Here is a 57,487-nt window from a genome sequence, read left to right as displayed (position 1 = left end):
TTGCCGTGTCACGGATTTTATCAATCGCCTGAATAGCTGTATTACATGCTGTGTCAAAACCAATTGTTGAATCTGTTCCGGAAAGGTCGTTGTCAATTGTCCCAGGCAAACCAACAGCTGGTATTCCAAACTCCTTATAGAATAAATGGGCTCCAGTCAAGGAACCATCTCCACCAATAACAACCAAAGCATCAATGCCATGTGATCGGAGGTTTTCGTACGCTTTCTGACGACCTTCAGGAGTCCTGAATTCTTCACTTCGGGCAGATTTCAGAAAGGTACCACCACGCTCTAATACATGAGCAATATTCTTGGAGTCTAGTTTTTTAATCTCATTATGGATCATACCCTCGTATCCTCGGTAGATTCCAAACATTTCAATGTTGTAATAAAATCCGGTTCTTACGGCGGCACGGATAGCAGCATTCATTCCAGGGGAGTCTCCACCTGAAGTTAATACTCCGATGCGTTTAATTACTTTAGGTTCCATTAGGCTTGTGTTAAGGCTTTAAACATGAGTTCGGCTGAAGCAGGATTTGTTGCTAAAGGAATATTATGAACATCACAGATTCTCATGAGCATTTGAACGTCTGGTTCATGCGGATGTTTATCCAAAGGGTCCCTGAAAAAAATTACCATTGCCAATTCCTTTTGGGCTGCCATTGCCGCAATCTGTGCATCTCCACCAATTGGACCAGAAAGCAATTTTTTTACTTTAAATCCAGCTTTTTCAATGTGGGAGCCAGTAGTGCCCGTGGCTACTAATTCGATATCTTCCTTATGAAGACGATCCTTAAAACCGCTTAAAAAATGGACCATATCGGCTTTTTTGCCATCATGGGCAATGAGAGCAATTTTCATAAATTCAGTTTAATAGGTTCGAGCCAAAGTTAGGAAAAAATCCCATTTACAGATTCCTTGACAAGGATTTAACTATTGCTTGTAGTTTTTAAATAGCTTGAAAATTTCTTTATTTATTTGAAGCAAGCTTCAATAAAAAGGCGTATTCCAGTGCTAGTTCCTTGAGTGCTTGAAATCTTCCTGAAGCTCCTCCATGACCAGCTTCCATGTTTGTATGGAGAAGTAATAGGTTTTTGTCAGTTTTTAGCTCTCGAAGCTTGGCAACCCATTTGGTAGGTTCCCAATATTGAACTTGCGAATCATGCAGTCCTGAGGTCACTAACATATGCGGATATGCTTGAGCGGTCACTTGATCATAAGGGGAATAGGAGAGCATGTAATGGTAATATTCCGAATCATTTGGATTTCCCCATTCCTGATATTCTCCAGTTGTCAAAGGAATACTTTCATCGAGCATGGTTGTAACCACATCCACAAACGGAACCGCAGCAATCACACCATCGAATAAATCAGGGCGCATATTGATAACTGCGCCGATAAGTAAGCCTCCAGCACTTCCTCCCATTCCATACAAGCGGTCTTCCTGAGTGTATTTTTGTTCAATCAAATGCTTGGCACAAGAAATGAAATCGGTAAACGTGTTTTTCTTTTTTAATAATTTTCCGTCTTCATACCATTTTCGTCCTAGATCTTCACCTCCTCGGACATGTGCAATTGCAAATACGAATCCTCTATCCAACAGACTCAAGCGATTACTGGAAAAATAGGCATCAGAACTGTATCCATAGGATCCATAGGCATATAGTAAGAGCGGGTTCGTGCCATCTCCATGGAAAAGCGGTTTTTTATAAACCAATGAAATTGGGACCATAGTATTATCTTCTGCCTTTGCCCAAATCCGAGCAGATTCAAACTCACTGGCATCATAACCCCCTACTATTTCCTGCTGCTTGAGTAATTTTTTCTCCCGTGTCACCATATGATAATCAAAGGTAGAAGCAGGAGTGATGAGGGAATTGAATCCAAACCTGAGGTATTCGGTATTGAATTCTGGGTTATGACCAATCCATGCCGTATACGCTTCTTCTCCAAAATCCAATGAATGTCCAGGGCTACCATCCCAAGGTTGAATCATCAATTGGCTCAGCCCATTGTATCGTTCATGGGAGACAAAAAATCCTGAAAACAGGTCAAAATCCTCTATTAAAACTTCTTCTCGGTGCGGGATAAAGTCCTCCCAATTTTCCAATGAAGGGTTGTCGATGGGAGCTTTAACAATTTTAAAATTTTGAGCCTCATGATTGGTTCGGATCCAAAAGTGGTCTCCAAAATGATCGGCCGCATATTCCAAATGTGGAATTCTAGGTTGTAGAATAGTCCATTCTTGAAGTGGCTTATTGGCATCCACAAATCGAATTTCAGAGGAGATGGTACTTTCGGAATGGATTAAAAGAAAGACTTCCGATTTGGTTTTGTGAACATGGCAGCTAAACTCCTCATCGTCCTCTTGAAATACCAAGCGATCTTTTTTAGGATTGGAATGAATAGTATGAAGGTAAATCTGAAAGGCTCGCAAAGTTTTTTGATCTTGTCGGCTATAAAAAACATTCGTATCATCTGCGGCCCAAGTCAAGTTACCTGTTGTATTGGAAATGGAATAGGGTAGGAGTTCTCCGGTGGATAAATCCTTAAAAAATATAGTATAGATTCTTCTGCCCACTTCATCCATAGCGAAGGCAAGGTATTTTTGGTTATGACTGATGGCCATGCCACTCACCTGACAGTAGGATTTCCCTTCGGCTAATTCGTTGACATCCAATAAGATTTCTTCAGTAGCTTCGAGACTTCCTTTTTTTCTACAATAAATAGGATATTCTCCCCCTTTTCGATATCTCAGGTACCAGAAGTATCCTTTTTTGAAATATGGAACGCTTTGGTCGTCTTCCTTTATTCTTGATTTCATCTCGTGAAACAAAGATTCCTGAAGTTCTTCCGAATCTTTCATTTGTTCTTTGAGATAAGCATTTTCGGCTTCAAGGTATTGGATCACTTCTGGGTTTTCACGATCCCGCATCCAATAGTATGGATCCACTCGTCTATGACCATGTTTTTCTAATATTTCTGGAATTTTCTTGGCTTCGGGTTTCATGAGTAATTCGATTTTGAGCTTGCAATTTTAGTGAAAATCTATTGTCAGTTTTCTTAAATCCGAGCTATAAATTCGAGTCTGTTTGTAGGAAAATTCAATTAGAAAATAAATTCTATTGAAAAAAATGAATTTCCAGTTGTGAAAGTTGGAAAAAAAGTAAGTTCTTGAAAGAATATATTATCAACCATTAATTCAACTCGTATGGGAATGCTTAAAGAGTTTAAAGAATTTGCGGTCAGGGGAAATGTGATTGACCTGGCTGTAGGTGTAATCATTGGAGGTGCTTTCGGAAAGATTGTATCTTCATTTGTCAATGATGTGGTTATGCCTCCTATTGGACTTTTGGTGGGAGGAGTCGATTTCAAGAATCTTGCGTGGACACTGAAGGAAGAAGAAGTGGATGCAGCAGGAGAAACGATCGCTGCCGTAACCGTTAACTACGGTATGTTTATCCAAAATGTGGTGGATTTCATTATCGTCGCATTTGTGATCTTCTTGGCCATTAAAGGAATCAATAAGATGAATAAGAAGGAGGAGAAAAAAGAAGCAGCAGCACCGCCACCCTCACCACCAAAATCTGAAGTACTTCTTGAAGAAATTCGAGATTTGCTGAAAAAGCAATAAAAAAAGAAAAGCTCCATTTGGAGCTTTTTTTATGGTCTTCGGTCTTGCCTTTGGCGTTGATAAAGCATTCTAGCAAAATCACGATTCAATCCGTTCAGTTTTAAGACCTGTTGATAGCTGATCACTTGAGAGACTTTTTCGACAAACTCTTCTTCCTCTTTTATCATTTCCTTTTGAATAGTAAACCGCTGTGTGATTAATTGTTTGGCTTGATCTTCCGTTAGATCCTCTTCTTGATTCTTGGGATTTAAACCAGCGATTTTTTTAAGGTTTGCTTCTCTCTTTTTGTTGAATTCATTAAAGATCGGCCAGAATTTTTCAGCTTGTTCAGTACTTAAGTCCAAGCGAGTCGTAATAAATGCTACACGAGCCGCTTCTAGCTTTTCAGAGTCAATATTCCCACGCCGTTGTCCAAAACTTAGATTGACGACTAGGAATAAGAAGAATAAGAGTAAACCAGTTTTTTTCATTGCTCGGTAGGAGTTAGGTATTCATCAGTAAATATTTCTTCTAGAAAGGGAATTTCCTCTTCAATTATTTCATCCAAAACAAGATCAGGCTGATCGCTCATGCTAAGCACATCTTCTGCTGACCAATAATTTGCATCAATGTAAAGATTGACCTCATCCTCTAATGCTATCCATTCAGAAGTTTCATTCGCGGGATAGAATGTGTAAATCCCAACGGTAAGGAAGAGAAGGAAAACAGCAGCCCATTTTACCCAGCCCCAGTCGTTTTGGGGATGGACTTTTTGAAGGATTTGATCCGGAAGAGTTTCGAAATATCCCTCTGGAGCATTCATTTCCGAAAATTTGGGTAATTTTTCCATACTGTAAGTTTAGACTTTGATTCTCATTGAAGGTTTATTCTTTCTTCAGATATTCTTCAACTTTTTTGACTGCATGATGATAACTTGCCTTCAAAGCACCCACACTTGTCTCAGTTACTAAGGCCATTTGTTCATAGGTCATGTTTTCTTGGTATTTCAGGTTGAATACCAAGCGTTGTTTTTCAGGCAATTTTAGGAGCGCCTTTGCCAGTTTTTTTTCGATTTCACTTCCATTCAAACTATCCGGACGATCAATGTAGGACTCTAGTCGCTCCTGATGGTCATCGATGGAAAAGAAGAATCGTTTTTTCTTTTTTTTCAAGTAGGTCAAGGTTTCGTTGACCGCAATTCGATAGAGCCAGGTATAAAGCCCAGCATTTTCTTGAAATTTATCCAAATATCGAAACGCTTTGATGAAGGTGTTTTGCGTCAAATCGTCCGCATCCTCATGGATAAGCACCATTCGTCGAATTACTTGATAGATTCTTCGTTGGTACTGCTCGATCAGGAATCGGAATCCTCGCTCTTTACTTTGGGGATTTCGAATAAGCTGAAGGATTTCCTGATCATTTATTTTTTCCATTGTAGCTTAGACTACATTTGAAAGTCAAGGTTTATTCTATTCAAAATAGCGTCCAATTAAAAACGGAGCTAAGGGCACGAATTCCAAGTAAAAAAGTGAGCAAAACAATTATTACCGATAAAACTTGAATCCAGACAGGATTTCGGTTTGCATGCATCCATTTTTTTTGATTGGAAACCCAAATCAACCAAATGCTGATAAAGGGCAATAAAATTCCATTTGCAACTTGTGCTATGGTAATCAATTGTACAGGTCTTATTCCAAAGGAGGCAAAAATCAATCCCAAGCCCATGATTAGGATGAATGATAATCGCATCGGAGTGCTCTGGGTAGATTGGTCTTTTCCCAAAAGTCCACAAATTACCAAGGCAGCGGCGAGGGGTGCTGTAATGGAGGAGGTTAGACCTGCAGCCATTAATCCAAAACCCATGAGGTATATTCCGGTATTTCCAAAAACTGGCTGTAGGCCTTGAGCAACAGCCGATGCATCACTGATATTTTCACTTTGATTAGAAACACCAACAATTAAAATTGCCATTGATACCAATCCTCCCAAAAGCACCGACAAACCTATATCCCAACGCATCCAATTCAAAGAATTTGTGGTTTTCCATTTGTTTTTGGCCAAGGAGGCATAAAGAAATAAATTGTAGGGAACAACTGTAGTTCCAATCAAGGCGACTACCGAAGAACTGTTATCACCCGATATTTTTGGAATAAATCCTTTTAAGACAAGAGCCCAATCAGGATTGATGGCAATAGCAGTGTAAAGGAAAGACAGCGACATTCCAATGACTAGGAAAATCAGAATACGTTCAATTAGCTGATAATTAGCAAACCATAGAAGAAGAAGAGCAAGAAGGCCTATTAGAAAATTACCAGTCTCTAGGGTGAGTCCTGCCAAATTCCACTTTGGAAACGTAAAAAACACTTCCAACCCAAGTCTTGCTCCAGTAAGATTGCCAGATTCATAGGCGATATTTCCTATTACAATCGCTCCAAAAACCAACAATACCTGAATAATTTTAAAAATGGTACTGCTTTTTTGGGATTGAATTAGTTCGGCTAAATCCTTTTTTGTTGCGATTCCGATTCTTCCTGCCATCTCTTGTAGCACAACTGTAATCAAAATCGACAGAGCGACCGCCCAAAGCAGTTCATAACCAAAATTAAACCCTGCAAGGGTACAGACCATGACTGTTCCTGGACCGATAAATGCGGCAGCAACCAATGGTCCTGGACCAATTTTATCAACTATTTCTTTGAGCCCAGACAAAATCCTTTTTTGGCAAAATAGCTTTTTAGGAAGAATTTTTGTTATAGTTTCAGAAAATTCTGTGACTCTACTTTCTTACCTATGCATTGGATCAAATTGCTCCTAAAAATTAGTGCCGGGCTGCTGTTAACTCTTGTTTTCTTTCTTTTGCTGTTGTTTCGAAATGATATTCCTGCTGAAGAGATCATTCAAAAATACAGTACGCCCCAGTCTCATTTTATAGAGGTAGACGGAGTGAATCTTCATGTGAGGTTTATGGGGGAGGGAATTCCGATTATTTTAATCCATGGAAGCTTTTCCTCTTTGCATACTTGGGATCAATGGCAGCAGGAATTAAGTCCATATTTTTTAACGATTTCTGTGGATTTGCCAGGACATGGGTTGACAGGGCCTGATGAATTGCAACGGTATTCAACAATGGATTATAGTCAGTTGATTCTCCGCTTAGCAGAAAAATTAAATATTCCCCGATTCCATTTAGCAGGGAATTCAATGGGTGGAGCAGTCGCTTTGCAAGTAGCAAGTACAAGGCCTGATCAGGTCCTTTCTTTGAATTTAATTGATTCATCTGGCGCACCTCAACTTAAACCTAGATCATTGGATAAGGACAATACGACTATTGATAGGGGTAGACCTTGGATTTTTCAGGTAGCCTCCAATCCTGTTTTTTCAAAAATTCTCCTGAAGTGTACTCCTAAATTTTTATTTGCAATGAACCTGAAACAGGTTTATGGAGATGAGTCGAAAATCCATCAGGAAACTGTGGACAGGTATTTTGAACTGATGCTGCGTGAAGGAAATAGGGAAGCTACCCTTGACCGTTTGAGGGGAGTTCGAAATGCTGAAATTAATTTCGACCGGCTGACGATGCCAACCTTGATCATGTGGGGGAAGTTGGATTCTTGGATTCCCATTTCGAACTCCTATGCCTTAGAAAAAGCAATTCCAGGATCTAAATTGATTGTTTTCGAAGAAGTGGGACATGTACCCATGGAAGAAATTCCGACGGAATCTGTCTCAAAATACCTTTCCTTTTTAGGTGTAGAAGTTCGCAAAAACTACCTTAATGAACCCAAATTCATGACCTATGAGTACTGATGTATTGTTATTTATTATTGTTGTCCTTCAAGTGGGAATTTTTGGTTTTTTGATTTTTTCCAAAAGTCGAAAGGGTCAAAAAAATGAGCTTAGACAGTTGAAAGAGGAAATTTCTCAATCCTTGCTTGAGGGTCGTAAAGAAAGCAGGCAGGATTTATTGGCTCAATTCAGGCTGGTTTTTGACTCCTTGAACAACAATTCCCAAAATCAACAGCTGGCCTTGAAAAATTTTGGAGAAGTATTTCGTCAAAATGTACAGGACTTTAATCAGGTCCAAAAAGAAAAATTGGAAGCATTAAATCGAAAGCAGGAAGAGATGCAAAAAAGCACCGAACTCCGGCTGGAAAAAATCCGGGAGACGGTAGATGAAAAGCTTCAGAAGACCTTGGAAACCCGTCTTGGTCAATCCTTTGATATGGTGAGTAAGCATCTTCAAGCAGTGCAAAAAGGCTTAGGGGAAATGCAGCAATTGGCTAATGGGGTAGGTGATTTGAAACGGGTTTTAAGCAATGTAAAGAGTCGTGGCGTTTTGGGAGAATATCAATTGCAAGCCTTATTGGAAAATATGCTATCTCCCGAACAATACCTAACGAATGCCGAAGTAGGAAAGGGCAATCGAGAACGAGTTGAATTTGCAGTCAAAATGCCTGGTAATGAGCGTTTTGTTCTTCTTCCCATAGATTCGAAATTTCCTCAGGAATCCTATTTGAGACTTGTGGATGCATATGACTCAGGGAATCCCACAGAGATTGAATATTTTCGAGCAGAGTTGATTCGGGCTGTAAAAAAATCAGCTCAGGATATTCAGGCAAAATATCTCAACCCTCCCCACACGACTGATTTTGCGATCTTATTTTTGCCTGTCGAAAGTTTGTATGCCGAAATCCTTCGCCAACCTGGCTTGGCACAACAAATCCAACAGGATTTCAAGGTTTTAGTCACGGGACCAACCACACTTTCTGCCATCTTGAATAGCCTTCAAATGGGCTTCAAAACCCTGGCTATTCAAAAGCGAAGTTCGGAGGTTTGGCAGATTTTGGGAGCTGTAAAAACAGAGTTTTCAAAGTTTGGAGACCTGATTGAAAAGACACAAAAGAAACTTCAGGAGGCAAATTCTGATCTAGATAAATTAGTTGGAGTTCGAACTCGGGTTATTCAACGAAAGCTGAAAGATGTTGAGGAATTGCCCAATCCTGAAAGTGAAAAATTATTGGAAGAGTAAGGGATTTATTCCAATCATAGGCGTGTTGAATCTTTCTTTATTTGGCGATTTTGGGCTTATTTTTTTGCTTAAATACTGAGAACCATTTAGAAAGGTATTACTTTTGCCTACAGTTTTATCACCAGAAAAAATTCTATGGGGATGCACATTGTAATTGCCGGTGCAGGGGATATGGGATATCACCTCGCTGAGCAATTAAGTTATGATAACAAGGACATTACACTGATTGATACAGAGCGGGAGGTGTTAGATTACGTTTCTTCCAAATTAGATGTCCTGACTGTTCTAGGCGATGCAACTTCAATTGAAGTTCTTCAGCGCGCCAATATCACCAACGCCAGTATGCTTTTGGCGGTCACCACCTCTGAAAAGACGAATATTGTTGCAGCTGTTTTGGCAAAACAATTAGGAGCCAAGATGGTAATGGCGCGTGTCAGAAACCACTCGTATCTCAACAGCGAGAATGTTCAATATTTCCATAATCTTGGGATTGATAATTTGATATCTCCTACTATGCTTTGTAGCAAGGAGATTTTCAATATGATCCAAAACTCCAGCTTTACGGAAGTTTTTGACTTTGAAGGTGGGAAACTTAATATCGTAGGAGTGACCCTTGATGATACCAATCCCTTGGTTAATCAGCGGATTATGGATATGAAATCCAATCCTATTTTTGATGATATCCGGATTATCGCCATTCTTCGGGATCAAAAAACCATCATTCCAAGAGGAAGTAGCATCATCCGAAACCATGACCACGTGTTCTTTATTTCGACCAAAAAGCACACGGAGAGCATTTTGGATTTGATTGGGCAGAAGAAGCGGGAAGTAAAAAATATCATGATCATCGGTGGAGATGACATGGCGCTTACAACTGCCCTTCGTTTGGAAGATCACTATCGAGTAACCTTGGTTAATCGAGATAAAGAGCGTTGCAAGTGGTTGGCAGAGCAATTACCTAGTACGCTGATTATCAATGGAGACTATAAAAATGTTGAACTATTGATTGAAGAAGGTTTGGAGCAAATGGATGCCTTCCTTGCATTAACAGAATCTTCCGAAACCAACATTATTACCAGTCTATCTGCGAAAAATCACGGAGTATATAAAACCATTGCCCACGTAGATACCCGAGAGTATATTCATATCTCTCACAGTATCGGGGTAGATTCTTTGATCAATAAAAAGTTGGTCGCTGCAAATGAAATTTCCCGATATCTTCGAAAAGGAACAGTGGAAGCTGTTTCGGGTATTTATGGGGTGGATGCAGAGTTTATTCAATATTCAGTTTGCAAAAATAACCGACTGACTCGCTACCCTTTGAAAGAACTTCATTTTCCTGATACAGCTATTGTTGCTGGAGTTATACGAGGTGAAGAGGTGTTTATACCAGATGGAGACTTTCAGATGCAAATGAAGGATAAAGCTATAGTACTAGCTTTACCGCAGGCAAAGGTTGCGTTGGATAAATTATTTCATTAACCCATGATCCATTTTAAAGAAATTGCCAAAATCATGGGAGCGCTCTTGTTACTGATAGCGTTGCTCATGCTTCCGGCAGTATTTTATTCCTTTTATTTTGGAGAGGATCCTTGGCCCATGATCATTTCTATGGGGATCACGGCTTCTGTGGGATTGATTCTTTCTGTTTCTTTTTCCAAGCAAGACCAAAATATCCGAAAACGGGAAGGTTATTTAATCGTGGCCTTGAGTTGGACTTTTATGGCTTTGTTCGGCATGTTGCCCTTTTTGTTAAGTCATCAAATTCCAACCTTTCAGGATGCTTTTTTTGAAACGCTTTCTGGATTAACAACTACAGGAGCAACCATCCTGACAGATATAGAAGTGATGCCAAAAGGCTTACTTTTTTGGCGAAGTATGACCCAATGGATTGGTGGTTTGGGGATCATCGTATTGACAGTTGCTATTTTTCCATTATTGGGAATCGGTGGGATTGAGCTTTTTGTAGCTGAATCACCTGGACCTACTTCAGATAAGGTTCATCCTAGAATTTCAGAAACAGCAAAGCGATTGTGGTATGTTTATGTTGGTTTGACATTAGCGGCTACTATCCTTTATTGGATAGGTGGCATGACCTTTTTTGATGCCATAAATCATGGACTAACAACCTTGGCAACTGGTGGATTTTCTACCAAAAATGCATCAATGGCATATTTTGATTCGGCATTTATTCAGTATGTCGCTATCTTTTTCATGTTTCTAGCCGGAACAAACTTTACGATCATCTATTTTGGATTATTGGGGAAGTTTCGTCGGGTATTCCAAAGTGATGAGTTTAAAACCTATACCTTGGCTCTTTTGGCGATTACCGTAATCGTATTTTATCCCATTGCAGCTAATGGAGTCAACTATGAATTAGCCTTTCGCAAATCGCTTTTCCAGGTTGTTTCCCTCGTGACGACTACTGGCTATGTAACTGATGATTATACACAATATGGCCAAGGGCTGACCTTTATATTTTTCATGTTGCTCTTTTTGGGTGGCTCTGCTGGTTCTACAGCGGGTGGAATTAAGTTTGTTCGTCACCTGACCTTTATCAAGAATTCATGGTTGGAATTTAAGCGCCTGATTCATCCACGCGCTGTCGTTCCCTTGATGATCAATGGGGATCGAGTAACGGGTAGAATCATCACCCATATCATGAATTTTCTCTTGATCTATTTGCTCACTTTTGTTTTGGGAGCCTTGGTTCTTTCCTTGATGGGGTATGATCTTCCTACTTCCTTGGGGGCTGTTGCTACCTGTTTGGGAAATGTCGGCCCGGCCATTGGTGATGTGGGACCAGTCGATAATTTCGCATTCTTTTCACCGACAGCAAAGGTGTTTTTGGCGATTATTATGTTGATGGGAAGATTGGAACTCTTCACCATTTTGGTGCTCTTTACACCATTCTTCTGGAGAGCTAATTAATCCAATACTTCAAACTGAGCCTGAATTTTCGCAATTCGATCTTCTAGACTTTCGGAGGATATGGTAGTTCGACTGAGTCGATCCACCATGATCGGAAAAGAGAAAGGTGTAAACTGAACCGGATAGCGAACATCGATTCGAAGTCGGTTTATTTTCTTAATAGCTTCCACAAATTTCTCTTGTTCCATCTGTTGATTCAATGCTTCCTTTTGAGCTTGTTTCAAAAGTAAATTGTCCGGATCATATTTCTCAAAAACCTGAAAAAGGAGACTTGAATTGGATTGAATGTGCTTGAATGTGGCAGGTTTTCCAGGATAACCTTGGAAAACCAATCCGGCGATTCCGGCAATTTCCCGAAATTTCCGTCGAGACATTTCACTTTCATTGACACAGCGCAAAGCATCCTCTTCGATATTTTTCAAAGAAAAAACATCTTCCTCCAAAATTTCCTCAATAGGAATAGGACTGTCCGAAAGTAACTCAAAGCCATAATCATTCATGGCCATATTAAATGTCACAGGATAGCTGACCGAAATTCGATAAGCGATCAGAGCGCTCATTAATTCATGAATCATCCGACCTTCAAAGGGATAGAAAAACAAATGATAGCCTTGTTTACTCTGATGGGATTCAATCAAAAATGTATCCGGATCTGGGACTACTGATAGCTTACTTTGTAAGTCTAGAATAGGTGCGATTTGTCGGACTTCTTCAGATCTGAGTAGGCCTTGATTGTACTCCTGAAGGATCTGGAGAATTTTGTCCGCCAGCATGGAAGAAAGGGACATGCGAGCTCCCATCCAACTGACCACATGATTGGTTTTCTTTTCCGACACTTTTACTATAGCTGTAAGGTCTTTGATCTGAAGCAATTCCAATGGCCTTCCAGCAAAGAAAAACCGATCTCCGATTTTCATTTTGGAAATAAAATATTCCTCTACTGTTCCGAGGTAAGACCCATTTTTAAATTTGATTTTGATCATGGGTTCAGAAACAATCGTGCCCATGGAAAGTCGATGTTTCATCGCTATCCGCTTGTTTTTGACGCGAAAGCTGCCGTCTTCATCTTGGACCACTTTTAGAAAATCCTCATAGCTTCCCAAGGAATCACCCCCTTGTGTAATAAACCGGAGTATCCAATCCATTTCTTCTTGAGTGAGTTCTGCGAAAGAATAGGTTCTTTTGATGATTGGAAATATTTCATTTTCAAAAAATCCCTCTCCAACAGCTAAAGTCACTAGAAATTGAATCAGCACATCATAGGGCAACTTGGGAGGAAATTGAGATTCCATATCTTCCGATTCGATGGCATTTCGAAGTGCTGCAGCTTCGATCAACTCAAGAGAATTTGTCGGTACAAAAAAGATTTCAGAGGGGAGTCCCGGTTGGTGTCCGGCACGGCCAGCTCGCTGAATAAATCGAGCGACTCCTTTGGGGCTACCAACTTGAATAACCCGGTCAACGGGCCGAAAATCAACTCCCAAATCCAAACTGGAGGTACAAACCACTAACTTCAAACGCCCCTCATGAAGAGAATTTTCCACCCAAGCTCGAACTTTCATATCGAGGGAACCGTGATGCATAGCGATCCATCCAGCCCAATCTGGTCTTGCTTCTAGAAGTTTTTGATACCAAATTTCGGTTTGCGATCGGGTATTGGTAAATAAGAGTACCGTTTTTCCATCTTCAATAATTGGAATAACCTTATCGAGCATACGAATTCCCAAATGACCAGACCAAGGATATTTCTCAATCTCATCGGGAATTACAGACTGGAGAATAATAGGCTTGTTGATTTTTGCCTTGATGATGTGAAGCGGTAAGTCAAAGCCTAAAAGTGCTCGATAAGCTTCTTCCATATTTCCTATTGTAGCTGATATGCCCCATCGTCGGAAAGTTTGAGGACAAAGTGCCTGAATGTATTCCAAGGCAAGCTGCACCTGAACTCCCCGTTTATTTCCAACTAGCTCATGCCATTCATCAACTACGATGCATTGAAGAGTTTTAAAAAGTTTCGGATGCTCCTTTTGGGAAATTAAAATATGGAGGGTTTCTGGGGTGGTTATTAAGACTTCAGGAGGCTTCCGCTTTAATGCTGCTCGGGTTTTGGCGTCGGTATCCCCGTTTCGAACCGCTACTTGCCAGGGAAGTTCGAGAACATCACAAACCTCTTGCATTGCCTTTTGAATATCTTGAGCTAAGGCCCGAAGAGGAGTGATCCAAATCAATTGGAGTCCGCTGTTCTTTTTCTGCTTCCAATCGTTTGGGTGTTTTCGGATAAAATCTAAAATAATAGCAAACCACAAAGCAAATGTCTTTCCTGAACCTGTGGGTGCATTCAGTAGGCCAGATTTTCCATTGAGATAGTCCTTCCAGGCACTCTTCTGAAATTCGAATGCTTCCCAGTTTTTTGATTTAAAATAGGAGAGGGCGGGTTCTAATTCCTTTTCATCCATAGAGTTCGAGTAAGGCTCGGAGTTCTTGAAGTGTGTTTGCTTCTTCTTTGGGTTTGTCTTTTCTCCATCTTAAAATTCGGGGAAATCGGAGAGCAATCCCACTTTTGTGACGGGGACTGTCTTGTATTCCTTCAAAGGCAATTTCAAAAACCAATTCCGGTTTAACGGTCCGAACAGGGCCAAATCGTTCTCGCGTATTTTTCTTAACAAACTGATCCACTTCTCGCATTTCAGCATCGGTAAGCCCCGAATATGCTTTTGCAAAAGGCACTAATTGATCCCCATCCCACACAGCAAACGTATAGTCACTATACAAATCCGCTCTTCTACCATGTCCTTTTTGAGCGTAAATCATGACTCCGTCAATAGTCAGTGGATCAATTTTCCACTTCCACCAGTTTCCTCTTTTTCTGCCTGTTTCATAAGGACTTTCCTTATGTTTAAGCATAAGTCCTTCGGCAAACTCACTCCTCGATTTTTCACGAATTCTTGCAAGTTCTTCCCAAGAATTGGCTTGGATAGGCGGAGAAATTTCTAGCCTTTCATGATTGAACTCTTGATGTATCCATTCCAATTTAGACCTTCGTATATGAAGGGGATGATTTCGAAAATCATAACCATCCCATTCCAACAAATCATAAGCTAGAAAACTTACCGGAGCTGTTTGCAATATTTTCTTGGTGATATTTTTTCTTCCAATTCTCGTCTGGAGAAGTGAAAAGGGAAGAGGTTTTCCATCTTGGTAGGCTAAGATTTCCCCGTCAAGTACCGTCCCATCAGGGAGACTTTGACCTAGATTCAATAGCTCTGGAAATTTCTCATTGACCAATTCTTCTCCACGACTCCATACAAAGACTTCATTTTTTCGGGTAATTAATTGTCCCCGAATGCCATCCCATTTCCACTCTGCCTGCCACTCTTCCAAGCTTCCCAAATCAGCAGGCTCTTTTTCCAATGGATGGGCAAGAAAAAAAGGATACGGTTTGGAAATGTCTTGTTCAGTTCCATTTTGATTGAAAAGTTCTTCAAACTGAATCTGATTTGGGTTCCAGTTACCCATCAAGGCGTAAGCAATTTCAGACTTTTCAAACCCTAGAAATTGAGCTAAAGCTTGCGTAATCAAGTTTTGGCTCACTCCAATTCGGAAACCCCCAGTAATTATTTTATGAAATACGAACCGCTCCATCTGATCCAGTCGGGACCATGCGTCTAGTAAAAACTCCTTTTTCTCTTGCTCTTCTTTATCCTTTAGACTAGTTAATTTTTCAATCCAGTCGCTCAATTCTAAATCATGAGTTTTGGTAGGTAAAGGAAGCAATAATGAGATGGTCTCTGCTAAATCTCCGACAGTATGGTAGCATTCCTCAAAAAGCCAATCTGGAGTTCCAGAATATTCCATACACCATTCCCGGAGTTGTTTGGTAGAAATTTGGCGTTTGGGCCGACGGTGGGTAAATAGTGCGATTGCCCAAACCTTGTCTCGATTTGAAGCTGTGTTAAAAAACTGAAGCAAGGCGGCCAATTTATCTTTCGTCTTATTGGATTGGTCTAATTGAGAGATTAGGGTGGCAAAATGCTTCATTTGAAATTGTTAATTCAGATTAATGTGACCCAAATCATGTTGCACTATCTGAAAATCGATAATTTTAGTAAAAATTGAACAGGTTTGCGATAGGATTCGTTCTGAATATTGAAAACTTCACAACTATGAAAAAGTTACTAATTGCCTTTTTTGTTTTGGGTTCTGCTTGGGCTTGTACCGATTCAGATCCAGATCAGTATACTGGCAAATCATTTGAATACCAATTGTATAAATCCTCTGATTTTGATTTTTCAGGGAATTTAACTGTTAAGGAATTAACGGGAGGGAATTTGGAATTAACTATTGATTTGGACGGGGTCAACAGTGACTCCGATGTTAGCTTTCCTGCACATTTACATTTCGGAAATTATCAGCTACAAGATGCACCCATAGCTTTTATTTTAAATTCTGTCAGTGCTAAAGACCTAAAAAGTGTAACTGTTTTGGGACAATTGTCTGATGGATCAAAATTGAGTTTTGAGAATTTTAAACTATTTGATGGGCATGTGAAAGTCCATTTAGCAAATGATGGGCCTGATTACGACATTATTTTAGTAGCAGGCGATATTGGATTAGGTGCCGATCAATCCGTTTTTGATCCTTCAAAAATGGCAGTCTGTGGCAAGGATTTTTAAAAGATAAATCAATGGATTATTTATGAAAGCTTACTCTCGATTAGGGTAAGCTTTTTTGTTTATGATATAAAAAAATAAGCACCCTTTTGGGTGCTTATTTTTAAATAAATAGCTAGAAAGATTTAATCTTTTATTGTTTCAAAAAGATTGACTTGAGTAGAATTCACCTTTTCTTCGAAGGCCTTCCAATCTCCGTTCATAAACTCTTCCAATACTGCAAATGCTTCTGCTGCTGCTTCTTTGGCCTGCTGATAAGTACGCTCTTCAGTAGGTCCAGGGGAGGCATAGGAAGAACCTGCATATCTTCTAGGTACAAACTGAAGAGTCATCGTAGTTGGGTAAAGATTACGCACAATACCCTGTCCTTCACGAGTTGGACCATTGAATGCTTCCTTCACTTTTTCCAATTTCTTTTGGATTTCTTTGGCAGCATCAGCAAGAGATTTAGCTTCTTCAGAATCGAGGTCTTTTACCATATCTTGAACCTTTTTGATGGTTTTTTCAGCCTCACTCATTTGGAAGTTGGCCTTGTTCATTTCGGTTTGCATGGTCTCCAATTTCTTGAAGAATTCATCCCTAGCCTTCAAGGCCGCCAATTGTACTTCAATTCTAGGATCTGAATTAACCTTAATAGTGGTTTCAGATTTCTCATCTCCATAAACAAATTCAACTTGGTAAGTTCCAGGAACCACATCAGCACCTCCTGGCTCAAAGAAGCCTCTTCTGTTTCTTCGGTTGGTTTCAAAGAATTCTGCAGTTGATTTGCGGTCAAGCCCCCAATTGATTCGGTTTACACCTTTTTGAGGAACTGTTTTCAAGGTTCGAATTTGCTCACCTGATTCATCATAAATATTTACAGTTACAGTATCGAGCTTTTCTTTGTCATCGTTTAAAATAAAGCTCAGTCGTCCTCCAGTTTCACGGTTTTCTCCGGCATATTTTCCATCTGCCGGGAAACGCTCGCCATGTGGCTGTTGAATTTCAGCTTGATATGCATCTGGTGCCTGAACAGCTAGAATTTTTGACTCTGGCATTTTGCCACCATTAGCTGCAAAAACTCGAAGAGGACGGATATCATCCAAAACCCACATGGATCGTCCGAATGTTCCGATTACCAAATCAGCTTCTCGTTCTTGAATCGCCATATCATAAGTAGAAACTGCCTTAGGATAGCCGTGTTCCCACTTATTCCATGTTTTAGCCTTATCAAAGGATACGTATAAACCGTATTCTGTTCCTAAGAAAACTAAATTTGGCTCTTCCGGGTCCTGCTTAATGGATAAGGTGTATCCCCAGACCTTTGAATCGTCTGCAATTCGGGTAAAGGTCTTCCCAAAATCAGAACTGTGATAAGCGTAGGCGCTGAAGTCGTTGTTTCGGTAATTATTGGCGATCACCCAAACCTCACCTGCAGCATAATCAGACGCTTGGATTTGAGGAATCCAGCTATTCTTTGGCAAGCCTGGCAACTTGGAAGCTAAGTTGGTCCAAGTTTGTCCTCCATCTTCAGTAAGTTGAAGGTTACCGTCATCAGTTCCTACCCAAATTACATTTGCATCTACAGGGCTAGGCGCGATTGCGATAATGGTGGTATGGTTTTCTGCTCCGGTAATATCAAAGGTTAAGCCTCCGGTTTGCTGCTGTCGCTGCTTGGTTGAGTCATTGGTGGTCAAGTCTGGAGAAATAATCTCCCAAGTTTCACCGCTATCAGTGGATTTGTGTAGGAATTGAGATCCATAATAAACTCCATTCACGTCATGTGGATCAGCAGCGATAGCGGCGTTCCAGTTAAACCTTAAAAACACGTCCTTATCAGGGTGAGTAGGTCGAATGACACGGTTGTGTCCAGTTAATTTGTCAAATCGGGAAACATTACCTCCCTGTGACATGGTGTATCCATATCTAGAGTTTGCTGGGTGTGGAACGACGTCAAATCCATCACCAAAAGAAACTTCCTGCCAATAGGTGTTTCGAATTCCATCTCTTCGCCACACATAAGCCGGACCGGTCCAAGACCCGTTATCCTGCATTCCACCATATATATTATATGGAAGTTCATTATCTACATTTACATGGTAAAACTGACCTACAGGTAGTTTTTCAGCAAAGTACCAGGTCTTTCCACCATCCCGTGTAATATTCAGACCTCCATCATTTCCATCAATCATCAGTTTAGGATCATTTGGATTGATGTACCAAGCATGATGATCCGGGTGAACACCTGCGTATTGAAGAATTTGAGTGAATGATTTTCCACCATCTTCACTCATTCCAACTCGGGAATAAAGTGTGTAGATGCGGTTTTCATTTTTTGGATCTGCGTGAATTTCAAAATAATAGAATGGACGATCTCCAATTTCCGGTTTGTTATTCACCATGGTAAAGTTTTCGCCGCCGTCTTCGGAAACATAGAGGGCATTCTTTTTAGACTCAACCAGTGCATATACTTTGTTGCTGTTAGCAGCAGAAATTGCAAGTCCCATACGGCCATAGTCGCTTTTTGGAAGACCGTTGGAGTCATCGAGTTTCTTCCAATTTTCTCCGCCATCATGCGTCACATAAAGCCCAGAGGAAGGTCCGCCAGACTCAAAAAACCATGGATAACGGCGATGTTGCCACATGTTAACGAAAATCTTATTAGGATTATTTGGGTCCATGATCATTTCCCCAACCCCAGTTTTTTCATCGATGTAAAGAATTTTCTCCCATGTTTTACCACCGTCAGTTGTCTTATATAAACCACGATCTTCTTGTTCGCCCCAAGGGGAACCAATCGCTCCCACATAGACGGTATTAGGATCATCTGGGTGCACAATGATGCGGTGAATAGCTCGTGTTTTTTCTAATCCCATCAATTCCCAAGTTTTACCGGCATCTAAGGATCGATAAACACCATAACCCAAGTTGAGGGAGTTTCGAGGGTTTCCTTCTCCAGTTCCTACCCAAATGATGGAAGGGTTTTTTTGATAAATGGAGATGGCACCAATTGAATGTACCACCTGATCATCGAAGATAGGTTCCCAGTGAATCCCACCTGAGGTAGATTTCCATAAACCTCCTGAAGCTGAACCGGCATAAATGATGGAAGGGTTCTCATCAACTGCGTCGATGGCTGTGATTCTTCCACTCATTCCAGCTGGTCCTACATTTCGAGTTTTCATGGATTTAAACCAATCCATGTCCACTTCCTGTGCTAAGACAGATGATCCAAACAAGACCATCAGCCAGAGAGTAATGAGTTTTTTCATACGTTGGTGATTTTTATTTAAATAAAAGCAAAAGAAGCGAACCAGTTTTCAACTTTTATTTTAATGGAATCAAAAACTGGTTAAAGCTAACTCTTCCCCTAAAATATGATTATCGGTTTGGTAGGGCTGAGCATTTTTCCTTTACTTTAGAAAAAAAATAAAAATCTATGTTGAATCGTTTTAAGAAGCCTTTTTTAGGGCTTTTTCTTTGTCTTTTGGGAGGCCTTAGTTTCGCCCAATCCGGCAGGTTTCAGCAGTCCGTGAACTACGAAATGGAAGTATTCATGGATGTGGAAACAAACCAATATGAGGGAAAACAAAAATTGGTTTATTCCAATAATTCACCGGATACGCTCCATCGCGTATTTTATCATTTGTATTACAATGCATTCCAGCCGGGCAGTATGATGGATGTGCGATCCCGAACCATTGCGGATCCGGATCGAAGAGTAGGGGATCGGATTGCAAATCTTTCTCCAGAAGAAATTGGCTATTTGCACGTTTCCAATTTAACAGTAAATGGAAAACCTGCTCAGGCAGTCGAAGTTGGGACTATTTTGGAAGTTAACCTTCCAGAGCCCATTCTTCCGAATTCTCAAGCGGTTTTGGAATTGGATTTCAATGGTCAAGTACCCATTCAGATTAGAAGATCTGGAAGGGATTCAGCAGAGGGTGTCCGCTATTCAATGTCTCAGTGGTATCCTAAATTGGCCAACTATGATGAGCAAGGCTGGCATGCGAATCCTTACATCGGAAGAGAGTTTTATGGGATTTGGGGAGATTTTGATGTAAAAATCACAATCGATAAAACCTACACCATTGGGGGAACGGGTTATTTGCAAAACCCAAATGAAATCGGACATGGCTATGAAGATGCAGGGGTAATAGTTCCTGAACCCGCTGGTAATACCTTAACCTGGCATTTCAAAGCGCCAATGGTCCATGATTTTATGTGGGGAGCTGATCCTAAATACCAACATGATAAAGTGGTCATGGACAATGGTATTACGGTACACCACTTTTTTATTCCTGGAGAAAAGACTTCTGAAAACTGGGAGAAGCTTAAGGAATTTACTCCAAAGGCGATAGCTTATATGTCTGAGCATTTTGGACAATACCCGTATAAGCAATTCTCAGTTGTTCAAGGTGGTGATGGAGGAATGGAGTATGCCATGTCAACGTTAGTAACAGGTGAAAGAAGTCTTCCCTCTTTGGTTGGAGTGATGGTTCATGAGTTAGCTCATAGCTGGTATCACGGAGTTTTGGCTACCAATGAATCACTTTATCCTTGGATGGATGAAGGTTTTACCTCTTATGCAACCAATTTGACCATGGGAGCGATTTTTCCAAGACGAGAAGGAAATGTTCATCAAGGAAGCTACCGAGGCTATATTTCTTTGGCTCTTTCTGGTTTAGAAGAGCCGATGAGCACCCATTCTGATCACTATCATACTAATCGAGCTTACAGTTCAGCAGCTTATTCTAAAGGTGCTGTATTTATGGAACAACTCGGCTATGTGATAGGAGCTGATGTACGAGATCGTGGATTGCTTCGCTATTTCAATACCTGGAAGTTCAAGCATCCTAATGTCAATGATTTGATTAGAATCATGGAAAAAGAAAGCGGTATTGAGTTGGATTGGTATAAGGAGTATTTCGTCTATTCTACAAAAACGATTGATTATGCTATCAAAGAGGTTAAGGCTAATGGTGATAAAACTGAGTTGACTCTTCAGCGAATTGGTTTAATGCCGATGCCTTTGGATGTTGTAATTACCTATAAAGATGGCTCTCAAGAAATGATTTATCTGCCTTTGGTGATCATGAGAGGAGAAAAAGGGGAAGAAGCGGGTGCTCCAAAGAGAATCCATACCGAAGATTGGCCTTGGGTAAATCTAGAAAAAACGTTGGTGATTGATCGAAAGATGGATAGCATTAAATCTATTGAAATCGACCCAAGTAAACGTTTGGCCGATGTACAGCCAGAAAATAATAAAGTGGAGCTTTAAAACTCCACTTTATTAAGTTTCAATAAAAAAGGTGGCTTAAGCCACCTTCTTTTTTTGATTAACCAGCATTTTTCATGTCTTGTACTTCCTTACGGATATCCTGCGCCATGTTTTTCAACTCCTGCATACCTTTTCTTACTCTGGTGCCGGCGGCTTGGTTACCTTTTTCGTAGAACTTTTCGAAATCAGACTCCAAGCTCATTACAAGATCTTTGACTTCACTAAATCTGCTCATAGTAAAAGTGTTTAATTTTAGGTTGATGATAAGTTTATGGTTTCAATATAGCCCAAATACTTACTATTTCAATCCTAAAGGCCTTTTTTTTGAAAAATTTTTATTCCCCAAAAGCTGTAGCCACTTCGGAATTACGGTATTGACCGCTAGTCAATTTATCTTTCACAGCAGCAAAAGCAGTGACAGTTTCCTTAACATCTTCCATCGTGTGAACAGCCGTTGGAATTAACCTCAAGATAATCATACCTTTAGGCACCACTGGGTAAATTACTACTGAACAGAAGATATTGTAATTCTCGCGGAGATCGTGAGAAAGCGCTGCGGCTTCTCCTACAGTTCCATTTAAAACGACCGGAGTTACAGGAGAATTGGATTTTCCAGTACTAAAGCCATTTTCATGCAAACCACCACGAAGAGCATTTACGATTTTCCAAAGGTTGTCCTTTAATTCTGGACGTGTTCGAAGCAATTCCAAACGCTTTAATCCACCTTCAACAAAAATCATTGGAAGGGATTTGGCGAAGATTTGGGAACGCATGTTGAATCGTAGGTAGTGAACAACTTTTTCTTCACCTGCGATAAACGCTCCAATGGAAGCCATGGATTTTGCAAAGGTGGAGAAATACAAGTCTACTTCATTGATTACTCCTTGCTCTTCGTGTGTTCCGGCACCAGTTTTACCCATAGTTCCAAAACCATGCGCATCATCAACCAATAAACGGAATTCAAATTTCTTCTTCAGATCGCAGATTTCCTTCAATTTTCCTTGGTCACCTGTCATTCCGAAAACACCCTCTGTGATTACAAGAATTCCACCACCTGTTTCAGCAGCTAATTTAGTAGCTCGTTCAAGTTGCTTTTCACAGTTTTCGATATCGTTGTGTGGGAAAACGTAGCGCTTACCCATGTGCATCCGCAAAGCATCAATGATGCAGGCATGACACTCGGAATCATAAACTACTACGTCTTTTCGATCCAAAAGCGCATCGATGACGGACATTATCCCTTGGTAGCCATAATTCAGTAAGTAAGCTTTTTCCTTTCCTACAAATTCAGCCAATTCATTTTCTAGCTTTTCATGCTGGGAAGTCTGTCCAGACATCATACGAGCTCCCATTGGATAGGCAGCACCCCATTTGGAAGCAGCGTCAGCGTCAGCCTTTCGTACTTCGGGATGGTTTGCAAGTCCTAGATAGTTATTGAGAGACCAGGTCAATACTTCTCTTCCCTGAAATTTCATCCGAGGAGCAATTTCTCCTTCAAGCTTAGGAAACATGTAATACCCATCTGAGAATTGCGAATGCTTCCCTAATGGGCCTAGGTTTGTTTGTAGTTTAGCAAATAAATCCAAGGTGATCTTATTTAAATGTGATGTTTTATTTTCTCTTTCAAAATTCGCCAAAAATACAACTTAAATACCTACCACGCAAAATTTGAAGCTTATTGCAGGGCAAGCCTACCTTTAGTGGGATAAATTTCCGTTATTCGTTGATTCCAGAACATTAGACCCAATTATACTTTCTTGATATGTCAAAAATCCAAAAGCTGTTGGTTGCCAATCGAGGTGAAATTGCACTTCGAATCATGCGTTCAGCCCGAGAATTGGGAATTAAAACCGTAGCTGTTTACAGCGAAGCGGATCGATTATCCCCTCATGTAAAATATGCAGATGAGGCTGTTTGCTTAGGCCCACCTCCTTCTAATCTTTCCTATCTGCTTTCGGATAAAATTATAGAGGTTTGTAAAAATCTGGGGGTAGATGCGATCCATCCTGGTTATGGGTTTTTATCAGAAAATGCTGAATTCGCTAAAAAAGTATCGGATGCAGGATTGATTTTCGTCGGCCCTTCTCCAGGATCCATCGAGGTGATGGGGAGTAAATTGGCTGCAAAGCAGGCTGTTTCCAAATATGATATTCCTTTAGTTCCTGGCACGGATGAAGCGATTACCGATATAAATGAAGCAAAAGCCCTTGCGGCTCAAATCGGGTATCCGATTTTGATTAAGGCTTCTGCCGGTGGCGGAGGAAAAGGAATGCGAATTGTTGAATCAGCTGCTGATTTCGAAGAACAAATGCAGCGTGCTGTAAGTGAGGCGCAATCTGCCTTTGGAGATGGTGCGGTTTTCATTGAAAAGTTTATTACCTCTCCGCGTCACATTGAAATTCAGGTGTTGGGAGATCAGCAGGGTAATGTTGTTTATCTTTTCGAGCGGGAATGTTCAATTCAACGGCGTCATCAAAAAGTTATCGAGGAAGCTCCATCGGCTGTGGTTAGTCCAGAAATGAGGAAGGCTATGGGAGAAGCTGCGGTTGGCGTGGCTAAAGCTTGTAATTATTATGGTGCAGGAACCGTGGAATTTATTGTCGATGAAAATCTAGATTTCTATTTCCTCGAAATGAATACTCGGCTACAGGTGGAGCATCCGGTTACTGAGATGATCACCGGAAAAGACCTGGTGAAGGAACAAATTTGGATAGCAGAAGGAAAAGCATTGAATTTCAAGCAGGAAGACCTTCAGATCAATGGACATTCTTTGGAAATTCGTGTATACGCTGAGGATCCTAAAAACAACTTCCTTCCTGACATCGGTAAATTACAGACTTACAGAAGGCCACAGGGTCCGGGAATTCGCGTAGATGATGGGTTTGAAGAAGGGATGGATATCCCAATTTATTACGATCCCATGATTGCTAAATTAATTACCCATGGACAGAGTAGGGAAGAAGCGATTTCGAGAATGATCCGGGCCATTGATGATTACCAAATTACTGGAATTCAGACAACGCTTGATTTTTGCAAATTTGCACTTCAACATGAAGCCTTTACAAGCGGTAATTTTAACACAAAGTTTGTTGAAAAATATTTTGAGCCTAAAGTCTTGGATCAGACTCTTTCTGATAAAGAAGAGGAGTTAATCGCTGCTTTGGCTGTTGAATTTTTTCTCCAGGAAAAAGGCTCAGATTCAGGAAAAGTCATGCAAGGGGAGGAGAAGGCTTCATCCTCAGGATGGAGAAAAAGGTTAAGAATAGATGGCTGAAATTTTACCACTGCGTGCCTGGCGTTATGCTGAGCATTTGAGTGAAAAAATGGAGGAGTTAACCGCTCCACTTTTTGATGTTGTTTCTGAAAAGCAGCGGGAACAGCTGTATCAAAACCCATTTAATAGTATTCATTTATCCGTTCCAAAAGGTCAAAATCCTGCCGAGGTGGCTTATTTGACTTTATCAAAATGGAAAAAAGAGGGTATAATTCAGCAGGATGCATTGCCCGGGATTTATGTGTATTACCAATATTTCCGACTTCCGGGAGAGCATCAGGAGCGTTGCAGAAAAGGCTTTATCGCTCAGATAAAGGCTTATGATTGGGAAGAGCAGCAAATCCTTCGTCATGAGAATACCATTATTTCGGCTGTCAATGACCGGGTAGACTTGCTCAAACGCTCAAAAATTCAAGCTTCTTCAACCCATGGATTGTATGAGGATCCTGATTTTCAATTAGAAAAATTTATGGATCAGGCGATGGAATCACCTCTGTATGAAATTGAAGATTATCAAGGTGTCCGAGAGGTATTAGCGGTAATCCATGATGCAAATATCATTGCTGAGTTTGTAGCATTGATGACTGAAAAGCAAATTATCCTTGCGGATGGACATCATCGGATAGAAGGAAGTATTTTCTTAAAAAATGAATGTAGAGATGCTTTTCCTGACAAAAAGTGGAAAGCCCATGAATTTCATTTGATGTACTTTACGAATGCGGCTTCAGATGATTTGAAAATATTACCTACACATCGATTATTTTATGGACTGAACCTCAGTCAAGAGGTGTTTTTAGATAAACTTCGGGAATTGTTTTTTGTAAAAAAATTTCCTGATGCCGAGGAAATCGGGTTCTATGCTTTTCATCGTCCCTGGACTTATGGATTGTTGATTGGAGATGATGGATACTTTTTGGAGTTGAAGCCTGGAAAATTTGATCAAATTCAATCTGACCTTCCTGAGGTCGTTCGAAAACTTGATCTTTCTGTATTACATGAAGTGGTATTTCATTTGATTTTGGGCATGAATAAGGAAGAACAACGTCAGTCTTCCCAATTGAGTTATGAACGGAATTTTTCCCGTTGCCTTCGCGAAGTGAGAAATGGAGCGGCCAGTTTTGCGATTATCACACGAGAGCTGGAAATGAAGCAGGTTTTGGAAGTTTGTCGTTCTGGGGAGCTTATGCCTCAAAAATCTACGTATTTTTATCCTAAGACATTGAGCGGATTGTTGTTTGCAAGTATTGATCAAGACGAATTTGAATTTCCCTATGACGCGTTTTTTAGAAAACATCAAGGATAAAAAAATCATATTGGCGTCCAACTCTCCAAGAAGACAGGAATTACTTCGGGGATTGGAAATTGATTTTGAGATCAGGACAAATCCTGTCGATGAAACCATCCCTTCCGATATTCCAGCAGCGTATGTGGCAGCTTATCTTTCGAAACTAAAGGCTGAATCATACCCAGAGGAACTTCTCGAAAATGAGATTTTGATCACTTCAGATACGGTGGTAATTGAAAATGGACATGTACTGGGAAAGCCCAACTCTGAAAAGGAAGCTTTTGATATGTTGAAAAGTCTTTCAGGAGCTACTCATACAGTCATGACTGCTGTGACCATTATGGATCGCTTAAAGCGGATTACACTTGAAGATGAAACATCGGTGACCTTTCGATTTTTAGAAGAAGAGGAAATTTGGCATTACATCAAGGAATACAAACCTTTTGATAAGGCTGGGGCCTATGGCATTCAGGAATGGATCGGGTTTATAGGTGTTTCAAAAATTGAAGGTTCCTATTTCAATGTAATGGGACTTCCCTTGCATTTAGTTTATGAACAATTAAAAAAGTGGTAATCTGCAAGATTTTTACCCCAACGAGCCCAAATAATCCATTGCAAATATTTTTTCTTAACTAAGAGAATTAACGATGAACTTGCTCTAAACTGACCCGCAAAATTTGCCCCATGTTTTGACAGGTCATAAATTTTTGATTTTTGTAATGCCTTGCCAGGTCCCTGCGTAAACTATCCACATTTTCGGATGGAGCAATGACATCCCCTTCCATAGCTTTAAGAATTCCTTCAATTTCCCGGTGGGAAGATTTTAAGCGGAAAGCGATTAATGAGCGTTCTTCTCGCTGGTATTGTCGCATGGATTCAGGAGTAATGTATTTCATTCCAAGCTGAATCAGTGCATTATTCTCTTTAAAGTATTGGGGAAGGTAGATGGACTTCTTTCCTTCATAGGATTGCTGATCGAAATCAATGGCTCTGATTCGGTAATGCGTTTCTTCAAAATCCGGAGTTACATCGATCACAAAATTGGCAGAGTGCATATCACCCAATAATCGAACAAAACAACGTTCATTAAACTTGACAAACTCCTTTGCCAAACGGATAGGATTCACATGTTGATCATGCATATGCAAACGCATGAATTTGTCCCCTGGAATTCCGGCAATATGTTCCTCAATCAAGGTATTTTTATGAACGAGGTAATTGATTCGGTTTGGAGAAAGCAAATGCTCCAACTCCAATCCATATACGCGGGAGGCATCTGCATTTTTAATGTAGAAATAATCGAAGTTATCGTTTATTCGGTTTACAATCCGAATGCGAAATGGTTGCGTATTGCCATAGATACAGAGGTCAATTCGGTCGACGTAGAGGTGTTCCATCACAGACATGTCCCCTCCAGCTTTTAGGATAGCGTAAATCCTTTTGACATTAAGATGAATTTCTTCCCGGTCTGTCTGTTCGTAAAAAACAGTCTCCCAAAGGGTGTCATGGTCTTTGGAATCATAAAGAGCAATGGAGTCCTTGTATCGCAAAAGCTCTTCATAATGGATGGGGATGTTCACTTCCCGGCCATGCTGAACTAGGTAGGCGCGCAAGCCGTCATTGATCGGATATACCTGTTTTTTCTTGCTGATCAGAGCCATACCTTAGAAATCTACATGTTGACTCTTTTTCAAGTTTCGATCAAAAATAAAGGGTCCAAAGGGTAAAACGGATGCTACAAGGGCGAAAACAGTGCGTCCGAATTCCCATTTTAATTTGGAAGCAGTAGGAAAAACTATGTAAATGTAAAGGATAAAAAGCAGGCCATGTGCCCATCCAACCATTGTCACAGCTTGTGGCATATCATAGAGATATTTTAGTGGCATGGCTATAAATAAAAGGATCAGAAACGATGTGCCCTCAATAAGGCTTATCCATTTGAATCTCTTTGCCCAGCGGATTTGTTCGGTATTCATGATTAAGAAATATTAAATAGGGTTTTGAGCGTCTCCCAAAGCTTCTTTTTTAAAGCTTTATCCATGCAAATCTGCGTGAGTGAATCGGCAAAAAGATATTCAATCTCACCTTCTGTCTTGATCTGGTAATCGTGAATAGGTAAAGCATTGATGGGATGACTTATCCGACCGAATTTGATCACTTTGTGAGGGTTGATTGCTAGAAAATCTTCCAGGTTTTTTCCTCGTAGTTCCTCGCTGCTAAGCAAACCCACATCTTTCATCGAATGGCTCACGGCTGCAATGATTTTGGAGAGCATATCCATAATCTCATCACTTAGGTTTTCTTCCTCATGAAGAATCAAAATCCCTTTTTCGAAACTACCTCTTACAGCAGGAGGAGTAGGTTCTTGGACTTTTTGAATTTCTTCTACCTCTTTTTCCTCTGAATAAGCAGAATCTTGGGTAGGGGTTTCTCTAGCTGGAAGAATAGCAGAAGTATCCTTATTGTTATTTTGTTTTTCCAACAAGAGTGGGATTTCCTCTCCAACCAAATAAAGATCTTCTTGAAGGAATAATTTTAAGGAATTTAATGAGTCAATTTCCATAGTGGAAAATTGCCGAAAAATTGCACGTTGACCAAAAAAAGAAGAGACTTTGTGAGTCTCCTTTTAAGATTAGCTTGGCATATGCATATTGAATATGGATTTCAGTTCCACAGCGTCTTCTGGCTTCATTCGTTTGGCTAAGACCAATCGTAATTGCCGTCTACGTAAGGCTCCTTCATACAATTCAATCTCTTCCTTAGACTCAGGAACAACTTCTGGAACTTCGATAGGTTTTCCATTTTGATCCACGGCTACAAAGGTGAAAAAAGCTCGATGTGTTGTGGTTTTTTTGTTTGCTGGAATATCTTCTGCTGTTACCTCAATAAAAACTTCCATTGACGAATTGAAAGCACGGGTAACCTTCGCCTCAAGGGTTACCACATTTCCCAAAGCGATAGGTTGCTTGAAAGAAATACTATCAGCAGACGCAGTCACTACAATTCTATTGGAATGTTTTTGCGCTGCAATAGCCGCTACTACATCCAGCCAATGCATCAAACGTCCTCCCATCAGATTATTCAGCGTGTTGGTATCATTGGGAAGGACCATTTCGGTCATAGTCGTTGCGGACTCCTTTGCAAATTTCTTTTTAGCCATTTTATTACGATTTAAGGCAAAATTAAAAATTATATTTCAAAGTTGAATTAATACTAAGTTGTAATCAGAATTTTATTCTAATTAAATCAAAATAGGGGAAGGGTGCATTTATCTCCAGCCATCCTTACCTAATAGTGGGACAAAAGCAAAATAATCGAATTCCTCTGTTGAATACGTGCCATTTCTCTTCTTGGTGATTTTCAACATTTTTTGTTGTTTTCGGTCTCCTACAGGAATTACCAAAATGCCACCTGTTTTTAATTGTTGAATCAAGGAGTCAGGAACCACCGGGGCTCCTGCTGTTACCAGGATTTTATCATAGGGGGCATAGTTGGGAAGTCCTTGAGAACCGTCACCATAGAACAATTTCATATCGTTTATCCCCATTCTTGAAAGGAATTTTCGGGTCCCTTCAAAAAGCTTTTGCTGGTATTCGATGGTGTAAACTTCAGCGCCCAATAAATGTAAAATAGTAGCCTGATAGCCGGAACCTGTTCCAATTTCCAAAACCTTATCACCGGGTTTTATTTCTAAAAGTTCCGTCTGAAAAGCTACTGTATAAGGCTGTGAGATCGTTTGACCCTCGCCAATTGGAAAAGCTTTGTCTTCATAAGCATGGGAAACCAAAGCTGAATCAAAGAAAAAGTGCCGGGGTAGGGTATTGATGGCATGAAGTACCTTTTCATCACGAATTCCTTTTTGTCGTAATTCAGCAACTAGGGCCTTTCTTTTTCCTTTATGTAAATAGGTGTCTTCTAACTTTAGAAGTGGCATGATTTGTATTAATTTCGACCGAAGATAAGTGATTATTTTGCTTTATGGGAAACCCTTTATTTCGAAATTCACTTACTATTTGAGCATCAAATATTAATCAGAAATCCATGTTTACAGGAATTATCGAGAGTTATGGGCTTGTAAAAGAAATCCGACAGGATGGAAGCAATGTGCACTTTATTTTGGAATCTCCACTTGCATCTGAATTAAAAATAGACCAATCCTTGGCGCATGACGGAGTTTGCTTGACTGTAGTAGAAACTTCTTCAGATTCTTATCAAGTGACAGCGGTTCAGGAAACCATACAAAAGACCAATCTTTCTTCATGGAAACTTGGAAAAAAAGTTAACCTCGAGCGTTGCATGCCGGCAAATGGGCGATTTGATGGGCATATTGTTCAAGGACATGTTGACCAAGTTGCAACTATCACAGGGATTTCAGATCAGGATGGTTCTTGGATTTTTGATTTTGAATTTGACGCAAGCACAGGTAATGTGACCGTTGAAAAAGGTTCGATAACCGTAAACGGAACGAGCCTGACCTGTTTTAATTCTAAGCCCGGAAGCTTTTCAGTTGCCATCATTCCTTATACTTATGCGCACACCAACTTTCATCAACTGCAGATTGGTGATCGGGTGAATTTAGAGTTTGATATTATTGGAAAATATATCAAACGTATTCTTAAAGGATATGAATAATAAGTTTTAACTATCAAGTATATAGGTAGTTAACATATTTTACTTCATGCTAAGGTTTTGTTCTTCTTGATCTTTGACCAATCGGAACCCTACATTGGAAGTACCAGAATCAAAGGCATGTCCCTGGCGGGCTGATGGTCGATAGTTGACGCAATAATTTTCAGCACATAGGAAAGATCCGCCTTTGATCACTCGTTCCATCGCATACGGATTATCGGGATTGTAGCAGGGGTTCATTCCCGCATCTAGCTTAGGAGCCTGTCCTGCTATTCTGGCAAACTTTAATGCATCGTACCAATCGCTGGTCAATTCCCACACATTTCCGATCATATCAAACAAACCAAAATTATTTGGGGCAAATGTTTTAACAGGGGAAGTACCTGTAAAACCATCTTTTCCTGTATTATCATGAGGAAATACTCCTTGAAAAGTGTTTGCCAAGAACTGCCCATTAGGCGTCAATTCATCTCCCCAAGCAAAACGCTTTCCATTCATTCCACCTCTCGCGGCAAACTCCCATTCAATTTCCGTTGGTAGACGTTTTCCTGCCCATTTTGCATAGGCTTCCGCATCTTCATAGGCGATATGAACAACCGGGTGATTTTCCCGACCTTCCAAATTGCTTTCAGGGCCTTCTGGATGCTTCCAATTTGCCCCTTCAACCCATTTCCACCATAAGGATATATCTTGAAGAGGAACTGCATATGGGGGAGGTGAGAAAACCATAGACCCAGGCACTAAAACGGAATCATCTGGTTTGGGAGTCCCTGGAGGTAATTGTTTTTTCAAATCTTCCCATTCTGGCTTTCGCTCGGCTACGGTCACATATCCAGTAGCTTCTACAAATTCTGAAAACTCACGGTTTGTCACTTCGTGAACATCCATCCAAAAACCTTTAACGCTCAGATTTACTGCAGGACGCTCTGCCGCATATGCGTTGATTTCATCAGTCCCCATTGTAAATTCACCTCCTGGAATCCAAACCATATCTTTTGGAGCTTCTCCTGATGGTTTGGGTTGAGTTGATAAGGTTAATTTTTCAGGTGTATTTACCTCCTGAGGTGATTTTTCTTTGCAAGAAAATGGGAGAAGAAGAAAAACAGCAGCAATTGACTGTAGTAATTTTAATTTATTCATATGGAATTGGACTTACCGCAAAGTAATTAATATCCTAGAAAGATGCAGGTTTAAAGCCTCCCAAATGGTTGGATTTAGATAAGGTTTTGGAAGGTTTTGACAATTTTTAGCAAAAAAAAGCGGCAAATGCCGCTCAATGATAATGTTCTGAATTTATTCTGCGCCACCCGTATCAGCATGAGCAGCAGCATTAAGCTTGCCCAATTCCTGATCGATAGTCCACAATCCTACACCTTCTTCGCCGATAATATCGAATAATTCCAAAGCTCTTCGAGACATGGTTTCCTCTTCGCGCTGTTCTGTCACATACCATTGCATGAAACTGAATGTAGCAAAATCCTTTACCGAGAATGCATGGTCAACAATTGAATTGATAGATCGCGTTACTTGAATTTCATGCTCTAAAATCAATTCAAATACTTCCCGGAGGGAATTAAAGTTATGTCGGATTCCCATGATTTCAGGTTGAATAGCATGACCACCTGCCTCATTCACATATTGGAATAACTTCATCATGTGCATTCGCTCCTCATCGGCATGAGTGTAGAGGTATTTCGCAGCATTTTCATATCCCATCATGTGGCACCATGAAGCCATGGAAAGGTAATAGGCGGAACTTTTACCTTCCATTTCAATCTGCTTGTTCAATAACTGTTCTGTATCCGTCAACAAGGATCGTTGCAATGTGACTATTTCTCGTTCTTTCATATTCATTTTATTTACACCTCAAATAAACTAATTCTATCAAAACTAGTTCAAAATGGCTTGTTCTCACATAAAATTTAGAATTGATTTAATTAAATCTATCGGAAAATGGCCTAGGAAAATGGAGTTAGTCCAAGAATTCAACTGAAAACATTTGGAGCAATGGAGCTTTTGGGAAATTTTGAAGAAATAGTGACTTTCCACCACTTTGAGTCGCGCTTTTAATGTAAGGGGTAAATAAATTTTTTATAACACAAGGTTGGTTTTATACTAAACCCTAAATTTATTCATTGAGTAAATTTTAAAGCTTTTCATGAATGGAAAATTTCAGTCTGCCTAAGAAAGGCGATTATCCTGCTAATTATGAGGGATATTTGGAATTGATTTCCGATACAGATTTCTGCAAACTGATTCAAGATCAGATTTCTGATTTGGAAAAATTATTTTCAAATAAAACTTCAGAATGGTTTAACACGCCCTATGAGGAGGGGAAATGGACGCCAAAGGAGGTTTTGGGCCATGTAATCGATACAGAAAGAATAATGACATTCAGAGGGCTATGTTTTGCCCGTGGAGAGCGGTCAGCTTTACCGGGATTTGATCAAGATCCTTATGTATTGAATGCGCGTTTTGGTCAAGTTCCTGAGAAGTTACTTTTTGAAGACTTTGTCGCCCAACGAAAAGCCCTGGTGACTTTGATTAAAACTTTATCAGAGGATATGTTGGATTTTGCGGGTGAGGCTAATGGAAGTTCGATTACCCCTAGGGCTTTATTTTGGATAATTCCGGGGCATTTTATTCATCATTTAAGGATATTAAAGAACCGCTATTAATTATGAAACTTACCCTTGGAGTTGTTGATGCGTTTACCTCTCGACCTTTTGCAGGAAATCCAGCGGCTGTTTGTTTGCTTGAAGAGCCAATTGATGCCCAATTAATGCAGCAAATCGCCATGGAGATGAATCTTAGTGAGACTGCTTTTGTGGAACGAGGGGATCAAGTGGGGCATTTTAAATTAAGGTGGTTTACGCCTACATTAGAAATAGATTTGTGTGGTCATGCTACTTTGGCTACCTCTCGTTGGATGTTGCATCGAAATTGGGCCACTGAAAATTCCACTATTCATTTTCACACGAAAAGCGGAGAATTGATTGTGAGGGCTGATGGGACGAAATTGGAAATGAATTTCCCACTTATTCCAACATTCGAAGACAAGCATCCTGCTTATCAGGAATTTCTTTTTGGGAAACGAATTGTAAAAGCGGCACAATTACGGAAAAACTGGATCTTTCAACTTGAAAATGAGCAAGCGGTAAGATCCTTGGAGCCCGACTTTATGGAAATTGCAAAAAACAGTGAGGAGGGTTTTATCATAACTTCAAAAGGAGAAAAATATGATATAGTTTCCCGGTTCTTTGGTCCGAATGTAGGCGTTCCGGAAGATCCCGTGACAGGATTCGCTCATTGTGCCTTGATGGATTATTGGAATCAGGAGGAGGGAAAAATGAAATTACATGCCTTTCAGGCAAGCCGAAGGGGCGGTGAAATGTGGTTGGAGAAACACGATGACCGAGTACTAATTGTTGGTGAAGCCGTAGTCGTTTATCAAGCTGAAATGAATCTAAACCTATGAATGAAGAGCTAGCAACAAAAAGACCTATTTCCATGAGACGGTACTTTAGACACTTTACAAATTATTGGTTGACGGATGCAAGCTTTGGTATCTTGTTGCTGATTTTACTGTTTACTGTTTTTGTATTACCGATACTTATTGAGTATGGACATGTGCATATGCTTTTTGTGAATGCGGTCTTTCTATTTTTATTTTTTACAGGAATTTGGTCTTCGAAAAAGCAGGTATTTATCTTCCTCACGACTGGCCTGTTTTTCACTCAATTGGGATTACGAATATTGAGATTCAGTGATATCCCTGTGGAATTTTATTTGCTCGAACGAATTGTGGGTATAATGAATATGATGGTTTTCATTATGCTCAACTTTCGGCTTTTGTTTCGGGATAGGGAAGTGAATTTTTATCGTGTGGTTGGAGCGATTAACGTTTATTTAAGCGTTGCAATCCTGGGAGCTTTTGTCTTTGAAATTATTCATTTGACGACAGGAAGCAGTATTCAGGGTGTGGATAGGCAATTGGTGGGCTTGGATGATGACTTTTCAGAATACATTTATTTCAGCATGGTATCGCTTACTACCGTCGGATTTGGGGATTTATATCCAATCAACATCATGTCCAAAATGCTTTCCGTTTTCCTTTCTACCATTGGAATTTTATATCCTGCCGTAGTAATTGCCAAATTGGTTGGAGAATCCAGGCGCTAATTCCATTGGTGTAAATTCGGCTGATATTCCTAGGTCTATCAACTATTTTCCAAGAAAAATTAATCACTATGAAAAAAACGATCTTTGTTCTTTTCCTGGCCTTTATAATTCAGATTACTTGGGCTCAGGAAACACGGAAACTTCCTGTTGAAACCAAAGTTGAAAAAACAGCAGAGGTTACGATTAAAGGAAAGCGTATTCCTTATCGCTCGGTAGCTGGAACGCAGCCGGTTTGGGATGAGCATGGAGAGCCGATTGCGTCATTATTTTACACTTATTATGAGCGAACAGACATAAGCGACAAAACCAAACGCCCTCTTGTGATTTCTTTCAATGGTGGTCCGGGTTCAGCCTCTATTTGGATGCATTTGGCATACACAGGCCCTGTATTGTTGAAAATTGATGATGAAGGATATCCGGTGCAGCCCTATGGGGTAAAAAGTAACCCGCATTCAATTTTAGATGTTGCAGATATCGTTTATGTGGATCCGGTGAATACCGGATATTCTCGAATTATAAATGAAGAGACTCCACGGTCTAAATTCTTTGGGATCAATTCTGATATTGCCTATTTAGCCGATTGGGTAAATACTTTCGTCACCCGTCAAAATCGATGGTCCTCACCCAAGTACCTTATTGGTGAAAGTTACGGAACGACTCGAGTAGCAGGCTTGGTTTCCCGACTTCAAAATTCCCACTGGATGTATTTTAATGGGGTTATTTTAGTTTCTCCAACAGATATGGGAATTGATCGGGGAGGTCCTGTGAAAATGGCTAATTACTTCCCGTATTATGCCGCAACTGCTTGGTATCATGGCCAACTTCCTTCAGATCTTCAAAGTAAGGATTTGGATGAAGTTATCCCCGAAGTTGAAAAATTCGCAGTTGAAGAAGTCTTACCTGCAATGGTAAAGGGTGGAAGTCTTTCTGCATTGGAAAAAGATGCGATGGCGCAAAAAATGGCTCGATATTCAGGATTGGATAAAGAAGTTTTTCTTCAAAACAACCTCATGGTAGGTACAAGTCTTTTCTGGAAGGAACTTCTCCGAGATGAAGGGATGACCGTAGGAAGACTAGATAGTCGCTATAAAGGATTTGATCGGGCAGAAGGTGGGGAGCGCTATGATTTTGATCCAGCTTTGACCAGCTGGAATCATGCTTTTGCCCCAGCTTTTAACTACTATGCAAAGAATGTATTGGGTTTTGAGTCGGATTTAACCTACAATCTCTTTGGTCCTGTTCACCCTTGGGATCGCTCAAACGAAACAACAGGTTATGATCTAGGACAGGCTATGCGTCAGAACCCTTATTTACACTTAATGGTACAATCTGGCTATTTTGATGGAGGAACGGACTTCTTCAATGCCAAGTACAGCATGTGGCATATTGATCCAAATGGGAAGCTGGCAGATCGGATGATATTTAAGGGATACCGATCCGGTCATATGATGTATTTGCGTGCAGAGGATTTAGAAACCTCCAATGAAGACATTCGCCAGTTTATACAAAAATCAATGGTGGGTGAAGGAGTTCCTGCTAAATATGATTAATTTCTGAAAAAGGCCCGGGAGAAAATACCGGGCTTTTTTTATACTTCAACTACTTTTTTGAAATCCTCGTAGCTTTCAATCGGTTCTTGGCTTTTTATCATTTCTCCAATCAACCGAAAAACATCAGCTCGGCTTCTTCCACTCTGTCTTAGTGAATGAATGGAAGTCGCACCTTCGGACTTTGAGAGCTTTTTCCCCTCTGGACTTCTTAACAAGGTATGGTGAAAGAATCTTGTTTTTTCAAAACTATGATTATCAAGAGATTGGGATAAGAATAGTTGAGCTAAGCTTGAAGTAAAAAGATCTTTGCCTCTGACAATCAAATCAACCCCAAACTCTAAATCATCTACAAGAGAAGCCAACTGATACGAAGGCATTGTATCCTTTTTCCTAACGATAAAAAATGCGATGTCCTCTTCAAGCGCAAACTCCTTTTTGTTTCCTAAATAATCCCGAATTGTGATTAGTTCATCTTGAAGCGTATTGATTCTCCAAGCTGCCTCTTTTCTCGTTTTTGGAATATTCCGATCCAAACAATGCCCCAGATAATACCCAGATGAATTCATTTGGCTAATTTTTTTTCGGGAGCAGGTACATGAAAAAAGTAGATTCTTTGCCCATAATTTCTCCATAGCATCACGATATAAATCCATTCGATTGAGCTGAGTCCAGTTTACCAAAAAATCTTCAGGGCTTTTTGGGCCTAAGTCATAATTGATTTCCAAAAAATCCAACGTCTCAAAAATATCCACCAAATACTCCATTCGGAATCGCTCTCGATCTAAATCATCGATTCGAAGCCATATTTTGGCACCTATTTTTTCTGCTAGGACCTTGGTCAATAAGAAGGAATAGGCATTTCCTAGATGAAGGTAACCACTAGGAGTTGGTGCTATTCGAGTCAAATTGTAATTCATGCTTCGAAATTACTTACATTGAAGAATAAAAATGCGCTATTTATCTCTGTTTTCCCTTATTGTTTTTATTTCTTGCCAAGGTCCTCAGGAATCTGAGAATTTAGGATTGGATCTTATTCAAAAATCGATTGCTTTTCATGATCCTTTAAACCATTGGAAGGATTTTAAGGGTACCATGGTAATTCATGACAGTTTGCCTCCTGGAAGGGAGTCTAGAAATTATCAAGTAATGATTGATAACAGCCAATCGATCGTAGAATATATCAAGGAGGATCTTCATTTTAGAGTTTGGCATGATTCGGTAGAGGTTTTAAAGGGTGAGGTTGAAAAAAGTCGAGCCTTAATGCTTCGGAATTATTATACCTATTTGTGGGGCTTGCCTATGAAAATCTTGGACCCGGGTACAACGATAAGCCCAGATGCTACTCGTGAAATGCTGAATGGAAAAGATTACTGGGTGGTGAAGGTTCCCTACGAAAAGGATACATGGTACTTTTATTTAGATCCTAACACCTTCCAACTAGAAGCCTACAAATTTTATCAGGACTTAGAGGCAAAGAAAGGGGAGATTATTTATCTAGATGGATTGTTAGAAGTGGATGGCATGAAAATACCAAAAAACAGAAGCTGGTATCGAACAGAAGTTGATGAGTTTTTGGGAGAAGATAGGCTTATAGGAATTGATTAATCGCTTTTAGGTTCTTTTAACCTGATTAATTTCTCAAAACTTTGACCCCCACTTATTTTTGTTTGTGCTTAGGTTTTGCTTTTCAGTCTTTCTTCTAGCGTATTCAATAGCTTCTTTTGCTCAGACCACTTATTCCGGGAATATTTTGGATAGTCAGGATAAAGGGTTTTTGGAGGATGTATCCGTTATATCTCTTCAAAATAATGAGGAGGTTCTCACAAACTCACGTGGCTATTTTTCATTAAAGTCAATTCCTGGAGATACGCTATTGATAACATTTCCCGGGTTTATCAGCCAACGAATTGTTCTAGAAGAAGAGCGGTTTATTACAATCGAACTTCAAGATAAAGCTCGCTTTCTTCCAACGTTCGAAGTTCGAGATAATTCTTATTCATACAGATTCAAAGATGGTCGTCTGGTTTTAAGGGAAAATGATGAAGCTGCTCTTCCGTCCCGCAAAGGAGAAGCGATTGCAGGAACGCTACCGGAAGGTGGGATGGCTTTCAGCGGGGTGATTTCCTACTTTACAAAAAAAGCACGATTAGCCCGGGAATACGAGAAGAAAAAGGTATGGCACTCCCGCCGGGAAGGATATTATAAAATTATTGAATCGGATTCAATTCGAAGTGGATTGATGGAAAAATATAGGATTGGACCTGCTAGATGGGATGAACTGGTCATTCAATTTAATCAGTTTCATCAGAGTCATGAATTCTTAGACTGGACTGAAGCAAAGGTTATGAAAAGTCTAGAAGAATTCGTGGAAATAGAATCCAGTTTCCTGAATTAGGCCTTTCGCTTGAAGGACCAGGTAACAAAAAATCGGGCGACCATTTCTCCATCTTTATTTTTTCCGGTTGAAATCATCGTCAACTGCGCCGTGTCATTTACATTTAAAGAATCAATCAATTGAAACAATTCGGATCCTTGCTCGCATGAAAAGGTGATTTTTTGGTTCGCTTTTTTATGATATTCCGCTCTAAAATCCACCACCAGCATGCTGAACTTTCCTTTTCCTGCTAGTGCCAGTTGGCATAAGGCACCGGTGCTCAACTCAGCTGCTCCAGCTAAAGCTGCAAAATAGATGGAGCGAAAAGGATTTTGGGATCTCCAGAAATAGGGAATGGTTACTTGGCATTTTTCAGCATCCAAATGTTTGACTCTCAATCTCCAAAAAACTGCTGATGGGAGTTTTGCCAGCATCGCAAACCAAAAAATAAAGGGATTAGACATTTTACGCTGGTAATCCAAAGCTTGGGGATTAAGTTGAATTTCATTTTCGGTGATATCCATATGCTGAAAGTTTTTCTGAATTTAATAAAATTTGAAAGCCAATTTAACTTTGGTATTTTTCTTGAAATATATCATCAAAACTTTAATTAAGACATGAGAAAAACTTTTCTAATATTGATTTCAGGGTTGTTTTTTTATGCTTGTGCCACCGTTCCTCTGACGGGAAGAAAGCAACTGGCGATGGTTTCAAGCGAGGAGATTCAACCCTTAGTCAATGAGCAATATGAAAAGGTTAAAAAGGAATCCAAGCTTTTGACCAACACGGCAGATGGGCAAAAAGTCGTTCAAATTGGACAACGAATAGCAAAGGCTGTAGAGGATTATCTCATTGAATCTGGGTATTCAGATTTGGTTGAGACTTTTGATTGGGAATTTAACTTAATTGAATCTGATCAGGTAAATGCATGGTGTATGCCCGGAGGGAAAGTGGCATTCTATACCGGAATAATGCCCATCTGTCAGGATGAAAATGGAATAGCGGTGGTCATGGGCCATGAGGTTGCTCATGCGGTGGCATCCCATTCAAGAGAAAGAATGTCCAAAGCTTTGGTGCAGCAATTTGGAATGTCTGTTCTTTCTACAGCTATAGGCCAAAATCCTACGCTTACTCAACAAATATTTTATCAATCGGTGGGTATTGGAAGCCAAATAGGTATGCTAGCTTTTTCTAGGCAACATGAATTGGAAGCTGACGAATTAGGATTGATTTTTATGGCCTTGGCAGGATATGATCCTAGAGAGGCACCTGTATTTTGGGAGCGAATGGGGAAAGCAGGAGGGGAAACTCCACCGGAATTCCTATCTACCCACCCGGGACCTGATAGAAGAATTGAGCGATTGAATGAAAATATGCCTAAGGCAATGGAATATTATCAAAAAAGCCAGTCCTCAACCAATTGAATAAAAAAACCGAATCATTGAGAGATTCGGTTTTTTTTGATGACAACTAGCTTATCGATTGTTGAAAGACCGGAGTTTGATTTGAGTGAGTTTTCGTTTGGTGTCCAGCGGGAAATCACCACGCATCATCCAATCGTAATATCCTGGTTCCTCTTTTAATACCTGTTCAATGGTTTTTCCTTTATGTTTTCCAAAATTGAAAACTTCGATTCCCGCAGAATTGAAAATAAACCGACCCGCTAAATCCACCATTTTCTCATTGACCAAATCATGAATCTTTTTCATGTCACTTTCAAAGATTCCCAGTTTATTTCCTTGAAGATCTTCTACCTCTTCTCCTACATAGCGCTTGACTTGTGCCTCGAAAACTTCGACCGTTGCAAGGGTATCAGCTTCTGCACTATGGGCATTTTCTAGATTTTTACCACAATAAAATTTATAGGCGGCAGATAGATTTCTTTTTTCCATAAGGTGGAAAATTTTCTGAGCATCTAATAGATTCCGCTTATCTAAATCAAAGTCAATTCCGCTACGGAGAAATTCTTCTACTAAAAGGGGAATGTCATATTTGAGAACATTGAATCCAGCTAGATCTGAATTTCCTATAAACTGATGCACGTCGCGTGCGATATCTTTGAAAAAGGGTTTATCCTTTACGTCCTTATCATAGATTCCGTGAATAAGGGATGATTCTAAAGGAATAGGAATAGTAGGATGAACTCGCTGGGTGTAAATTTTGCGCTCTCCATCTGGAAATAATTTCACAAGAGAGATTTCTACTATCCGGTCGGTCCCGATATTGGTTCCCGTTGCTTCAAGATCAAAAAATACAAGAGGGTTTCTAAGTTCTAAGCTCATGGTTAATTGAATTTTTCACGAATGGTTTGAAGGTCCATGTTATCATAATTCCCGGAACTCATGAGTAAGAGATTGGTATTGGAATAATCCTTATTCAAGAGATAATGATGAAGTAATTTACTGTCAGTGAAAAGCTTTAAATCTGTACGATTGAATCCTTTTTGAAGCGTTTCTTCATCCATGAGTTCCAATTTTTTCAAGGATGCAGCATGAGGATTCATGTAAATAATTGCCTCATCAGCTGCATTCATTGTATTTGCATAGTTAGGCAGAAAATCCTTATTCAACGAAGAATAGGTGTGTAATTCCTGTACAGCAATCAATTTTCTGTTAGGAAATTGCTTTTTTACTGCCTCGGTCGTTGCTTTTAATTTGGAAGGTGCATGTGCAAAGTCCCGAAATAAAGAGGCCTCAGGTTTTGATTCTAGCCTTTCCAGTCGTTTGGCTGCTCCCTTAAAGGATTGAATGGATTCAAAAAACTGACTTTTAGTCAATCCTAGTTCTAAGCAAACGTTAAGTGCTCCGCTTAAATTTTGAAGGTTGTGATCTCCAAACAAGTAAATAGGTGTCCAACCCTTATCTGTTTCTAAAGCAGTGACTCCATTTTGGATTTGGGCAGGAAAAGCTCGGTAGGGGATTTTTTTACCCTTTATGACTGTTTGTCCTGCCATTTCTCGAACCAATGTATCCTCTTCACAATAGATCAAAGCACCTGATGGAGGAGTCATTTCCATTAAGTCTTTGAATAAGTTTTTATAAACTTCAAAGTCCGGGAAAACATTGAAATGATCCCAGGCAATGCCGGAAATCAAAGCAATATCGTGGTGGTAATGGATGAATTTTGGACGTCGGTCAAGGGGAGAGGTCAAATATTCATCGCCTTCAATAATGATAATTGGAGCATCGGATAAACCCACCATTAAATCAAAGCCTTCTATTTGCGCTCCTACGAGGTAATCAAATTTCAATTGTTGATCCTTCAATACATGAAGAATCATGGAAGTGATGGTTGTTTTTCCATGTGAACCCGCAATGACAACGCGTTTTTTGTTTTCACTTTGTTTAAAAATGAATTCAGGAAATGAATAAATAGGGATGCCCAAGTCCTTTGCCTTCTGAAGTTCCGGATTATCAATCCGTGCATGCATTCCTAAAATAATCCCATCCAGACCGGGATGGATTTTCTCAGGAAACCATCCGAAAGCAGGGGGTAGAATCCCAGCTTTTTCCAAGCGGCTTCGGGATGGTTCGTAGATTTCATCATCCGATCCAGTTACCTGATGGCCTTTTTTCACTAATGCTAGTGCCAAATTGTGCATAATCGCACCACCAATAGCAATAAAGTGGTAGCTTTTCATAAAGGGTGTTTTAGTTTTCGACATAAAATTAAATCTTTGCCAAAGCTTATGGTAATGGGATCACTTTTATTTTCAAATGAATTTTCTGGGTAATCTATGGATGACAAATACGCTTATCTGACACTCTCTTTACTTTACATGTTGGCATGGGCTGTGGTCTATTGGAAAAGTCCTTGGAAAAAGGGGATGGTAAAAGTCGGTGCGGTAGGAGGTTTAATGGGGGTAATTGCCGAGGTATGGTATTTTCGGGATTATTGGCGACCTCCCACCTTGTTTGGAGAAGCGGTGGCAGGAATTGAAGATTACCTCATTGGCTTTGCACTCTTTGGGGTAGGAGGATATATCCATTCCTCTTTCACAAAATTGGAGATCGATTATGAAAAGCATACTCCGGCTAAAAATCGTGATTTCTTCATTCTTTTCCTTTTGGGATGTACTAGTCTCACTGTTTTCAGCGTGGTTCTGGGAATCCATTCAGGTTATGTTACCTTTTTGACTTTCTTCTTTCTTTCAGTTTACATTTGGTTTCAGCGACCTGACCTCATCCATATTTCAATAAAGTCTGCTTTTGCTACTTTGGGGATTTCCTTTCTGATTTATTATGTGAATTTTAATCTGTTATTTCCTCATTTTTGGGATAAATATGGGATGTTGGAAAAACCGGTTTTAGGATTCCGAATCCTAAATATCCCACTCTCAGAAATGCTTTGGCATTTTACATGGGCCATGCTTTGTAGTATGTTCAGAGGCTATCGAAACGGCGTTTATTATAAGAACCCAAAAGTATTGCAGGCTTGATTTTTGTGGACAAGTTTTGGATAACTTGTTTAAAACTACTTACCGAAAGAAGGTACATTTGTTCCTATGAGTGAAAGACCAGCCAACCTTAGAAATAGCCGTAAAAAGCCAGTACACGATAATCCGAATACCCTAGGAAAAATTCCTCCTCAGGCAGTTGAATTAGAAGAAGCCGTTTTGGGTGCATTAATGCTTGAAAAAGACGCATTAACCCAGGTCATTGATATTTTAAAAGTAGAAAGCTTTTACAAAGATGCTCATCAGGTTATTTTCCAGGCTATTTTGGATTTATTCCAAGATTCTCAGCCGATTGATTTGCTGACCGTGACTTCTCAACTTCGGAAAAACGGAACCCTGGAAGTAGCAGGTGGGGCTTTTTACATTACTGAACTAACTTCAAAAGTTTCTTCGGCTGCAAATATTGAATATCACGCCCGTATTATCACGGAGCAAGCCATCAAACGCGAGTTGATCCGAATTTCTTCAGAAATTCAGAAAAACGCATACGAAGAGACTACGGATGTCTTTGAGCTTCTCGATGATATGGAACAATCACTTTTTGAGATTTCAGAGAAAAATATCCGTAAAAATTACGCAGATATGCGGTCTATCATGCGGGAAGCAATCGCAGAGATGGAGTCCAAAAAAGATCAAAAAGATGGTTTGACAGGGGTACCATCTGGATTTACGGCTTTGGACCGGGTAACTTCAGGATGGCAAAAATCTGACTTAGTGATTATCGCGGCTCGTCCTGCTATGGGTAAAACGGCTTTTGTGCTATCTGTACTCAGGAATGCTGCTGTCGATCACAGTCGCCCTGTAGCAATTTTCTCCTTGGAAATGTCTTCTGTACAGTTGGTCAATCGACTTATTTCTTCAGAAGCTGAATTGGATTCTGAGAAAATCAAAAAGGGAAGTCTCCAGGAGCATGAATGGGCGCAATTAGTCCATAAAACTGCCAAACTTTCTAAAGCACCTCTTTTTGTGGATGATACTCCAGCGTTGTCAATCCTGGAACTTCGTGCAAAAGCAAGAAAATTGAAGGCCCAGCATGATATTCAAATGATCGTTATCGATTATTTGCAATTGATGTCGGGAGATTCCAAAGGTGGTGGCGGCGGAAACCGTGAACAAGAAATCGCAAGTATTTCTCGAGCTTTGAAAAAAATCGCCAAAGAACTCGAAATTCCGGTGATTGCCCTTTCCCAGCTTTCCCGAGCTGTGGAAACTAGGGGAGGAGACAAACGACCTCAACTTTCTGACCTTCGGGAATCCGGTGCGATCGAACAAGATGCAGATATGGTCATGTTTCTTTATCGTCCTGAGTATTATGGAATTCTACAAGATGAGAATGATGCCAGCACTCAAGGTGTTGGAGAAGTGATCATTGCAAAGCACAGAAATGGTTCCTTGGATACAGTCAAGCTTCGATTTATTGGAAAATACACCAAATTCACCGATTTGGATACCTTTGGAAATTTCCCTCCTAATCAGCCAGTGGAACCGCTCTATGGAAATAAATTTTCTGCTCAATCTACAGGGGCTTCTAATTTTGACCAATCGCAGACGGTCAAATTTACCAGTAAAGCAAACGATGATTTTGATGATTTTATAGGTAGTCCTGGCGAGCCTACACCGTTTTAAGAATGAAAGGAATTGTACTAGATAGAACTTTACCAGGCCAAATTGATTTTAGAGAGATTCCTGAAAATCAATTGCAAGCTGACCAAGTAAAAATACGCATTAAAGCAGCCGCACTTAATCATCGGGATGAGTGGTGCCGCCAAGGACTTTATCCCAATATTTCGGACGGGGTCATCCTGGGTTCTGATGGGGCTGGTGTTGTAGAAGCTGTAGGTAGTCAAGTTACTAATTGGAAGGTTGGAGATGAAGTGATTATCAATCCTGCTTTATTTTGGGGAAATGATCAGCGTGTACAATCCCGTGATTTTCAAATTATCGGGATGCCCAGCCATGGAACTCTGGCGGATTTCATCATTGTATCTTCGGATAGAATATTTCCGAAGCCCTCTCATCTTTCGTGGGAAGAGGCAGCCTCTCTACCTTTAGCAGGTTTGACTGCCTATCGGGCCTTGGTTTATCAGGGAAAAATCCAAGCAAGCGATCGGGTTTTGATCACAGGATTTGGGGGAGGGGTTGCTCAGTTTGCTGCGCAATTTGCAATTCAAAAGGGAGCTTCTGTCTATGTAAGTAGTAGCAGTTCCGAAAAGATCCAAAAAGCCGAAGCTTTAGGGGCAATCAAAGGATTTAATTACAAGGAAGCGAACTGGGTGGAGAAGGCCTTGGAAGAAATGGGAGGCTTTGATCTGATTATTGATGGCGCTTCCGGAGATCAACTTAATCAGTTGATCAAGGTTGCCCGACCTGGAGGAAGGATTGTGATTTATGGGGCCACCTTGGGAAATCCCAAAACCATGGAAGCGAGGAGGATTTTTTGGAATCAATTGAAGATTATCGGTAGCACGATGGGATCGGATGAGGATTTTAAGTCTATGTTGGATTTTGTAAATCAACAAAAAATTCATCCATTGGTGGATCAAGTTTTTCCTTTTGAAAGGGCTAAGGAAGCTTTTGATCGGATGCGAGCTGGGGATCAAATGGGTAAAATAGTTTTGATTCCTTAAAGAACGAGCTTTTACAATCCATTTCAAATCTTCATTTATTCATCCAGATCATTTTCGAATATGAAGTTTTGATAGGCATTTTGAAGCTCCTGAAGGGTTTTTCTTTCAGACTGCGAACGGGCAAGTTCTATCCCTTTTTCAAATATATTTTTGGCTTTTTCCAAGTCATTCAAAGCTGAAAAAAAATGAGCCGCAGGATAGTAGGTTGGGAGATAATCCGAGAAATCCGCGAGCAGTTTTTCAAAATATCCTGAAGCTTTTTCAGGTTGGGATTCCTGGGTTTCTAATGCAAGCGCGTACCAATTGAAAGGCTCCTTTGGTTCCTCTTGGGCAAATTGTTCTAAAAGCTTTAAACGGCCCAAATTGCTCATTGAATTGTTTTTTTAATTAAGGTCTTACTATTATTTTCACGCAAAATAAATCTAAAATAATCTAATCCTAAACCAATGAATATTCTTGTTTGTATCACACACGTTCCAGATACGACTTCCAAGATTCAATTTACAGATAACAACACCAAATTTGATTCGACTGGAGTTCAATTTATTATCGGTCCTTATGATGACTACGCTTTGGCTAGGGCGGTAGAGTTGCGGGATCAAACAGGTGGAAAATTAACCGTTTTGAATGTTGGTTTAGCTGAAAGTGATCCGACTTTGCGTAAAGCGCTTGCAATCGGCGCTGACCAAGCTATTCGAGTTAATTCAGAACCTAAAGATTCTTTCTTTGTAGCAAAACAAATTGCTCATTATGCTAAAGAGGGCGGTTATGATTTGATTTTGATGGGAAGAGAATCCATTGATTTCAATGGTGGAATGGTTCATGGGATGGTAGGAGAACTTTTGGGTATGCCATCATTTTCTCCGGTAATGAAATTGGATGTAGAAGGAACCACTGTGAAAATGGCAAGAGAAATTGAGGGTGGAAAAGAGATGCTAGAAGCTAGCCTTCCGTTGATCGCAGGTTGCCAGGAACCAATCGCAGAATGGAAAATCCCAAACATGCGTGGTATTATGTCTGCTCGTACCAAGCCTTTGAATGTGGTCGAGCCTGTTTCTGATGAAACGCAAGCTGTAGCTTCCCAATACCAACTCCCACCTGCAAAAGGTGCGGTTAAGCTGGTGGACAAGGATCATGTAGAAGAACTAGTAAAATTGCTTAAAAACGAAGCAAAGGTTCTTTAATTCAAATTATTTAACTATTTTAAATTCAGATATTTATGTCAATTTTAGTATATATAGAACACGCAGAGGGAAAAGTAAAGAAGACGAGTTTGGAAGCCGTATCTTTTGCAAATGCACTTTCTGCGAAAACCGGTCAAGGAGATGTTGTAGCGGTTGCTTTGGGAACAATTGCTGATTCTGAGTTGGCAGCTGTTGGAAAAGCGGGTGCGTCAAAAGTATTGCATGCTTCTGATGATCGTTTGACTGCTGGAGTAATTCAGGCTCATGCAAGTGCTGTTGCTCAAGCATTCGAAAAAGTTGGCGCAAAGACAGTGGTATTAGCTAAATCCTCTTTGGGTGATGCTGTTGCTGCTCGATTGGCGATTAAAATCAATGCTGGCTTGGTTTCCAATGTGGTTGAATTGCCTGATACGAGTTCAGGATACAAAGTGAAGCGAAGTATTTTCACTGGAAAAGCCTTTGCAGAAACAGAGGTTACCACTGAAAACAAAATCTTAGCCATTAAGAAAAACGCGGTAGATCTGAAAACTGATGGTGCCGATGCAACTGTCGAGCAATTGACCGTTTCACTAAGTGATGCTGACTTTGCATCAAAAATCACTGCAACAGAACGGGCTACCGGTGAGGTTTTGCTTCCTGAGGCTGACATTGTAGTTTCTGGAGGTCGTGGATTGAAAGGTCCTGAGAATTGGGGAATGATCGAAGACTTGGCAAAAACGCTGGGTGCAGCAACGGGTTGCTCTAAGCCGGTATCTGATATTGGATGGAGACCTCATCACGAACACGTAGGACAAACAGGGGTAAAAGTTGCTCCGAGTTTATATATCGCAATAGGAATTTCAGGTGCTATTCAGCATCTTGCAGGGGTAAACTCTTCAAAGTGCATTGTAGTTATCAATAAAGATCCAGAGGCTCCTTTCTTTAAAGCGGCTGATTATGGAATCGTTGGGGATGCATTTGAAGTAGTTCCTAAGTTGAATGAAGCACTAAAAGCTGAACTTTAATTTTTGTGGAAAAAGAAATTGAACTGGAAATTTTAGGTCTTTCGTCTAACCACTCTCAGTCGGGTTCATTTACATTGGTACTCGGAGAAGTGGGAGGAATTAGAAGGTTGCCCATTGTCATTGGCATGTTTGAAGCACAAGCCATCGCTTTGGAAATCGAGAAGATCGTTCCCAATCGACCCATGACGCATGATTTATTCAAGTCTTTTGCGAATGGGTTTAATGTGGAAATAGATCGAATCGTGATTACAGACATGAAAGAGGGTGTTTATTACGCCAAAATCATGTGCAAAAGTGACCTTGCTGAAGTAGAAATAGATGCCCGGCCTTCTGATGCCATTGCGATTGCAATTCGCTTTGGTTGCCCGATTTTCTCTAGTGAAAAAGTGATGTCAGAGGGTGCAGTAGAGCATTTTGATGTCGAGAGTACCGAACCCCAGTCTTCTAAACCTTCCGCAAAACCTAGTTTTTCTGCTAAAAAAGAACCATCCTTAAAAGACTATAGCTTGGACAAGCTTAATCAGCTGTTGGAAAAAGCGATTAATAATGAGGATTATGAAAAAGCAGCAAGAATTCGGGATGAAATCAACAAGCGAAATTAAATTTTAATGAAAGCCTGAGTAATCAGGCTTTTTTCTTGTCTTTGGCTTCTCTATTTTTGGCCCGATTGAATCATTAACATTTCTATGGATTATATACGAGGAGCATTTGGACTATTTGTTATTGTAGTCATTGCCTATATTTTTTCAGCGAATAGGAAAAAAGTCGATTGGCGTCTGGTTCTTATCGGAATTGGACTGCAGTTGACTTTCGGACTCTTGATTACCAAAGTTCCTTTAGTAGCAAGTGGATTTTCTGCTCTTTCTAGTGCTTTTGTAAAGTTTTTGAGCTTTAGTGAAGAAGGTGCCCGGTTTATATTCGGAGACCTTGCAGGGGATAGCTTCGGTTTTATTTTCGCCTTTAAGGTTTTACCGACCATTATCTTTTTCTCAACTGTTTCGGCGGGACTCTATTATTTAGGAATACTTCAAAAGGTTGTATTTGGGATTGCTTGGGTGATGGCGCGAACCATGCGCCTTTCGGGTCCGGAGAGCCTTTCAGCTGCAGGGAATATTTTTCTGGGTCAAACGGAAGCGCCTTTATTGGTGCGGCCATTTATTCCCAATATGACAAAATCTGAATTGATGTGTTTGATGACAGGGGGGATGGCAACTATTGCTGGTGGAGTTTTGGCGGGTTATGTAGCCTTTTTGGGGGGAGATAGCTTGGAGGAACAAAGTAGATTTGCAGCTTATTTATTAGGCGCAAGTATTATGAATGCACCAGCCGCTATCGTTCTTTCAAAGATTTTTATTCCAGAAGTAGAAAAAGAGCCGACTCAAGAAAAACTGGAGGTCAATAAAGAAAGCATGGGGGTGAACTTGATTGATGCCATGTCTATTGGGGCATCGGAAGGTCTAAAACTTGCCCTTAATGTAGGTGCAATGCTATTGGCTTTTATTGCTGTGATTGGGGCAGTGAATTATTTCTTGGAAGACATCATTGGAGGAATGACTGGAATAAATGGGTTTATCCTAGATTCTACAGCTGGACAATTCTCCGGTTTTTCATTGGAATATATCTTTGGCCAGATTTTTAGAGTATTTGCCTGGGTAATCGGAGTAGAATGGGGGGATACCTTGCAGGTAGGAAGCTTGTTGGGGCAAAAAACCGTAATCAACGAATTTGTAGCCTATTTAAGCCTTTCTGAGATGAAGGCTGCGGGTTCTCTTTCTGATAAATCAATTGTGATAGCAACTTATGCTTTGTGCGGGTTTTCCAATTTCAGTTCAATAGCTATTCAGTTAGGTGGGATTGGAATCATTGCTCCAAATAAGCAGGGGACCTTGAGTAAACTTGGGTTGATTTCGCTTTTTGCAGCATCCCTGGCTTGTCTGATGACAGCAACGATTGCCGGTATGCTGTTTTAAATGGAATTTGAGGAAATAAAGAAGGTCGGCTTCAAACCGACCTTTTTTGTTGAGATGATTTTGATTATTTCAAACCATATAATTCCTTCGATGCATCTTCATATTTATCACCTGCATTCCAAACTGGTTTATTAGGGTCGTTAGCAATTAATTGCGCAGCCAGAATGTAAGACTTCCAATATTTCACTGCATAATCCAAATCGAAATTGTCTACTTGATCCCCAGGTTTGTGGTAATATTTGTTGATTTCGTCATCAAATGCTCGGAAACCTAATGAGAATGTTGGAGCTGGAACGCCTTTTCTTGCAAAATTCACATTGTCGGAACGGTCATAAAGACCTTGCTCAGGTGCCGGGTCAGCGATTGCCTCCAATCCAAATTCACTTACTGCTTGGCTAATCAAAGGATCACTAGAGGTCCGTCCCAAACCAATAACCGTCACCACTTCCGTATCGTTGTAACCACCATTATCAATGTTCAAATTGAAAATAATTTTATCCAAGGGTATCAGTGGGTTTTCAGCAAAATAGGCAGATCCAAGAAGGCCTTTTTCCTCAGCTGTCCAAAGCGCAAAAATGATAGAACGTTTAGGGGGATTTTTAGCAAAGTATTTTGCAGCGTTTAGAACGGCTACTGTTCCAACCGCATTGTCTCTTGCGCCATTATAAATAGAATCACCAGTAGCATCAGGAGTACCAACACCCACGTGATCGTAGTGAGCTGAAAGAAGTAAAAATTCATCTTTCAAATTCTCATCTGTTCCCTCAATCCATCCCAGTACATTTTTTCCTTCAATTGCGCGATTTTCCTTGCCTTGGATATTCAACTGAGCATTCTTAATGCTGCCTTCACTGATTTTTTGAGGGATTGAATTTTCTAAGTCCTTGATCCATACATAAGGAACTTTAGAGCTTTCTCCCTGGTCAATACCCATGGTAGGACGATTGAGAAAATTAGCGATCAATTGCCAAGGAACAGAAGGAATATTGAATCGTTCCACTAAAGCTATGGCTCCAGCTTCCTGCGCACGCGCTGTTTTTTCTCTACCCGCAGCAAAAAGTTGTGCAGGACTCATTCTGTCGGGTGCACCTACATTAGTCAGAACGACTTTTTCTTTAAGATATTTGCCGGCAAAGTCCTCTGCCGAACCAAAACCCAAATCAACTACCTCAAATTCTCCTGATAAAGCCTGACCATCCAAAACAAGCATTTCTTTTCCCTGGGAATACTCTGTGTCACCCAATGATAAAGTTCCTTCCTTTGGAGGTGTAGAGAGCCTGAAAGGGATGTTTTGAAAGTAACCGTCAGCACCTGGAACAGGCATGGCGCCATATTCTTTCAATTGATCTGCAATGTAGTTGTAAGCCATGCTAATTTCAGGTCGAGCTGGATCGCGTCCCATCAATTCATCGGAGGCCAAATAAGTAAAGTGACCAATAGCTTCTTTTTCTTTGAATCTTTTCTCAACCTGCTTCTTTTGTGCCCAAGAAGGAGTTGAGAGGACTAGCAAAAGCCCTAGCAAAAGCGAAATATTCCTCATTGTGTTTATTTATTTGGCTGAAAATAAAAATAAAAGCAGGAAAGGTTACTACCCATTTTTAAACTTCTTTTTCTGGAAAGTGTAAATTCCTTAAAACCGTCCGAAAGTGTACAGGAATTTCTGCTTTTATCTGGATCAATTGCTGGGTTTTGGGATCCTTGAATTCTAATCGATATGCGTGAAGCAATAAGTTTTGTAGGTTGAATTGCTTTTCGAAAAACTTATTTTGTTTGTTGTTTCCATGCTTCTTATCGCCAATAATATAATGTCTTGCTTGTGCTAAATGTATTCTGATTTGATGGGTTCTTCCTGTTAGAGGATGGAGGGATAGAAGTGAATATCGACTCGTTGGATAGCGCCCTGTAGTATCAAAAGGGATTTCAACGGAATGGACTAATTCATAATCAGTTTTCGCAGCTTGAAGCTTTCCACTTCGTTCGTTTTCCAATTCACGTTCAAATGAGCCTTTTTCAATAGAAGGAATTCCCCGAACAAGGGCTAGATAGGTTTTTTTGACGCTCCGCTCTGAAAATTGAGCCTTCAATAAGCTTAGTATTTCTTTGTTTTTTGAGAAGAGAAGGACTCCAGAGGTGGGGCGGTCCAATCGATGAACAGGAAAAATGTGCTGTCCGAGTTGATCTCGAAGGAGTTGAAGGGCAAAATGCTCTTTTTCACCCGCTGCTAATTTGGTCCGATGGACCAAAAGACCTGCAGGTTTGTTTATTGCAACCCAATCATTTGTTTCTTGAAGAATTTCGATCACAAGGCTTTTTGGCTAAGTCTAAAAAATAGTACCTGAACCTATACACTCATCGCCTTCATACCATGCAACAAACTGACCAGAGGCAATCCCTTTTTGAGGCTCGTCAAATAGAAGGTAAAGCCCATTTTCTTTTTGGATAAGGGTAACGGCAGATAGGGGCTGTCTGTACCTAATTCTCGCTTGATATCGAGCCGTTTGACCTGGTGAAAGGCTTAAATCTCTTCGGATCCAATGGACTTGATCATTTTTTACAAAAAGAGCATATCGAAGTAACCCAGGGTGATCTTCACCCAGACCGGTATAGATTACATTTTCTCGGGTATCGGTAGCAATGACAAATAAAGGTTTGCCAGTACCACCTACTTGCAGCCCTTTTCGCTGTCCAATGGTGAAATAATGGGCACCATTATTCTCTCCAACCACTTTTCCTTGTCCTTTTTGATATTGAATAGGTAAAGACAAATTATCCAAAGTAGTTTGATCTAATTCTGAGGGATCAATCCCAGCAGGAATTTTGTATTTGGAAAACACTGGTAGGTCATCCGGAATTTGGATGATGGGGCCTCTTTTCGGTTTTAGTTGTTGCTGTAAAAATTCAGGAAGGCGAACTTTTCCAATAAAACACAATCCTTGAGAATCCTTTTTTTCTGCAGTAATCAGGTCCAAATCTTTAGCGATTTGCCTTACTTCTGATTTTTGAAGATGTCCGATGGGGAAAAGTGCCTTTGCCAACTGTTCTTGTGTCAATTGACAGAGAAAATAGCTCTGATCTTTATTGGAGTCGGCACCAGCTTTCAATTGATAAACAGGTTCTCCGTTTACCAGAATTTCTCCTTTTTGGCAATAATGACCTGTAGCCACAAAATCAGCTTTTAACTTTTGGGCAGCTTTGAGGAAAATGTCAAACTTGATTTCACGATTACAGAGAATATCAGGGTTGGGTGTTCGTCCTGCTTCATACTCGGCAAACATGTAATCCACGATTCGTTCTCTGTATTCTCCGCTGAGATCGATGGCTTGGAAGGGGATACCAAGCTTTTCAGCAACGAGCATGGCATCAGTTGAATCCTCCATCCAAGGGCATTCATTGGAAATGGTGACAGATTCATCGTGCCAGTTTTTCATAAACATTCCAATGACCTCATAGCCCTGTTCTATCAAAAGGTGGGCAGCCACGGAACTATCAACTCCGCCGGAAAGTCCGACTACGACTCTTGTTTTTTTATTCATCATCATTCACGTTATGGATTCAAGGTCCATAGGTGGTTCAATTGTGGAAAACTGATCTAGTACCTCTAGAGTTCAATATTGAATCAAATATCCAAAATTATAGGTAGCTAACCTGCTTTGAAGAAGTAATTATCTGACAATTTCCTCTGTACCATAGAAAAAGAAGTATTTTTGGCGCTCTTTCAAATTTTTCAATCCTGTTATGAATTTTCAATTGATCAAAGATGCTCTTTCTGGAAAGGAACAGGATTTTACTAGCCTTTCCTTAAAAACGGCAATTTTTGTCTTAGCTCTGCCAATGATTCTTGAAATGATGATGGAATCATTATTCGCTGTGGTAGATATTTTTTTTGTGGCCAAACTTGGTCAAAACGCCATTGCTACTGTTGGACTAACTGAATCAGTGGTTGTTTTGGTTTATGCCGTTGGATTTGGAATCAGCATGGCGGCCACTGCACTAATTTCAAGAAGGTTTGGTGAAAAAGAATACAAGGAAGCCGGTTCTTCAGCTTTTCAATTGCTTCTAGTTGGTGGTACGATATCTCTTATCTTCAGCATTCTAGGAGTTTGGTTTGCAGCTGATATTCTGAATTTGATGGGGGCTGAAGAGGAGGTCATCCAGAATGGAGCTGGTTTTACAAAGATTATTTTCGGGGGCAATGCCGCTATTCTCCTGCTTTTTCTAATTAATGGAGCATTTCGCGGAGCTGGGCAGGCACATCTCGCGATGCGTTCCTTATGGATATCCAATGGTTTAAATATTCTCCTTGATCCTATTTTAATCTTTGGGATAGGATCCTTTGACGGGTTTGGATTGGAAGGGGCAGCTTGGGCAACTACTACCGGAAGGGGACTAGGGGTAATCTTTCAATTATATCATCTTCTCAATGGAAAGCATAGACTTCGCATTACCGCTGAAAATCTTCAGGTTAAGTGGAAAACCATTCGGAAGATCATAGATATTGCGATTGGTGGTATGGGGCAATTTTTGATTGACTCGGTATCCTGGCTAGCCTTAACTCGGATGAATGCAGAATTTGGTTCTGCGGCTTTGGCAGGCTATACGATTGCGATGCGGGTATTGATTTTTACCATTCTTCCGGCTTGGGGAATTTCAGGTGCTGCAGCCACACTAGTAGGTCAAAATCTCGGGGCAAAAGAAATTAAAAGAGCCGAAGATGCTGTCTGGTTGACTACTTGGTATTGTGTCATTTTTATGGGAGCAGTTACCGGAATTTACCTGTTGTTCTCGGATCAACTAGCAGGTCTTTTTACGGATATTGAAGAGGTTCAGCAGATAGCTTCTCAGGGACTTTGGGTAATTGCTATTGGGTATGTCTTCTTCGCCGTAGGGATGGTATTGACTCAAGCATTCAATGGGGCTGGAGATACCCGAACACCGGCTTGGATTAATGTTGGCGTACTTTGGTTTATGGAAATCCCTTTAGCTTGGGGATTAGCCTTTGTTTTTGATTTAAAATATCTGGGGATTTTTATCGCAATTGCTACAGCTCATTCACTTCATGCGGTGGTTTCCTGGTATTTCTTTAGAAAAGGAAGTTGGAAGCGGGTAGCTATCTAAAAAAAGTCGATTTGATCCTCAAATCGACTTTTTTTTGTTATTGACCTTAGTTCAATGAAACGAATTTACTGTCAACCGTTTCATCTATAAAATAGATTTTCTTTCCGCCAAATGATCTACTTTCTGAGTTATAAGCCGCTACTTGTACAATTCCCTGACTTGTTGATCTTAAGGCGCTTTATTCAGATGCCCGAAAAGGTTGCCGAAGTGCTTCGAGCCTCTTTAGTAATTACTTCTCTACCGTCTGAAATCACCCAAAGTAGATTGTCCACATTGGAAGGAATTCCTTCAATGCTGAGGGAAACATCCCCTCCAAGTGCAATATCGTCTGGAACGCTTGCATTAAATCGGACCACGCCGGGCATTACTTTTCCAGTCGTATGGGAGAAGCTATCAAAGCCGTTTCCACCTGCTACATTCCAGTCATTCGCTTGACCGGAGTTGATCCCCAATGTCACAGCTGTAAAATCATTGACATAGGTATTATTTACATTTTGAAGCGCAAAATCATTCAGACTTACCTCTCCAACACTCACTAGACTACTGCTTCCTCCAGAAGAGGAATAGAAATTAGCATTTCCTACGTCTAACAAAATGTCAGAAATTCCCGGGACTGTGGGGGTTCCAGATGGTAAATTGGATTTTGCTTTGATAGCTGCCAAAACGCCATCTGCATCTCCGGGAGTTGGTATGGGATTGCTCTGAGTTTGCTGTTGAGGATCTTCATCATCACCATTGCAAGATGTTCCCATCCAAACGATTGTTGCAGAAAGAATTAGAATTTGAAAAATTTTAAGTTTCATGGTTTTGAAAGTTTAGTATAACAGTTCAAAACTCTCTAAAAGCCTATTCTAAAACCATACGACATATGCCGTATTTAACTAGTCACTAAAGCATTGCACATTCATAAAATAGGGCATATTATAAAATTTTTTCTCCCCGTAAACTTGGGAACCACAACCCATTTTTTTGAAAGCTGGATTTAAAATATTCTGCCGATGTCCAGGAGATTCCATCCATAGCTTAACAATTTCTTCCGCGTAAGATAAATACGTATGGAGAGGAACAGGTTCGATTCTTGGAGTATTAGCATAGGTGAAAAGCCCGGGCTGTTGGGGAGGATTGACCATTCTCCCATATTCATAATCCAATCCTGAAGTATTGCTGATGTTTTCTGCAATTAAGGTGGGGTTTAATCCAACTATCTGAAATCGGTCCCTTAGTTTCCGCTTATTTCGGATTTTACTTTGATGACTGTAAAAGCCATAAGTAGCCATATCATAAGCATGTCCTGCAGCCAACATTTCTATTTTGAGAGAATATTCCAATGGTTCCAATCCATGTAATATCCTTTGTCTGTTGGTCACAAAAAATATACTCGCATGGAGGAGAGGATAATTTATATCCGTAAGATCCAGCGTTTTTGAAATTGACTTAAGCTTGAAAAATTCCTCTTTCGAATAATGGTAAAGATTATTCGGAGATCCTTCTTGTGAAAAGGATGGAAATGAAATCAAAAGAAAGGCAAATAAACCGAAAAGCTTCTTCATGCGGAGAAGGAGTTGGAATTTACTCATTCAACACGCTGAAGAAGCCTTTTTATTGTGATTAGATAGCTTCTAGATTAATTGTCTTGTTGAATTTCGAGAAACAAAGCAATTAATTCTTTTGGAGTTGAAGCATTACGGATTTTTTCTTCCTGTAGTTGCTGTTGCAGATGATACTCCAGTTCAAAGATTAGCCCATTGACAAAAACCGGATCCATCTTTAGTTTTTCAATAAAATGGTCGTTTTTTCGGGAACCTGATAAGCTGATTCCATAGGAGTGAAAGACTTCCACCGCCTTCTTGAGTTGTGAATATTGTTGGTTCATTTTCAAAAGTTTAAGTCCTTTTATTACCACTTGAATGAAGATTTTTCAAGGCGTTGATCTTATAAACGGATAAATAAGGTTTTGTTTCAATTAAAAATTCCCTCCATTGAATTTTTTGAATAATGTCAAAAAAATGAGCAATTGGACAAAAGTCACATGATTTACATCTTGTGAAATTGTAAACCCATATATGTTGAGGATTAATTTTCTCAAATAAGCTCCAATTCGTAGCTTTGGCCGGATTATTTTAGCACTAGACTGTTACAATTTTAGGAGACATGAAAGGAATTATTTTAGCCGGAGGCTCAGGAACTAGACTTTATCCCTTAACCATTGCTGTGAGTAAGCAATTGATGCCTGTATATGATAAACCAATGATTTATTATCCACTTTCGGTTTTGATGATGGCAGGAATTCGGGAAATATTGATTATCACGACGCCAGAAGACTCCGAGTCCTTT

Annotated in this window: 57 protein-coding genes (1 of these 57 cut by a window edge); 27 read left to right on the top strand and 30 right to left on the bottom strand. The window is 40.2% G+C overall.

The features are described from left to right. From pfkA to HWE15_RS04625, 3 genes are all read right to left on the bottom strand, one after another. Window positions 1–490 carry the start of a 6-phosphofructokinase gene (gene pfkA / locus HWE15_RS04635; RefSeq protein ID WP_290506339.1) on the bottom strand. Its footprint begins 497 nt before the window's first position, so the window shows 490 of its 987 coding nt (coding positions 1–490); the start codon lies at window positions 488–490; the stop codon falls past the left edge of the window. Then, window positions 490–861 carry a methylglyoxal synthase gene (locus tag HWE15_RS04630; RefSeq protein WP_290506338.1) on the bottom strand — a complete coding sequence of 124 codons (372 nt, stop codon included), beginning with the start codon at window positions 859–861 and terminating at the stop codon, window positions 490–492. The genes pfkA and HWE15_RS04630 overlap by 1 nt, the downstream gene beginning before the upstream one ends. 109 nt (window positions 862–970) lie before the next feature. After that, window positions 971–3,010 carry a S9 family peptidase gene (locus HWE15_RS04625; RefSeq protein WP_290506337.1) on the bottom strand — a complete coding sequence of 680 codons (2,040 nt, stop codon included), beginning with the start codon at window positions 3,008–3,010 and terminating at the stop codon, window positions 971–973. 201 nt (window positions 3,011–3,211) lie between these two features. Between HWE15_RS04625 and mscL the strand changes: the two genes are divergently transcribed. Next, a complete protein-coding gene (gene mscL / locus HWE15_RS04620) occupies window positions 3,212–3,634 on the top strand; it encodes a large-conductance mechanosensitive channel protein MscL (RefSeq protein WP_290506336.1) in 423 nt (140 codons plus the stop codon). Between the two features lie 29 nt (window positions 3,635–3,663). Here the strand turns inward: mscL and HWE15_RS04615 are convergent, their stop codons facing one another. Genes HWE15_RS04615 through HWE15_RS04600 form a run of 4 tightly spaced genes read right to left on the bottom strand, consistent with a single transcriptional unit; the run spans window position 3,664 to window position 6,322 of the window. Next, the gene (locus HWE15_RS04615; protein WP_290506335.1) at window positions 3,664–4,104 is read right to left on the bottom strand and encodes a hypothetical protein; all 441 of its coding nucleotides are present in this window, start codon (window positions 4,102–4,104) and stop codon (window positions 3,664–3,666) included. Further along, a complete protein-coding gene (locus HWE15_RS04610) occupies window positions 4,101–4,463 on the bottom strand; it encodes a hypothetical protein (RefSeq protein WP_290506334.1) in 363 nt (120 codons plus the stop codon). Before HWE15_RS04610 ends, HWE15_RS04615 begins: the two co-directional genes overlap by 4 nt. A 34-nt stretch (window positions 4,464–4,497) precedes the next feature. Next, a complete protein-coding gene (locus HWE15_RS04605) occupies window positions 4,498–5,046 on the bottom strand; it encodes a sigma-70 family RNA polymerase sigma factor (RefSeq protein WP_290506333.1) in 549 nt (182 codons plus the stop codon). 40 nt (window positions 5,047–5,086) lie between these two features. Continuing rightward, window positions 5,087–6,322 carry an Nramp family divalent metal transporter gene (locus tag HWE15_RS04600; protein WP_290506332.1) on the bottom strand — a complete coding sequence of 412 codons (1,236 nt, stop codon included), beginning with the start codon at window positions 6,320–6,322 and terminating at the stop codon, window positions 5,087–5,089. Between the two features lie 81 nt (window positions 6,323–6,403). Here HWE15_RS04600 and HWE15_RS04595 point away from each other — a divergent pair, with 81 nt between their 5' ends. The 4 genes from HWE15_RS04595 (at window position 6,404) to HWE15_RS04580 (ending at window position 11,573) form a co-directional block, all read left to right on the top strand. Then, a complete protein-coding gene (locus HWE15_RS04595; RefSeq protein WP_290506331.1) occupies window positions 6,404–7,420 on the top strand; it encodes an alpha/beta hydrolase in 1,017 nt (338 codons plus the stop codon). Beyond that, window positions 7,410–8,642, top strand: a complete 1,233-nt coding sequence (locus tag HWE15_RS04590) for a DNA recombination protein RmuC (RefSeq protein ID WP_290506330.1) — start codon at window positions 7,410–7,412, stop codon at window positions 8,640–8,642. Before HWE15_RS04595 ends, HWE15_RS04590 begins: the two co-directional genes overlap by 11 nt. Window positions 8,643–8,777: 135 nt before the next feature. Then, entirely contained in the window at window positions 8,778–10,124 is a 1,347-nt protein-coding gene (trkA, locus tag HWE15_RS04585; RefSeq protein ID WP_290506329.1) for a Trk system potassium transporter TrkA, read from the top strand. A 3-nt stretch (window positions 10,125–10,127) separates the two neighbouring features. Beyond that, window positions 10,128–11,573: a TrkH family potassium uptake protein gene (locus HWE15_RS04580; protein ID WP_290506328.1), complete on the top strand. Its 1,446-nt coding sequence runs from the start codon at window positions 10,128–10,130 to the stop codon at window positions 11,571–11,573. Here the strand turns inward: HWE15_RS04580 and HWE15_RS04575 are convergent. Next, entirely contained in the window at window positions 11,570–14,029 is a 2,460-nt protein-coding gene (locus tag HWE15_RS04575; protein ID WP_290506327.1) for a ligase-associated DNA damage response DEXH box helicase, read from the bottom strand. The genes HWE15_RS04580 and HWE15_RS04575 overlap by 4 nt on opposite strands. Next, window positions 14,022–15,611, bottom strand: a complete 1,590-nt coding sequence (locus HWE15_RS04570; protein ID WP_290506326.1) for an ATP-dependent DNA ligase — start codon at window positions 15,609–15,611, stop codon at window positions 14,022–14,024. The genes HWE15_RS04575 and HWE15_RS04570 overlap by 8 nt, the downstream gene beginning before the upstream one ends. Window positions 15,612–15,736: 125 nt before the next feature. Between HWE15_RS04570 and HWE15_RS04565 the strand changes: the two genes are divergently transcribed. After that, entirely contained in the window at window positions 15,737–16,246 is a 510-nt protein-coding gene (locus HWE15_RS04565; RefSeq protein WP_290506325.1) for a hypothetical protein, read from the top strand. A gap of 122 nt (window positions 16,247–16,368) precedes the next feature. Here HWE15_RS04565 and HWE15_RS04560 read toward each other — a convergent pair whose 3' ends face one another. Then, window positions 16,369–19,494, bottom strand: coding sequence for a hypothetical protein (locus HWE15_RS04560; RefSeq protein ID WP_290506324.1), 3,126 nt, complete (start codon window positions 19,492–19,494; stop codon window positions 16,369–16,371). Between the two features lie 167 nt (window positions 19,495–19,661). On the opposite strand from HWE15_RS04560, the gene HWE15_RS04555 reads away from it, so the two are divergent. Further along, a complete protein-coding gene (locus HWE15_RS04555; RefSeq protein WP_290506323.1) occupies window positions 19,662–21,503 on the top strand; it encodes a M1 family metallopeptidase in 1,842 nt (613 codons plus the stop codon). Between the two features lie 58 nt (window positions 21,504–21,561). On the opposite strand, the gene HWE15_RS04550 is transcribed toward HWE15_RS04555, so the two are convergent. Together HWE15_RS04550 and HWE15_RS04545 are read right to left on the bottom strand one after the other, a co-directional pair. Then, window positions 21,562–21,738 (bottom strand): histone H1, encoded by a 177-nt coding sequence (locus tag HWE15_RS04550; RefSeq protein ID WP_290506322.1) that lies wholly within the window; start codon window positions 21,736–21,738, stop codon window positions 21,562–21,564. 100 nt (window positions 21,739–21,838) lie between these two features. Continuing rightward, the gene (locus tag HWE15_RS04545; protein WP_290506321.1) at window positions 21,839–23,089 is read right to left on the bottom strand and encodes an aminotransferase class I/II-fold pyridoxal phosphate-dependent enzyme; all 1,251 of its coding nucleotides are present in this window, start codon (window positions 23,087–23,089) and stop codon (window positions 21,839–21,841) included. Window positions 23,090–23,265: 176 nt separating this feature from the next. Here HWE15_RS04545 and accC point away from each other — a divergent pair, with 176 nt between their 5' ends. From accC to HWE15_RS04530, 3 genes are read left to right on the top strand one after another with little or no spacing between them, the layout of a single operon-like run. Continuing rightward, window positions 23,266–24,777: an acetyl-CoA carboxylase biotin carboxylase subunit gene (accC, locus tag HWE15_RS04540; protein ID WP_290506320.1), complete on the top strand. Its 1,512-nt coding sequence runs from the start codon at window positions 23,266–23,268 to the stop codon at window positions 24,775–24,777. Further along, window positions 24,770–26,080, top strand: coding sequence for a DUF1015 domain-containing protein (locus HWE15_RS04535; RefSeq protein ID WP_290506319.1), 1,311 nt, complete (start codon window positions 24,770–24,772; stop codon window positions 26,078–26,080). The genes accC and HWE15_RS04535 overlap by 8 nt, the downstream gene beginning before the upstream one ends. Continuing rightward, window positions 26,049–26,636: a Maf family nucleotide pyrophosphatase gene (locus tag HWE15_RS04530; RefSeq protein ID WP_290506318.1), complete on the top strand. Its 588-nt coding sequence runs from the start codon at window positions 26,049–26,051 to the stop codon at window positions 26,634–26,636. Before HWE15_RS04535 ends, HWE15_RS04530 begins: the two co-directional genes overlap by 32 nt. Before the next feature lie 67 nt (window positions 26,637–26,703). Here HWE15_RS04530 and HWE15_RS04525 read toward each other — a convergent pair whose 3' ends face one another. From HWE15_RS04525 to HWE15_RS04505, 5 genes are all read right to left on the bottom strand, one after another. Continuing rightward, window positions 26,704–27,723 (bottom strand): hypothetical protein, encoded by a 1,020-nt coding sequence (locus HWE15_RS04525; protein WP_290506317.1) that lies wholly within the window; start codon window positions 27,721–27,723, stop codon window positions 26,704–26,706. 3 nt (window positions 27,724–27,726) lie between these two features. Further along, entirely contained in the window at window positions 27,727–28,038 is a 312-nt protein-coding gene (locus HWE15_RS04520) for a DUF3817 domain-containing protein (protein ID WP_290506316.1), read from the bottom strand. A 2-nt stretch (window positions 28,039–28,040) separates the two neighbouring features. Continuing rightward, window positions 28,041–28,625, bottom strand: a complete 585-nt coding sequence (locus tag HWE15_RS04515) for a hypothetical protein (protein ID WP_290506315.1) — start codon at window positions 28,623–28,625, stop codon at window positions 28,041–28,043. A 69-nt stretch (window positions 28,626–28,694) separates the two neighbouring features. Continuing rightward, window positions 28,695–29,222: an acyl-CoA thioesterase gene (locus HWE15_RS04510; protein WP_290506314.1), complete on the bottom strand. Its 528-nt coding sequence runs from the start codon at window positions 29,220–29,222 to the stop codon at window positions 28,695–28,697. Window positions 29,223–29,330: 108 nt separating this feature from the next. Then, a complete protein-coding gene (locus HWE15_RS04505; protein ID WP_290506313.1) occupies window positions 29,331–29,996 on the bottom strand; it encodes a protein-L-isoaspartate(D-aspartate) O-methyltransferase in 666 nt (221 codons plus the stop codon). A 107-nt stretch (window positions 29,997–30,103) separates the two neighbouring features. Here HWE15_RS04505 and HWE15_RS04500 point away from each other — a divergent pair, with 107 nt between their 5' ends. Then, a complete protein-coding gene (locus HWE15_RS04500; RefSeq protein WP_290506312.1) occupies window positions 30,104–30,694 on the top strand; it encodes a riboflavin synthase in 591 nt (196 codons plus the stop codon). 39 nt (window positions 30,695–30,733) lie between these two features. Here the strand turns inward: HWE15_RS04500 and HWE15_RS04495 are convergent, their stop codons facing one another. Together HWE15_RS04495 and HWE15_RS04490 are read right to left on the bottom strand one after the other, a co-directional pair. Continuing rightward, the gene (locus tag HWE15_RS04495; protein WP_290506311.1) at window positions 30,734–31,831 is read right to left on the bottom strand and encodes a formylglycine-generating enzyme family protein; all 1,098 of its coding nucleotides are present in this window, start codon (window positions 31,829–31,831) and stop codon (window positions 30,734–30,736) included. Between the two features lie 153 nt (window positions 31,832–31,984). Continuing rightward, on the bottom strand, window positions 31,985–32,545 hold the full coding sequence (locus tag HWE15_RS04490; RefSeq protein WP_290506310.1) for a ferritin: 561 nt from the start codon (window positions 32,543–32,545) through the stop codon (window positions 31,985–31,987). A gap of 308 nt (window positions 32,546–32,853) precedes the next feature. On the opposite strand from HWE15_RS04490, the gene HWE15_RS04485 reads away from it, so the two are divergent. The 4 genes from HWE15_RS04485 to HWE15_RS04470 all read left to right on the top strand — a co-directional run bounded on the left by HWE15_RS04485 (window position 32,854) and on the right by HWE15_RS04470 (window position 36,423). Further along, window positions 32,854–33,369 (top strand): DinB family protein, encoded by a 516-nt coding sequence (locus HWE15_RS04485; protein ID WP_290506309.1) that lies wholly within the window; start codon window positions 32,854–32,856, stop codon window positions 33,367–33,369. Between the two features lie 2 nt (window positions 33,370–33,371). Next, entirely contained in the window at window positions 33,372–34,169 is a 798-nt protein-coding gene (locus tag HWE15_RS04480; protein ID WP_290506308.1) for a PhzF family phenazine biosynthesis protein, read from the top strand. Further along, window positions 34,166–34,873, top strand: a complete 708-nt coding sequence (locus HWE15_RS04475) for a potassium channel family protein (protein WP_290506307.1) — start codon at window positions 34,166–34,168, stop codon at window positions 34,871–34,873. The genes HWE15_RS04480 and HWE15_RS04475 overlap by 4 nt, the downstream gene beginning before the upstream one ends. A 68-nt stretch (window positions 34,874–34,941) precedes the next feature. Next, the gene (locus tag HWE15_RS04470) at window positions 34,942–36,423 is read left to right on the top strand and encodes a carboxypeptidase (protein ID WP_290506306.1); all 1,482 of its coding nucleotides are present in this window, start codon (window positions 34,942–34,944) and stop codon (window positions 36,421–36,423) included. A gap of 38 nt (window positions 36,424–36,461) precedes the next feature. On the opposite strand, the gene HWE15_RS04465 is transcribed toward HWE15_RS04470, so the two are convergent. Continuing rightward, window positions 36,462–37,340 carry a glutamate--tRNA ligase family protein gene (locus HWE15_RS04465; RefSeq protein WP_290506305.1) on the bottom strand — a complete coding sequence of 293 codons (879 nt, stop codon included), beginning with the start codon at window positions 37,338–37,340 and terminating at the stop codon, window positions 36,462–36,464. Between the two features lie 31 nt (window positions 37,341–37,371). On the opposite strand from HWE15_RS04465, the gene HWE15_RS04460 reads away from it, so the two are divergent. After that, on the top strand, window positions 37,372–38,028 hold the full coding sequence (locus HWE15_RS04460) for a DUF6503 family protein (protein ID WP_290506304.1): 657 nt from the start codon (window positions 37,372–37,374) through the stop codon (window positions 38,026–38,028). A gap of 64 nt (window positions 38,029–38,092) precedes the next feature. Then, the gene (locus HWE15_RS04455) at window positions 38,093–38,818 is read left to right on the top strand and encodes a hypothetical protein (protein WP_290506303.1); all 726 of its coding nucleotides are present in this window, start codon (window positions 38,093–38,095) and stop codon (window positions 38,816–38,818) included. Here HWE15_RS04455 and HWE15_RS04450 read toward each other — a convergent pair. Continuing rightward, a complete protein-coding gene (locus HWE15_RS04450) occupies window positions 38,815–39,321 on the bottom strand; it encodes a DUF4442 domain-containing protein (protein ID WP_290506302.1) in 507 nt (168 codons plus the stop codon). The two genes, HWE15_RS04455 and HWE15_RS04450, sit on opposite strands and share 4 nt — an antisense overlap. 93 nt (window positions 39,322–39,414) lie before the next feature. Here HWE15_RS04450 and HWE15_RS04445 point away from each other — a divergent pair, with 93 nt between their 5' ends. Continuing rightward, window positions 39,415–40,221: a M48 family metallopeptidase gene (locus HWE15_RS04445; RefSeq protein ID WP_290506301.1), complete on the top strand. Its 807-nt coding sequence runs from the start codon at window positions 39,415–39,417 to the stop codon at window positions 40,219–40,221. Between the two features lie 51 nt (window positions 40,222–40,272). Here the strand turns inward: HWE15_RS04445 and HWE15_RS04440 are convergent, their stop codons facing one another. Then, window positions 40,273–41,079 carry a 3'-5' exonuclease gene (locus HWE15_RS04440; RefSeq protein WP_290506300.1) on the bottom strand — a complete coding sequence of 269 codons (807 nt, stop codon included), beginning with the start codon at window positions 41,077–41,079 and terminating at the stop codon, window positions 40,273–40,275. A gap of 2 nt (window positions 41,080–41,081) precedes the next feature. Further along, on the bottom strand, window positions 41,082–42,437 hold the full coding sequence (gene murC, locus HWE15_RS04435) for a Mur ligase domain-containing protein (RefSeq protein ID WP_290506299.1): 1,356 nt from the start codon (window positions 42,435–42,437) through the stop codon (window positions 41,082–41,084). Window positions 42,438–42,533: 96 nt separating this feature from the next. Between murC and HWE15_RS04430 the strand changes: the two genes are divergently transcribed. The 3 genes from HWE15_RS04430 (at window position 42,534) to HWE15_RS04420 (ending at window position 45,880) form a co-directional block, all read left to right on the top strand. Then, entirely contained in the window at window positions 42,534–43,235 is a 702-nt protein-coding gene (locus HWE15_RS04430; RefSeq protein WP_290506298.1) for a lycopene cyclase domain-containing protein, read from the top strand. A gap of 66 nt (window positions 43,236–43,301) precedes the next feature. Continuing rightward, complete coding sequence (dnaB, locus tag HWE15_RS04425; protein ID WP_290506297.1) at window positions 43,302–44,879, top strand: replicative DNA helicase; 1,578 nt, start codon at window positions 43,302–43,304, stop codon at window positions 44,877–44,879. Between the two features lie 2 nt (window positions 44,880–44,881). After that, window positions 44,882–45,880: a zinc-binding dehydrogenase gene (locus HWE15_RS04420; protein ID WP_290506296.1), complete on the top strand. Its 999-nt coding sequence runs from the start codon at window positions 44,882–44,884 to the stop codon at window positions 45,878–45,880. A gap of 35 nt (window positions 45,881–45,915) precedes the next feature. Here HWE15_RS04420 and HWE15_RS04415 read toward each other — a convergent pair whose 3' ends face one another. Next, entirely contained in the window at window positions 45,916–46,251 is a 336-nt protein-coding gene (locus HWE15_RS04415) for a tetratricopeptide repeat protein (protein WP_290506295.1), read from the bottom strand. Window positions 46,252–46,326: 75 nt separating this feature from the next. On the opposite strand from HWE15_RS04415, the gene HWE15_RS04410 reads away from it, so the two are divergent. The 4 genes from HWE15_RS04410 (at window position 46,327) to HWE15_RS04395 (ending at window position 50,038) form a co-directional block, all read left to right on the top strand. Beyond that, window positions 46,327–47,064, top strand: coding sequence for an electron transfer flavoprotein subunit beta/FixA family protein (locus HWE15_RS04410; RefSeq protein WP_290506294.1), 738 nt, complete (start codon window positions 46,327–46,329; stop codon window positions 47,062–47,064). 35 nt (window positions 47,065–47,099) lie between these two features. After that, window positions 47,100–48,068, top strand: a complete 969-nt coding sequence (locus tag HWE15_RS04405; RefSeq protein WP_290506293.1) for an electron transfer flavoprotein subunit alpha/FixB family protein — start codon at window positions 47,100–47,102, stop codon at window positions 48,066–48,068. Window positions 48,069–48,073: 5 nt separating this feature from the next. Continuing rightward, window positions 48,074–48,670 (top strand): bifunctional nuclease family protein, encoded by a 597-nt coding sequence (locus HWE15_RS04400; protein ID WP_290506292.1) that lies wholly within the window; start codon window positions 48,074–48,076, stop codon window positions 48,668–48,670. 84 nt (window positions 48,671–48,754) lie between these two features. Beyond that, complete coding sequence (locus HWE15_RS04395) at window positions 48,755–50,038, top strand: nucleoside transporter C-terminal domain-containing protein (protein ID WP_290506291.1); 1,284 nt, start codon at window positions 48,755–48,757, stop codon at window positions 50,036–50,038. A gap of 64 nt (window positions 50,039–50,102) precedes the next feature. On the opposite strand, the gene HWE15_RS04390 is transcribed toward HWE15_RS04395, so the two are convergent. The 3 genes from HWE15_RS04390 to mnmA are packed head-to-tail and all read right to left on the bottom strand — an operon-like array spanning window position 50,103 to window position 53,571. Further along, window positions 50,103–51,578 (bottom strand): M28 family peptidase, encoded by a 1,476-nt coding sequence (locus HWE15_RS04390; RefSeq protein WP_290506290.1) that lies wholly within the window; start codon window positions 51,576–51,578, stop codon window positions 50,103–50,105. 58 nt (window positions 51,579–51,636) lie between these two features. After that, entirely contained in the window at window positions 51,637–52,341 is a 705-nt protein-coding gene (locus HWE15_RS04385; RefSeq protein ID WP_290506289.1) for a pseudouridine synthase, read from the bottom strand. Window positions 52,342–52,359: 18 nt separating this feature from the next. Next, complete coding sequence (mnmA, locus tag HWE15_RS04380) at window positions 52,360–53,571, bottom strand: tRNA 2-thiouridine(34) synthase MnmA (RefSeq protein WP_290506288.1); 1,212 nt, start codon at window positions 53,569–53,571, stop codon at window positions 52,360–52,362. Window positions 53,572–53,773: 202 nt separating this feature from the next. On the opposite strand from mnmA, the gene HWE15_RS04375 reads away from it, so the two are divergent. After that, window positions 53,774–55,153: an MATE family efflux transporter gene (locus HWE15_RS04375; RefSeq protein WP_290506287.1), complete on the top strand. Its 1,380-nt coding sequence runs from the start codon at window positions 53,774–53,776 to the stop codon at window positions 55,151–55,153. Between the two features lie 182 nt (window positions 55,154–55,335). On the opposite strand, the gene HWE15_RS04370 is transcribed toward HWE15_RS04375, so the two are convergent. The 3 genes from HWE15_RS04370 to HWE15_RS04360 all read right to left on the bottom strand — a co-directional run bounded on the left by HWE15_RS04370 (window position 55,336) and on the right by HWE15_RS04360 (window position 57,026). Then, window positions 55,336–55,956 (bottom strand): hypothetical protein, encoded by a 621-nt coding sequence (locus HWE15_RS04370; protein ID WP_290506286.1) that lies wholly within the window; start codon window positions 55,954–55,956, stop codon window positions 55,336–55,338. Window positions 55,957–56,034: 78 nt separating this feature from the next. Then, a complete protein-coding gene (locus HWE15_RS04365) occupies window positions 56,035–56,703 on the bottom strand; it encodes a CAP domain-containing protein (protein ID WP_290506285.1) in 669 nt (222 codons plus the stop codon). Window positions 56,704–56,777: 74 nt separating this feature from the next. After that, window positions 56,778–57,026: an acyl carrier protein gene (locus HWE15_RS04360; protein ID WP_290506284.1), complete on the bottom strand. Its 249-nt coding sequence runs from the start codon at window positions 57,024–57,026 to the stop codon at window positions 56,778–56,780. Window positions 57,027–57,304: 278 nt separating this feature from the next. Between HWE15_RS04360 and HWE15_RS04355 the strand changes: the two genes are divergently transcribed. After that, window positions 57,305–57,487: sugar phosphate nucleotidyltransferase (locus HWE15_RS04355; protein WP_290506283.1), on the top strand; the 183-nt coding region annotated here is incomplete at its 3' end.

This window comes from Algoriphagus sp., assembly GCF_013373065.1.
Taxonomy (GTDB): domain Bacteria; phylum Bacteroidota; class Bacteroidia; order Cytophagales; family Cyclobacteriaceae; genus Algoriphagus.
The sequence above is the reverse complement of the archived record's forward strand: the minus strand, read 5'-3'. Positions and strand labels throughout refer to the sequence as shown.

Bases quoted from the DNA above. Each gene is read 5' to 3' on its own strand.
- HWE15_RS04415 (WP_290506295.1), bottom strand. From the start codon at position 46,251: ATGAGCAATTTGGGCCGTTTAAAGCTTTTAGAACAATTTGCCCAAGAG.
- HWE15_RS04375 (WP_290506287.1), top strand. From the start codon at position 53,774: ATGAATTTTCAATTGATCAAAGATGCTCTTTCTGGAAAGGAACAGGAT.
- HWE15_RS04615 (WP_290506335.1), bottom strand. From the start codon at position 4,104: ATGAAAAAAACTGGTTTACTCTTATTCTTCTTATTCCTAGTCGTCAAT.
- HWE15_RS04525 (WP_290506317.1), bottom strand. From the start codon at position 27,723: ATGGCTCTGATCAGCAAGAAAAAACAGGTATATCCGATCAATGACGGC.
- HWE15_RS04465 (WP_290506305.1), bottom strand. From the start codon at position 37,340: ATGAATTACAATTTGACTCGAATAGCACCAACTCCTAGTGGTTACCTT.
- HWE15_RS04505 (WP_290506313.1), bottom strand. From the start codon at position 29,996: ATGCCACTTCTAAAGTTAGAAGACACCTATTTACATAAAGGAAAAAGA.
- HWE15_RS04515 (WP_290506315.1), bottom strand. From the start codon at position 28,625: ATGGAAATTGACTCATTAAATTCCTTAAAATTATTCCTTCAAGAAGAT.
- mscL (WP_290506336.1), top strand. From the start codon at position 3,212: ATGGGAATGCTTAAAGAGTTTAAAGAATTTGCGGTCAGGGGAAATGTG.
- HWE15_RS04490 (WP_290506310.1), bottom strand. From the start codon at position 32,545: ATGAATATGAAAGAACGAGAAATAGTCACATTGCAACGATCCTTGTTG.
- HWE15_RS04625 (WP_290506337.1), bottom strand. From the start codon at position 3,010: ATGAAACCCGAAGCCAAGAAAATTCCAGAAATATTAGAAAAACATGGT.
- HWE15_RS04570 (WP_290506326.1), bottom strand. From the start codon at position 15,611: ATGAAGCATTTTGCCACCCTAATCTCTCAATTAGACCAATCCAATAAG.
- HWE15_RS04475 (WP_290506307.1), top strand. From the start codon at position 34,166: ATGAATGAAGAGCTAGCAACAAAAAGACCTATTTCCATGAGACGGTAC.
- HWE15_RS04580 (WP_290506328.1), top strand. From the start codon at position 10,128: ATGATCCATTTTAAAGAAATTGCCAAAATCATGGGAGCGCTCTTGTTA.
- HWE15_RS04410 (WP_290506294.1), top strand. From the start codon at position 46,327: ATGAATATTCTTGTTTGTATCACACACGTTCCAGATACGACTTCCAAG.
- HWE15_RS04500 (WP_290506312.1), top strand. From the start codon at position 30,104: ATGTTTACAGGAATTATCGAGAGTTATGGGCTTGTAAAAGAAATCCGA.
- dnaB (WP_290506297.1), top strand. From the start codon at position 43,302: ATGAGTGAAAGACCAGCCAACCTTAGAAATAGCCGTAAAAAGCCAGTA.
- HWE15_RS04510 (WP_290506314.1), bottom strand. From the start codon at position 29,222: ATGGCTAAAAAGAAATTTGCAAAGGAGTCCGCAACGACTATGACCGAA.
- HWE15_RS04440 (WP_290506300.1), bottom strand. From the start codon at position 41,079: ATGAGCTTAGAACTTAGAAACCCTCTTGTATTTTTTGATCTTGAAGCA.
- HWE15_RS04520 (WP_290506316.1), bottom strand. From the start codon at position 28,038: ATGAATACCGAACAAATCCGCTGGGCAAAGAGATTCAAATGGATAAGC.
- HWE15_RS04405 (WP_290506293.1), top strand. From the start codon at position 47,100: ATGTCAATTTTAGTATATATAGAACACGCAGAGGGAAAAGTAAAGAAG.
- mnmA (WP_290506288.1), bottom strand. From the start codon at position 53,571: ATGAATAAAAAAACAAGAGTCGTAGTCGGACTTTCCGGCGGAGTTGAT.
- HWE15_RS04610 (WP_290506334.1), bottom strand. From the start codon at position 4,463: ATGGAAAAATTACCCAAATTTTCGGAAATGAATGCTCCAGAGGGATAT.
- HWE15_RS04460 (WP_290506304.1), top strand. From the start codon at position 37,372: ATGCGCTATTTATCTCTGTTTTCCCTTATTGTTTTTATTTCTTGCCAA.
- trkA (WP_290506329.1), top strand. From the start codon at position 8,778: ATGGGGATGCACATTGTAATTGCCGGTGCAGGGGATATGGGATATCAC.
- HWE15_RS04370 (WP_290506286.1), bottom strand. From the start codon at position 55,956: ATGAAACTTAAAATTTTTCAAATTCTAATTCTTTCTGCAACAATCGTT.
- HWE15_RS04430 (WP_290506298.1), top strand. From the start codon at position 42,534: ATGGATGACAAATACGCTTATCTGACACTCTCTTTACTTTACATGTTG.
- HWE15_RS04485 (WP_290506309.1), top strand. From the start codon at position 32,854: ATGGAAAATTTCAGTCTGCCTAAGAAAGGCGATTATCCTGCTAATTAT.
- murC (WP_290506299.1), bottom strand. From the start codon at position 42,437: ATGAAAAGCTACCACTTTATTGCTATTGGTGGTGCGATTATGCACAAT.
- HWE15_RS04390 (WP_290506290.1), bottom strand. From the start codon at position 51,578: ATGAGGAATATTTCGCTTTTGCTAGGGCTTTTGCTAGTCCTCTCAACT.
- HWE15_RS04445 (WP_290506301.1), top strand. From the start codon at position 39,415: ATGAGAAAAACTTTTCTAATATTGATTTCAGGGTTGTTTTTTTATGCT.
- HWE15_RS04555 (WP_290506323.1), top strand. From the start codon at position 19,662: ATGTTGAATCGTTTTAAGAAGCCTTTTTTAGGGCTTTTTCTTTGTCTT.
- HWE15_RS04530 (WP_290506318.1), top strand. From the start codon at position 26,049: ATGACGCGTTTTTTAGAAAACATCAAGGATAAAAAAATCATATTGGCG.
- HWE15_RS04480 (WP_290506308.1), top strand. From the start codon at position 33,372: ATGAAACTTACCCTTGGAGTTGTTGATGCGTTTACCTCTCGACCTTTT.
- HWE15_RS04450 (WP_290506302.1), bottom strand. From the start codon at position 39,321: ATGGATATCACCGAAAATGAAATTCAACTTAATCCCCAAGCTTTGGAT.
- HWE15_RS04535 (WP_290506319.1), top strand. From the start codon at position 24,770: ATGGCTGAAATTTTACCACTGCGTGCCTGGCGTTATGCTGAGCATTTG.
- HWE15_RS04595 (WP_290506331.1), top strand. From the start codon at position 6,404: ATGCATTGGATCAAATTGCTCCTAAAAATTAGTGCCGGGCTGCTGTTA.
- HWE15_RS04365 (WP_290506285.1), bottom strand. From the start codon at position 56,703: ATGAAGAAGCTTTTCGGTTTATTTGCCTTTCTTTTGATTTCATTTCCA.
- HWE15_RS04630 (WP_290506338.1), bottom strand. From the start codon at position 861: ATGAAAATTGCTCTCATTGCCCATGATGGCAAAAAAGCCGATATGGTC.
- HWE15_RS04470 (WP_290506306.1), top strand. From the start codon at position 34,942: ATGAAAAAAACGATCTTTGTTCTTTTCCTGGCCTTTATAATTCAGATT.
- HWE15_RS04560 (WP_290506324.1), bottom strand. From the start codon at position 19,494: ATGAAAAAACTCATTACTCTCTGGCTGATGGTCTTGTTTGGATCATCT.
- HWE15_RS04575 (WP_290506327.1), bottom strand. From the start codon at position 14,029: ATGGATGAAAAGGAATTAGAACCCGCCCTCTCCTATTTTAAATCAAAA.
- HWE15_RS04395 (WP_290506291.1), top strand. From the start codon at position 48,755: ATGGATTATATACGAGGAGCATTTGGACTATTTGTTATTGTAGTCATT.
- HWE15_RS04420 (WP_290506296.1), top strand. From the start codon at position 44,882: ATGAAAGGAATTGTACTAGATAGAACTTTACCAGGCCAAATTGATTTT.
- accC (WP_290506320.1), top strand. From the start codon at position 23,266: ATGTCAAAAATCCAAAAGCTGTTGGTTGCCAATCGAGGTGAAATTGCA.
- HWE15_RS04550 (WP_290506322.1), bottom strand. From the start codon at position 21,738: ATGAGCAGATTTAGTGAAGTCAAAGATCTTGTAATGAGCTTGGAGTCT.
- HWE15_RS04495 (WP_290506311.1), bottom strand. From the start codon at position 31,831: ATGAATAAATTAAAATTACTACAGTCAATTGCTGCTGTTTTTCTTCTT.
- HWE15_RS04360 (WP_290506284.1), bottom strand. From the start codon at position 57,026: ATGAACCAACAATATTCACAACTCAAGAAGGCGGTGGAAGTCTTTCAC.
- HWE15_RS04605 (WP_290506333.1), bottom strand. From the start codon at position 5,046: ATGGAAAAAATAAATGATCAGGAAATCCTTCAGCTTATTCGAAATCCC.
- HWE15_RS04565 (WP_290506325.1), top strand. From the start codon at position 15,737: ATGAAAAAGTTACTAATTGCCTTTTTTGTTTTGGGTTCTGCTTGGGCT.
- HWE15_RS04590 (WP_290506330.1), top strand. From the start codon at position 7,410: ATGAGTACTGATGTATTGTTATTTATTATTGTTGTCCTTCAAGTGGGA.